The organism is Verrucomicrobiia bacterium, assembly GCA_019634625.1.
Classification (GTDB): Bacteria; Verrucomicrobiota; Verrucomicrobiia; order Limisphaerales; family CAIMTB01; genus CAIMTB01.
The window spans coordinates 1-57,671 of the sequence record JAHCBA010000010.1; the positions used below are offsets into that span (position 1 = coordinate 1).

Annotated in this window: 39 protein-coding genes (1 of these 39 running past the window's edge); 23 read left to right on the forward strand and 16 right to left on the reverse strand. The window is 67.6% G+C overall.

The features are described from left to right. Positions 1-260 precede the first annotated feature (260 nt). A complete protein-coding gene (locus KF833_07875; GenBank protein ID MBX3745215.1) occupies positions 261-971 on the forward strand; it encodes a hypothetical protein in 711 nt (236 codons plus the stop codon). Positions 972-1,134: 163 nt separating this feature from the next. On the opposite strand, the gene rsfS is transcribed toward KF833_07875, so the two are convergent. The 4 genes from rsfS to KF833_07895 all read right to left on the reverse strand — a co-directional run bounded on the left by rsfS (position 1,135) and on the right by KF833_07895 (position 5,832). Continuing rightward, a complete protein-coding gene (gene rsfS, locus KF833_07880; GenBank protein MBX3745216.1) occupies positions 1,135-1,551 on the reverse strand; it encodes a ribosome silencing factor in 417 nt (138 codons plus the stop codon). Positions 1,552-1,609: 58 nt separating this feature from the next. Next, positions 1,610-3,151, reverse strand: coding sequence for a hypothetical protein (locus KF833_07885; GenBank protein MBX3745217.1), 1,542 nt, complete (start codon positions 3,149-3,151; stop codon positions 1,610-1,612). Continuing rightward, the gene (locus KF833_07890; GenBank protein MBX3745218.1) at positions 3,148-4,854 is read right to left on the reverse strand and encodes a hypothetical protein; all 1,707 of its coding nucleotides are present in this window, start codon (positions 4,852-4,854) and stop codon (positions 3,148-3,150) included. Before KF833_07890 ends, KF833_07885 begins: the two co-directional genes overlap by 4 nt. Positions 4,855-5,004: 150 nt before the next feature. Further along, positions 5,005-5,832, reverse strand: coding sequence for a hypothetical protein (locus KF833_07895; GenBank protein ID MBX3745219.1), 828 nt, complete (start codon positions 5,830-5,832; stop codon positions 5,005-5,007). Positions 5,833-6,258: 426 nt separating this feature from the next. Between KF833_07895 and KF833_07900 the strand changes: the two genes are divergently transcribed. Then, positions 6,259-6,570: an FAD-dependent oxidoreductase gene (locus tag KF833_07900; GenBank protein MBX3745220.1), complete on the forward strand. Its 312-nt coding sequence runs from the start codon at positions 6,259-6,261 to the stop codon at positions 6,568-6,570. Between the two features lie 65 nt (positions 6,571-6,635). Here KF833_07900 and KF833_07905 read toward each other — a convergent pair whose 3' ends face one another. After that, entirely contained in the window at positions 6,636-14,195 is a 7,560-nt protein-coding gene (locus KF833_07905; protein MBX3745221.1) for a lamin tail domain-containing protein, read from the reverse strand. Positions 14,196-14,237: 42 nt separating this feature from the next. On the opposite strand from KF833_07905, the gene KF833_07910 reads away from it, so the two are divergent. The 13 genes from KF833_07910 (at position 14,238) to KF833_07970 (ending at position 28,871) form a co-directional block, all read left to right on the forward strand. Then, positions 14,238-16,616 carry a hypothetical protein gene (locus KF833_07910; protein MBX3745222.1) on the forward strand — a complete coding sequence of 793 codons (2,379 nt, stop codon included), beginning with the start codon at positions 14,238-14,240 and terminating at the stop codon, positions 16,614-16,616. Between the two features lie 1,132 nt (positions 16,617-17,748). Further along, positions 17,749-18,348: a hypothetical protein gene (locus KF833_07915; protein ID MBX3745223.1), complete on the forward strand. Its 600-nt coding sequence runs from the start codon at positions 17,749-17,751 to the stop codon at positions 18,346-18,348. A gap of 376 nt (positions 18,349-18,724) precedes the next feature. Next, positions 18,725-18,985: a hypothetical protein gene (locus tag KF833_07920; protein ID MBX3745224.1), complete on the forward strand. Its 261-nt coding sequence runs from the start codon at positions 18,725-18,727 to the stop codon at positions 18,983-18,985. Positions 18,986-19,268: 283 nt separating this feature from the next. Continuing rightward, the gene (locus tag KF833_07925) at positions 19,269-19,502 is read left to right on the forward strand and encodes an addiction module protein (GenBank protein ID MBX3745225.1); all 234 of its coding nucleotides are present in this window, start codon (positions 19,269-19,271) and stop codon (positions 19,500-19,502) included. Then, positions 19,499-19,987: a hypothetical protein gene (locus tag KF833_07930; GenBank protein ID MBX3745226.1), complete on the forward strand. Its 489-nt coding sequence runs from the start codon at positions 19,499-19,501 to the stop codon at positions 19,985-19,987. The genes KF833_07925 and KF833_07930 overlap by 4 nt, the downstream gene beginning before the upstream one ends. 492 nt (positions 19,988-20,479) lie before the next feature. Next, a complete protein-coding gene (locus tag KF833_07935; protein MBX3745227.1) occupies positions 20,480-20,641 on the forward strand; it encodes a hypothetical protein in 162 nt (53 codons plus the stop codon). A 378-nt stretch (positions 20,642-21,019) separates the two neighbouring features. Continuing rightward, a complete protein-coding gene (locus tag KF833_07940) occupies positions 21,020-21,271 on the forward strand; it encodes a YdeI/OmpD-associated family protein (GenBank protein MBX3745228.1) in 252 nt (83 codons plus the stop codon). Positions 21,272-21,617: 346 nt separating this feature from the next. Further along, positions 21,618-22,643 (forward strand): DUF3500 domain-containing protein, encoded by a 1,026-nt coding sequence (locus KF833_07945; GenBank protein MBX3745229.1) that lies wholly within the window; start codon positions 21,618-21,620, stop codon positions 22,641-22,643. 3 nt (positions 22,644-22,646) lie between these two features. After that, a complete protein-coding gene (gene plsY, locus KF833_07950) occupies positions 22,647-23,327 on the forward strand; it encodes a glycerol-3-phosphate 1-O-acyltransferase PlsY (protein ID MBX3745230.1) in 681 nt (226 codons plus the stop codon). Further along, on the forward strand, positions 23,324-24,304 hold the full coding sequence (locus tag KF833_07955; protein ID MBX3745231.1) for an NAD(P)-dependent glycerol-3-phosphate dehydrogenase: 981 nt from the start codon (positions 23,324-23,326) through the stop codon (positions 24,302-24,304). The genes plsY and KF833_07955 overlap by 4 nt, the downstream gene beginning before the upstream one ends. A gap of 49 nt (positions 24,305-24,353) precedes the next feature. Further along, positions 24,354-25,271 carry a homoserine kinase gene (gene thrB, locus KF833_07960; protein MBX3745232.1) on the forward strand — a complete coding sequence of 306 codons (918 nt, stop codon included), beginning with the start codon at positions 24,354-24,356 and terminating at the stop codon, positions 25,269-25,271. 10 nt (positions 25,272-25,281) lie between these two features. Further along, positions 25,282-26,685: a phenylacetate--CoA ligase family protein gene (locus tag KF833_07965; GenBank protein ID MBX3745233.1), complete on the forward strand. Its 1,404-nt coding sequence runs from the start codon at positions 25,282-25,284 to the stop codon at positions 26,683-26,685. An 8-nt stretch (positions 26,686-26,693) separates the two neighbouring features. Next, positions 26,694-28,871 (forward strand): bi-domain-containing oxidoreductase, encoded by a 2,178-nt coding sequence (locus KF833_07970; GenBank protein MBX3745234.1) that lies wholly within the window; start codon positions 26,694-26,696, stop codon positions 28,869-28,871. Between the two features lie 40 nt (positions 28,872-28,911). Here the strand turns inward: KF833_07970 and KF833_07975 are convergent, their stop codons facing one another. The 4 genes from KF833_07975 to KF833_07990 all read right to left on the reverse strand — a co-directional run bounded on the left by KF833_07975 (position 28,912) and on the right by KF833_07990 (position 33,049). Then, positions 28,912-29,604: a DUF1080 domain-containing protein gene (locus tag KF833_07975; GenBank protein MBX3745235.1), complete on the reverse strand. Its 693-nt coding sequence runs from the start codon at positions 29,602-29,604 to the stop codon at positions 28,912-28,914. Positions 29,605-29,688: 84 nt separating this feature from the next. Further along, a complete protein-coding gene (locus KF833_07980) occupies positions 29,689-30,300 on the reverse strand; it encodes a DUF1080 domain-containing protein (protein ID MBX3745236.1) in 612 nt (203 codons plus the stop codon). Between the two features lie 55 nt (positions 30,301-30,355). Next, positions 30,356-30,937: a GNAT family N-acetyltransferase gene (locus KF833_07985; protein MBX3745237.1), complete on the reverse strand. Its 582-nt coding sequence runs from the start codon at positions 30,935-30,937 to the stop codon at positions 30,356-30,358. Positions 30,938-31,939: 1,002 nt separating this feature from the next. Continuing rightward, positions 31,940-33,049, reverse strand: a complete 1,110-nt coding sequence (locus tag KF833_07990) for an aminopeptidase (protein ID MBX3745238.1) — start codon at positions 33,047-33,049, stop codon at positions 31,940-31,942. Between the two features lie 326 nt (positions 33,050-33,375). Between KF833_07990 and KF833_07995 the strand changes: the two genes are divergently transcribed. Further along, a complete protein-coding gene (locus KF833_07995; GenBank protein MBX3745239.1) occupies positions 33,376-36,444 on the forward strand; it encodes a DUF748 domain-containing protein in 3,069 nt (1,022 codons plus the stop codon). A 19-nt stretch (positions 36,445-36,463) separates the two neighbouring features. Here the strand turns inward: KF833_07995 and KF833_08000 are convergent, their stop codons facing one another. The 3 genes from KF833_08000 to KF833_08010 are packed head-to-tail and all read right to left on the reverse strand — an operon-like array spanning position 36,464 to position 38,416. After that, complete coding sequence (locus KF833_08000; GenBank protein ID MBX3745240.1) at positions 36,464-37,198, reverse strand: 2-phosphosulfolactate phosphatase; 735 nt, start codon at positions 37,196-37,198, stop codon at positions 36,464-36,466. Positions 37,199-37,211: 13 nt separating this feature from the next. Beyond that, positions 37,212-38,102, reverse strand: a complete 891-nt coding sequence (locus KF833_08005) for an 8-oxoguanine DNA glycosylase (protein MBX3745241.1) — start codon at positions 38,100-38,102, stop codon at positions 37,212-37,214. Next, positions 38,099-38,416: a winged helix-turn-helix transcriptional regulator gene (locus tag KF833_08010; GenBank protein MBX3745242.1), complete on the reverse strand. Its 318-nt coding sequence runs from the start codon at positions 38,414-38,416 to the stop codon at positions 38,099-38,101. Before KF833_08010 ends, KF833_08005 begins: the two co-directional genes overlap by 4 nt. A gap of 95 nt (positions 38,417-38,511) precedes the next feature. Here KF833_08010 and KF833_08015 point away from each other — a divergent pair, with 95 nt between their 5' ends. The 7 genes from KF833_08015 to KF833_08045 all read left to right on the forward strand — a co-directional run bounded on the left by KF833_08015 (position 38,512) and on the right by KF833_08045 (position 53,596). After that, positions 38,512-39,690 carry a 5-(carboxyamino)imidazole ribonucleotide synthase gene (locus KF833_08015; GenBank protein MBX3745243.1) on the forward strand — a complete coding sequence of 393 codons (1,179 nt, stop codon included), beginning with the start codon at positions 38,512-38,514 and terminating at the stop codon, positions 39,688-39,690. A 62-nt stretch (positions 39,691-39,752) separates the two neighbouring features. Next, entirely contained in the window at positions 39,753-40,418 is a 666-nt protein-coding gene (locus KF833_08020; protein ID MBX3745244.1) for a response regulator, read from the forward strand. A gap of 7 nt (positions 40,419-40,425) precedes the next feature. Then, positions 40,426-41,304, forward strand: coding sequence for a GTPase Era (era, locus tag KF833_08025; protein ID MBX3745245.1), 879 nt, complete (start codon positions 40,426-40,428; stop codon positions 41,302-41,304). 223 nt (positions 41,305-41,527) lie between these two features. Then, the gene (locus tag KF833_08030; protein ID MBX3745246.1) at positions 41,528-42,607 is read left to right on the forward strand and encodes a peptidase; all 1,080 of its coding nucleotides are present in this window, start codon (positions 41,528-41,530) and stop codon (positions 42,605-42,607) included. Between the two features lie 141 nt (positions 42,608-42,748). Next, positions 42,749-42,967 carry a hypothetical protein gene (locus tag KF833_08035; GenBank protein ID MBX3745247.1) on the forward strand — a complete coding sequence of 73 codons (219 nt, stop codon included), beginning with the start codon at positions 42,749-42,751 and terminating at the stop codon, positions 42,965-42,967. 186 nt (positions 42,968-43,153) lie between these two features. Next, a complete protein-coding gene (locus KF833_08040; protein ID MBX3745248.1) occupies positions 43,154-45,664 on the forward strand; it encodes a carboxypeptidase regulatory-like domain-containing protein in 2,511 nt (836 codons plus the stop codon). Positions 45,665-46,192: 528 nt separating this feature from the next. After that, a complete protein-coding gene (locus tag KF833_08045; protein MBX3745249.1) occupies positions 46,193-53,596 on the forward strand; it encodes a hypothetical protein in 7,404 nt (2,467 codons plus the stop codon). 563 nt (positions 53,597-54,159) lie between these two features. Here the strand turns inward: KF833_08045 and KF833_08050 are convergent. From KF833_08050 to KF833_08065, 4 genes are all read right to left on the reverse strand, one after another. Next, entirely contained in the window at positions 54,160-55,371 is a 1,212-nt protein-coding gene (locus KF833_08050; protein ID MBX3745250.1) for a hypothetical protein, read from the reverse strand. 480 nt (positions 55,372-55,851) lie between these two features. Continuing rightward, complete coding sequence (locus KF833_08055; protein MBX3745251.1) at positions 55,852-56,256, reverse strand: GtrA family protein; 405 nt, start codon at positions 56,254-56,256, stop codon at positions 55,852-55,854. 77 nt (positions 56,257-56,333) lie between these two features. Next, complete coding sequence (locus KF833_08060) at positions 56,334-57,161, reverse strand: prepilin-type N-terminal cleavage/methylation domain-containing protein (GenBank protein ID MBX3745252.1); 828 nt, start codon at positions 57,159-57,161, stop codon at positions 56,334-56,336. Between the two features lie 338 nt (positions 57,162-57,499). Next, positions 57,500-57,671 carry the final stretch of a hypothetical protein gene (locus tag KF833_08065; protein ID MBX3745253.1) on the reverse strand. Its footprint extends 257 nt past the window's final position, so the window shows 172 of its 429 coding nt (coding positions 258-429); its start codon lies off the right edge, out of view; the stop codon is at positions 57,500-57,502.

Sequence of the window (57,671 nt, forward strand, 5' to 3'; positions counted from 1 at the left end):
ACCTCCCCCCCTTTCCACTCCACGCCACTCCCCGCCCCATCCCCTCCCCGAAATGGACGGTACCTCCGTGCATACGCACGCCGTTTCCGTCCATTTGCCCAACCCTTCCGCCCAGCTTCCCTACCCTCCCGGCATTTCGCCCCCCCCTTTTCCACTCCACGCCACTTCAGGAGAATCCCTCGCTCAGGATTCAGGCCCAACGTGACCGGGACTCGCCGAACCCTCCCCTCCCGGGCCATCGTTCCCACGGTCGCCATCCCATGACCTCCGTTGCCACCTCCACTTCGTTGCCCCCGCTCCTGATCCTCTCCACCGGCCCCGGGGAACCGGCCTGGAACATGGCTCTCGACGAGGCTCTCCTCGTCACCGCCGCCCCACGCCAGAGCCCGCTGCTGCGCTTCTACGGCTGGACCGGGCCAGCCGCCACCTTCGGCTACTCCCAGCGCCTGGCCGACATCGAACGCCAAACCTTGCTCCGCCCACTCCTCCGCCGTCCCACTGGCGGCGGACTGGTCCCCCACGACTGCGATTGGACCTACAGCTTCACCGTGCCGCCCGCCCATCCCTGGTACGAACTGTCGGCCCTCGAAAGCTACCGCTCCGTCCACGCCTGGATCGTCGAGGCCCTCGGCACCTTGGGAGTCTCCGCCGAACTCGCCCAGGTCGCCCGATGCGTCGCCCCCGGACAGTGCTTCGCCGGTCACGAACGCTTCGATGTCCTTTGGGGCGGACGCAAGATCGCCGGAGCCGCCCAGCGACGGAACCGCCTCGGCCTCCTCATCCAGGGTTCTCTCCAGCCGCCACCCCGCCTCGATCGCGCGGACTGGGAATCTGCCATGACCCACACCGCCCCGCCGGCCTTCTTCCCATCCACCGCCCCGGCTCCAGCCACGCCACCCGAAGCGGCAGCCCTCGCCTCCGAACTGGTCGCCGGGAAATACGCCCAGGCCGCCTACCACGCCCGCCGTTGATCTCGATGCCCTGCAAATGCCCGGGCCGCGGCACGGAGCGCAGACGGTCACGCCCGCGAGGACCCCAACCAGACACCACGCGGACAGGGATGTCGGCGCTCCGAACAAACCCGCACCTACCGTCTTCCGCCCCGGAAGTGCGGGCCGTTCCCGGGAACTCGCGTCACGCCGCCTTCTTCTTCGTCGCCCGCGGGGTCGCCTTCTTCGCCGGGACCTTCTTCACCGCCGCCTTCCGCGCCGTCACCCGGACCCGGGGCGCGTCATTCCAAAGCCCCTCGAGGTCGTAATGTTCCCGCACATCCGGCTTCATCACGTGCACCATCACGTCCACGTAATCCAGCACCACCCACCCGCTGTGCCAGGTCCCGTCCACCGCCAGCGGGCAGAGCCCCTCGTCCCGCTTGAGCTTCAGCTCGACCTCCTCCACCACCGCGCGCAGGTGCGGCTCACTGGTCCCCGAACCGATTACCATGTAGTCCGTCACCCCCGGCAGCTTCCGGAGATCCAGAATCACCAGGTTCTCCGCCTTCTTGTCGTCCGCCAACTCCCGGCACCGCAGCGCCAACGCCTTCGAATCCATGTTTTCCCGCAAGGTGTGAAACCCGGCCCCCAAGGGGAAGCCGATTCTACGGCCCCTTTCACTTCAACGCCCCCGGCAACCGTTCCACCACCGCCTGCGCGGCCCGCAGCACCGCCGTGTTGGCCGCCGGGTCCAACCGTTCGCCGCATCGGAACTCCGGCAGCGTCTCCCAGGCGCCCGGAAGCAGGCAGTGATCCCCGTTCACCAGAATCCCCAGGAACAACCCCGTCCGCGTGAACGCCAGGTCCCCTTTCCGCGGCGCGAAGTCCCCCATCCAGCGCCGAAACGTCGAGCGCTCCATCTGCACGTAACCCGGCGAATTCGGCACCAATCGGAACTGGCACTCCCCGTAATTCGTCCCCCCGCCCCCGATCACCACCGCCTCGCCGAATTCTGACGGGTCCCCCACCGCCTCGTACACCCGCACGCCGAGCGCCGCTGGCACCGCCGGATCCACCGGGATCATCACAATCCGCGGATCCCTCGCCAACAGGGCGAACCCGGGCAACCCCGCAACGGCCCCGCCCCGTGTCACCTCGGCCGAGAATCCCGTCCAGGTCGCCTCCGGAGGCCAGAGCCGCAGCGGAATCGCATCGACATGCACCAGCCCGTACACCCGCTCCCCCTCCCGCACGAACACCATCCCCGTCTCGCGCCGCCTCACCACCTCCTGCCCGAACCCGCCCCGGGTGGTGCCCGCCACCGCCAGTTCCACGCGGTTGGACAGGAACTCGCCATAGATGGCGTTGGCCGGCAGACGGACCTGCCGCTCGATCTGTTCCCGCAGGGCCCCCGCCTGCTCGGTGTGCCGCTCGATCTCCGTCCGGATCGCGCTCGACTGCTCGCTGATGACCGTGATGTTGGTCGCCAGCCTCGATGTGGTCTCCAGCAGCTCCGCCCTTTCACGCCCCACCGTGGCCAGTTGCTCGTTCAGGTTGGTCGCCAGCATCCGCGCCGCGCGCGCCTCGACCTCGGTCTGCCGCAACTCCATTGCCAGCGCCCGCTTCTCCTCGTTCAACGCCTCCCGCGTCTCGTCCAGCACCGCCATCCGCCTCCGCATCGCCTCCGCCTCCTGCCGCTGCCGCGCCAGATCCTCCTCCATCGTCCGCAGCCGCGCCGTCGCCTCGGCAGCCTCCCGGGTCGAATCCGTCAGCCGCTCCCGGAGCGTGTCCGTGTTGCGCTGCGTCACCTCGAACGCCTGGTGCAACGCCTGCACGCTCGCCAGGGCCTCGCTCTGCCGCTGCTCCAGCCGCAGCCGCTCCTCCGCCAGTCGCCGCGCCTCCGTCTCCGATGCCTCCAGCCGCCCCCGCACCTCCGACAGGTTCCGCTCCCGCTCCTCGATCACCTTCCGGCGCTGCTCCAGCTCCGCCTGCGTCGCCGTCAACGCCTGGCTCAACACCCCCCGACGCTCCCGCTCCGACTCCAGGGCCATCTCGAGCGTCGTCAGCATGTTGCTCATCGCCGGCGCCGACACCGCCGGCCGCGTTTCCCCCGGCGCTGCCGCAGCACCCGCCACCGGGGCCGGGGCATCGAACTCCACAAACGACAGCAGCGTCAGGATCAGGAAGTCGCAGATGACCAGCAGCACCGACCGGTTCATGGATCCTTCCTCTCCGCCGACTCGAGAATCAGTTGCTGCCGGTACGGCCGTACATGCATCACCTTCAAAACGAAACAGAAGAGGATCCCGAACAGCGTGGAGGAGTACGACGCCATCAGGCTGATCTCGTCCATTCCCGTCAGCCGCATCACCAGCGCCAGCACGCTCCCCCCGATCCCGATGTACAGCGGCGCATCGAACATCGCCTCCTCGTTGTCCAGCAGCCGCAACTTCGTCCCACCCTCCTCCAACCGCCGCCGGATATGCCGCAACCGCCCCAGCGCCACAAAATAAATGGCAAGCTGGATCACGAAGAACGCCACCAGCATCGCAAGCACCTTCTCGTTCATGACGGCTGTCGTGACCTGGGGGATGTCGAGCCGCAACCGGGCCTGGAAGACGGGCGCCACGGACGATGCCCCAGGTTCCAACGGCACCGATTTCAGCACGAGCAACCCCTCGCTCGCGAGGAAAAGCAGCACCGCCCCCGCCCCCGTCACCGCCAGCAGCCGCCCGATGGCCGGACGCGGCTCAAACTGACGGCTCGCCTCGTTCAACCCCAGCCGCCGCCCATGCCACAGGCCAAGCACCAGCAAGAACAACCCGTCCAGCCAGAGCAGATACTTGGCGGCCAGCGAGAAGCCTGGCGCCCGCAGCGCCGACCTTCCAAGCCATTCTGAAACCCCTTCCAACCGCAGCGCCTTCAGCACCCGACCCCGCATCCCCGCCTCGCGCACCCGTTGCTCCCGCTCCAGCAGCGCCCCCAGTGCCCCACGCCCCAGTGCCACCGCCTGCCCAAGATCCGACAACCCTGCCGCTCCGTGCCGGTCCAGATACGACGCCACCGCCCGTGCCCCGCCCTCCAGCACCACCGCCGAAAACAACCGGCCCCATGCCGGCCCGTCGTGCCCCGCCACCCCGACCAGCACGCCCAGACTCCGCAGATCTTCACAACGCTCCATCAACGTTGCCAACCGCTCCCAATCCATCATCCGCGCCGCGGCCAGCAACTCCAGCATCCCCGCCTCGATCCGCACGCTGTCCCCCCGGCGCAACGCCGCCATCGCCTCCCGCTCCAGTTCCAGCATCAGCACCGGGTGAATCCGGCCCGACTCCACCAGCACCCCCGCCATCAGCAGCGCCGCCTCGAACGGCTGGCCCGAAGCCGAATGCACCGGGGGCAGCAACCGGGTCTCCTCCAATCCCCGGCAGGCCAGCAACGCGCCGGTCACCGGATGCGCACTTGCGCCCAGCGCGTGCCGCAGCACCTCCCGGATCTCCTCCGGCACCAGCCAGTCCAACACCGTCGGCGCACGCCCCTGTCCCCCCGCCACCCTGTCGCCCACCGTCCCGTCCAGCCATGAGTTCGGTCCGCCCCACCGCGCCAGCCGTGAATCCCCATCGAAGCGCCATCCCACCACCGCCAATCGCGCCTCCACCTCCGCCGACGGCCCGGCCGCCTCATACATCCACCGCGCCGGTCCCAGACGCCCCGCCGCCATCGCCCGGTCCGCCTCCTCGATCAGCGTCGGCGTCCCCCGGCTCGCCGCCACCAGAACGTCCCGATCCACCGTCCGCACCTGCACCGGAATCAGCGCCCCCAACGCCAGCAACAGGCATCCGGCCGCCAGCATCCCCGCCGCCTTCCACCGATCATTCCCCGTGGCCGCTGCCGACCGACCGCGGAGAAACGGATTCTTCATCCACTCATGCATCGATGCGCCGCAGGACAGACTTCCGCCATGCCCCAACGCGGTGCCCCATCCTCCCCATTCCCATCCCCCGGCTCAACAAGCATCACCACCCGCCCTCCGCCCTCAGCCCTCCGCCCTCAGCCCTCCGCCCTCACGCCCTCACGGCCCGCCCAGCCACAGCGTCGGAGTCTCCCCGTACCGGGCCAGTTCCTCCTCGCTCTCCACCGCCAGTTCGTCCGGGAAATACACTTTCACCGCGGTGAACCGGTCCTCCCGCCAGTGGTCCTCTCTCAACAACCAGTTCCTCACATACCCCGCCACCGACTGACGGCACGCCTCCCGGACCAGCGCAATATGGAGCGGGTCGCCCGCCCGCTCCGACAGCGTCGCCGTCAGTTCGCGCTCCAAGGCCTCGAGGTGGCCGCTCTTGTCGAATCGTGCCCAACCGCTCTCGGCCCGCTTCTCCATGCCGTCGGTATGGATCGCGGGCGGAAGACTCGGCCGGATCGGCGGTGCCAGCACCACGCACACCTGGTCCCGTACCGCCAGCTTCCACGGATCCGATAGCCTCACATGATACCGGAACGTCACCGGAACCCGGATCTCCGCCAGCGTGGTCCCGAGATACACCCAGTCCCATGCCACCCGGCGCGCGTCCCGTCGCGTGATCGTCTCCTCGCTCCGTGACGTCGCCAGCTCGAGTATGTCCCCCTGATTGCGGCTGACCTCCGGGATCCCCTTCCGGAACGTGTGTGTGATCGTCCCCGTCTGGAACCGCTCGGCAATCCCCGGCGCGTTCGTCACCACATACCGCACCAGGTCCACGCCCCCGTCCGCCACCTGCCGCGCCTCCGACAACGTCCGCAAATACGCCACCAGCGCCAGACATCCCAGCGCGATCGCCGTCGCCGCAAGAAGCGCCACCACCCAGGGAAAGCGCGGATGGGCAGGCTCGATGCGGCTTCGGATCGGGACCGGAGGTTCCATGACTCGGATGACGAACGCTGGACCGTACCGGGCAACCCCCATCTCCGCAATCGCCCGCAAGCCGGGAAGCCGGGAAGCAGTGCATCCCGGAGTTGTCGGTAGAGGTGCGAATTCCGCCAGGAGGCGCTTCGGAGGGCCGGGTTCCACGAGGCCGCAACGGTGTGGAGCGCTGGATTGAGGACTCGCGGAGCTCGTCCCTCCGATTCGCTGCATCCTCACCCACAACTCCGGGATGCGCCCCCCCGATTCCCACCTTTACCCCCTCGTCGCGGCAAGCGACGCTGCCGCAACGAAGCCCACAACGTGGATGGTTCCTCCCGCGAGGTTCCGTGCCCTGCCAGGCATCCCCGTCACGACCTTCCTTCCCTGCCAAAACCATGATTCTCCTTCCGGTCCCTCCTCCCACGACGTCATGAGTGCGGCAATCTGCTGGTCTGCTGTGCGGTCTCCTCCTCCCACATCGCCTACGGTTCCGTCCGCATGGAACCCGTCTTCATGATCCTTGGCCAGTCCGCCGCCACCGCCGCCCTCCTCGCCCTCTCCCACCAGGTGCCCTTGCACGACCTGAACCCCGGCGTGCTGCGATCCCGCCTCGAAGCGGACGGACAACGATTATCCATCGATCTCGACCGGTTCCCGCCCCGCCCCGCACTGCCTGGCACGCCGCTCTTCCGGGACCGACACGAGTCGGAACCCCTCATCGAGCCCCCAGCGCGAGCGGCCGCGCATCGGCCCTGAATTCGCACCTCACTGCTCTAAGAGCCTGTCTGAAAACTGGAAGGGGCCCTGTTTTCAGACAGGCTCTAAGGCCCGCCCAGTCCAACCACCCGGTAAAACCGGCCTGCCACCAGCCCTTCCGGATCGATCCACGAGGCCGACGACCCGGTGGCGGTCACCGGGCTTCCCAGATTGCTCCACGCCCCTCCCAGCGACGCCGCAAACTGCACCTGGTAAACGCCCCCGGCCCGTGCGCTCCACTCGATCCGCACCCCAGCCGTTCCCGCGTCGATCGCCGTGAAGCGGATGGTCTCAACCGCCCCACCGGCATTGAGCCGGCCCGGGGTCGGCTGGTTGAAACGGACCACCGAGCCCACCGCGCCGTCCGGCATCAACCCCTCGCTGACGTCCCGCTCCTGGGGCCCGAAATCGACATGGTCAATCAGCGTCCCCCCCGGCGAGTACAACGACAGGCTTTCACCGTCCCCGCTCAAAGCGAAGTCCACGTGGAGATCCCGTCCGGGCGCGTTCTGCTCCGGCTGCCCGTCCGCCCAGACCAGCATCACCGCACCCGGCGCCAGGATGAACCCGGGCGGAATCACCGACTTGGTCGGGTTGTTCGGGTTGTCGGTGACCGAGTAGCCCGTCAGGTCCACCGGCGCGCTCCCGGCATTGTAGAGTTCGAACCAGTCGTCGAACGCCCCGTCGGCGGGGTCGGCAATCGTGCTGCTGTTGCGCGCCATCCACTCGTTGAACACCACCCGCACGGGCAGCGAAGTGGGATCGTTCGGCGCCCCCGGCGTCGGGATCTCGAACACCCGCCGCTCCGACCACGCACCATCCGGGAATGATCCGACGGACCGTCCCGCCCCCACTCCCGCGTAGTGAACGAAATCCACCGCCGCCGGAAGCCCGTTGTGACTCCGCGACAGCACCACCGAACCCGCGCCCGGCGTCAGCGCAAACGACGCGCGCCAGCCGGCAGGTCCCGTCGCCTGGCCGTCCGCCCACACCACCCGGAATTCCCCGGCTCCCAGACTGGCCCCCGCCGGAAACGCCCAGCGCCCCGGAGCCGTGGGATCGTTCGAGAGGAACCATCCCGCGAGACTCACCGCCTCGGCCCCCGCATTGTAAATCTCGATCCAGGGAGAACTCCCGGTTCCAGCCACCGGCTGCGGCAACACCTCGTTGATCCACACCTCCGGAAACGGCGGCAGCGTCGCCGCCATCGAACTGGGCGCTCCAGGGGTCGCAAACGCAATGGGCCGTTCCCGCGCATCGACCACCGTCTGCACCCCGCCTCCGTCCAGCCGGACGGTCAGATCCCCACCATCCCGACCCGCCAGATACCAGAAGCTCAGCGTGTAGAACTGCCCCTCCACCACCGGCACTGCCAGGGTCTGTCGCACCGACGCCGCGGCATTGAAACCGTCCGCCCCCGCCACCAACCGCAGGCTCGACCCGCCCGATCGACTCACGCCCGTGTCGATGAACGACCCCGCCACCGCCGGATCGGCCGACCAATGCGGCGCCAGGGCCTCCTCGAAGCCGCCGTTCGTCACCAGCTCCGTTCCCACCCGCGGCACCATTCCCGCCACCAGCGAAAGATCATCCACATGCACCGCTCCGGGGCTGCCCATCGAGATCCGCACTTCAGAGGAGCGCGCCCGGTCGGTCACAGAAACAAACCGCCACACCGCATGCCCGTGCCCGTCGGCGTCCACCGCCCCCCAGTTCGACGGCCTGCGATTGTCCTGGGCGGGATCGATGACCTGCAGCGATCCACCCATTCCCCGGGCCCGGAACGGCCACGGAAGGCGGTTCCCATAGGTCACCTCATCGACCAGGATCCACGGATTCGCCGGAGTCCCCGGCCGCAGCAGCCGCAGCGTTTCGCCCGCATTGTCCAGCCTCCCCGGAAACGCCCCCAGCACCGGCACGGCGTTCCCATGTTCCCGCACGAAAATCGTCGGGTCCTTGACCAGCACCCGGTAGGCCCCCGGCGGCAGCGCCGTCCCGCCCGGGAACGTGTAGTTCACCCCGTCGAGAAACCACCCCGACAGGTCAAAGGTGGTCCGCTCGGAGCGGTTCAGAATCTCGACAAACTCGGCGTCGGGATCCAGCGGCTCGTACATGATCTCGGTGATCCGCACAAAGTCCTCCGGCGCCTCGTCCGCCCCCGTGAACTCGACATCCACCGCCTCCAACGCCCCGCTCACCCGCTGCCCGTGGCGGTTCAGCCCTTCGAGCACCAGACGGTTCGCCCCCGCCCGCAGCGGAACACTCAACGTCCAGTTCGTCCGCGTCGTCCACACCGGCTGATACGCCGCGCCGTTCACCGAAATGGTCCGCACTTCGATCGGGGCGGTGCCTGTCAGGGTCAGGACATTGCTGTCCGAGGTGACTGTTCCCTCGCCGTCGATGGACCACGGCGCCGTGTTGGTGGCCAGCACGCCGGCGAGATAGAGCCTGCGATTGGCGATCCACGACTTCACCGGCGCCGGCGAGGCGGCGTCCAGCCCGTGCGCCTGGAGGGCCTCGTGGTTGGCGTCCATCAGCGGGTCCGCCACCCCCGATGCCAGGGCGCCCCGCACCGCCTCCGCAAACAACTGCAGATACACGCGGCCAAAATGCGGATGACGGTACAGCCGCGTCATCACCGGATCGTCGGCCACGAAGATCTCCGTCGTCTCCCCGTCGCTCCCTCCCCCCAGGGAGAAGTCCAGATCCCACAACAGCAGGTTCCAACGCCCGCCCGGCGGGAGATACGCGAAGGTGTTCTTCCCACGCCGGTACCCGTAACCGTCCCAGTCCCCGACCACCCGGCGGGTCACAATCGGCCCAAGCCACCCGTCGAGGTCCAGCGTCTCCTCCACCCGGCGGTCATACCCCTCGCCATCCGGAAGGTTCAGCACCTCGACCAGGTTGAGGAAACTCGAGTAGTCGTCGTCGAGGCCCCGGTTCGACTTGCGTTCCCAGTTCCACCGGTACCGGGTCTGGGTGAGTTCGCCCTGCCGCGTCGGATACGCCTCGAGCCGGGCGTCCCGGTTGAACTCGCGCTCCACCGCCGTGTTGAACTCGAACCAGTCGTCGATCTTGTAGATCTCCCCGCGGTCGGCCTCCGGAAACCAGCTCGACATGTACTCGCCGTTGGGCTGCTGCGAATCGGTGTACACCAGCCCCCGCCGGACGCCGTTCACATAGACCTGGATGTAGCGCGTGTGGCTGAACGGCACCCCGAGCTGCTCCCCAATCCAGAACGACATCCTCTCCCGCTGGAGGGTCGGGTCCCGACCCGGCTGTTCGAGCCAGTCCAGATTGAACTCATCGGATCCCAGCAACCGGTCATCCGAGGGCGTGGTCCAGATGTACCCGCACAACGATCCCATCGGGCCCGTGTAGTTCGGCCGGATGAACGGACTGCCCCGGTACCGCGCCCCGGCGTTGTAAATGGCCCGGTGGTTCCCGTACACGATCGTCCCGTCCAACGCCTCGTTGCTCATGTATTCCCGCTGCGCCCAGGTGTCCGTGTTCGCCTGGGTCATCCACAAACGGTACGTCCCGAAACTCCCCGCCGGCGTGGCGTCCCCAAACCGTACCAGGCACGCCCCCGCCTGCGGGTCCGCCGGAAAGGTCGCCGTCGCCGCCAGCGTGGCGCCATCCGTCGCTTCCACCCAGAACGCCACCAGCACCCCCTCCGCCTGCCCCGGAATCGTCGCCGTATAGATGCCGTCCCCGGCCACCCGGTCCCCGTTCCGCCCGTCGTCCCGCATCGGCAGTTCCTGCACGCTCACCGACGGATCGAACCGATACCGCAGACGCACCGAACCGACGCCGTCCGGATCGTGCACCCGCGCCGTCACCCGCACCGGTTCCATCGCCGCGGGCAGCACCGGGGCGTGAGCCACCTCGTACACCGCCGGTCCGGCGTTGCTCACCCGACGGCTGTTGGGCTCCCCCGGCGTGCCCAGGTGACGCGGGATCGGCAGCTCGACCACGCCCTCGAGGTAGTTCCCCTTCAATCGCATCAGCAGCTCGGGATGCCCCCGCAGCCAGCGCACGTCGGCCCGGATCCGGGCCGTGCTGTTCTCGGTCAGGGAACTGCCCCGCAGCACCGTCTTGATCCGGTTCGCCCCGTTGTCGCCGCCCGCGCTCGCCCGCAGATGCAGGCTTCGCGGACTCTGGTATCCGCCCGTCCCCAGGCCCGAGGCGACATGATTGCCCTGGGAAATCCATCCGTTGAGACCGCCCTCGAAGCCCGGATTCACCACCAGGTTCGCCCCGCCGGGGTCCACCACCTGCACGTTGTCGATCAGACACTCCCCGGCCCGCAACAGCATGATCTGCAGTTCCGACGGCACCCCGACGCCCAGCTCCAGCACCCCCGTGACATCCAGCGTCGTCCACTCGCTCTTGCCCGTCTCGTCGCTGTCCGCCCAGTTGGCCGCCAGCCGGCTGTCCGCACGCAGATCGATCAGCTCCATGCTGCTCCCCCCGCCGTCCGACCACCGCCCCCATCGCCCTCCGTCGCGGTACGTCACCTCCTCCACGACAACGTACAGAAAGTTGGTCACCACCGCCCCGCTGGCATCGGTCCCAAGTACCGGCTCCGGTCGCGCCAACGCCACCCGCTCACCCCGGTTGCTCAGGTTGCCCCCGAAATTCCCGGTCACCCGGTCCGCCGGCAGATCCGGATACGCCTCCCGCATGTACGACACATCCTTCGCCACCACGAAATACCCCCCCGGTGGCACCACCGCATCCTCCTGAAACACAAACGAAATCCCGTCCACGAACCGCCAGTCCCGAAGATTCACCGGCTCGCTCCCCCGGTTGTGCAACTCCACATACTGTCCCGGCTCCCCGACCGGCGGATGGTACATGAACTCGCTGAACACAATCGGCCCGAGCCACGCCGGCGCGTTGCCCGCCCCCGGTGTCGGTCGCTCCAGGGGTCGCCAGACGTCCGCCCCATCCGGGGCCCTGCCGCTCGACAGGCCGCGCATCTGCGCCCCGAACCGCACCGCGTCCACCACCCGCGCCCCGTCCGGCCGGATCAGAAACAGATCCTCCCCCGCCGACGTCAGCCCGAACCCCAGCGCCGCCCGGTCCCACGCCACCACCCCGCCCGGCTCGAGGATCGTCCCTGCCGGAATCACAAACCGCGCCCGCGCCGGATCGTCGGTCAGAATGCCCCCCGACAGGTCCACCGGCACCTCGCCCCGATGGTACAGCTCGATGAAGTCCACCATGTCCTCCCCCGGATGTGCCAGCGCCTCGTTGATCACCACGCCGCGCCACGGATCCCGCCCGATGAACTCCCGAGCCCCCGGCGATCCACCCCGAAACTCGCTCGGCCCCCAGGCCCGCGCATCGCCCTCCCCGTAACTCGGCCGCGCCAGCACCAGCGAATGCCCAGCCCCGTCCGCCTCCACCGGCCACGGCGGCTGATCGGAATACCCGACATTCAGCAGCAGCGCCCCCGCTCGATTCCGCAATTGCACCGTCCCCGAATCCCGCGGCAACCGCCCGCTCCACGGCCCCAACACCCCTTCCAGCCCGTACTCCGCCGCCACGTCCCCGGGCGCCTGTGCCACCACCAGAAAGTCCCCCGCACCCAGTCGCGTCCCCGGCGGAAACGCATACCGCACCGAACCCTCGATCCGGAATCCCCCAAGGTCCGCAAACACCGAGTCCGCATTGAACACCTCCACGTACTCCAGCACCCGCCCGTCCTCCCGCGCCGCCGGATGATACATGATCTCGCTGATCACCAGTCCCGTCGAACGGCTCGATGGACCCAGCGGCTCGATCCTCCCCGGCAAGGCCCCCTCAGGCGTCCCCTCCTCCACATCCCCAAGATCCCGGAACGACGCCCGTGCCACCGCCTGCGTTGAACGGCTCCCCACAAACACCCCGAGATACACCGCGTTCGACATCCCGATCCCCACCCGACCCAGGGAACTCCAATCCAGCCCGTCGTAACTGGCATACCCCGTGAAGTTCGTCCCCTGACGCCGCAACCGCAGCCACGTCTCCGGATAGTTCACCGGGAAGGCACCGCTCGCCTGCACCACCGCCCCCGTCATGCCCCGCCACGCAAACTGGCTGCCCGCCAGGCTCGGCGTGGACAGCGCCGCCGCAAACGGACTGTTGGTCGCCAGACTCTGCCGCACCATCAACCCCGCCTGACTGAACAGCGTCGTCAGCTCCAGCGATTCGATCCGCACCCGCACGTCGAAATCCCCCGTCCGCACCTGCTGGCTGAAATGGACGTGATCGTTCGTGCCCCACAACCCCGCCCCGTCGGCTGCAATGTTCAATCCGCCCGGCACCGGCTCGATCATCGTCGGCAAGGCCAGCCGCCCAATGGTCACCGGCGACAACCGCAATACGGTGAACGCCAGCCGGGTGTCCGGCGCAATCGCGTTGGGCGTCGCCGCCCGGTCCGTCACGCCGTTGACGGTCAACGTGTACGTCGCGTCCGCCTCCAGCGGGGACGTCGTCAGAATCACCTCGTCGTCCCCGCTCCCCCATCGCACCGCACTCACCACCGCTCCCCCGTCGAGCGCGTAGTTCCCGCCGACCAGCGCCGTCGCTTCCCGCACCGGTTCGCTGAAGCGCACCACCACCTCGGTGGACGACGCATTGTACACCGTGACCAGCGTCGGCGGCGTCGTGTCGGCCGTCACCCTCAGCACCGCCTCCTCCGAAACCAGAAAACCCAGCGCGTTCACCAGCGTCACCCGGTACCGCGCCCCGTCATCCGTCATGGCCACCCGCCCCAGCGTCAGGGCCGGCCCCGTCCCACCCGGCACGGGCGTCCCGTTGCGCTGCCACTGGTACCCCAGCGGATCCGTGTTGCGCACCTCGACCCGGAACGTCGCCGGACTCCCCTCGGCCACCGTCAGGCTGGCCGGCTGGCGCGTGATCTCGGGCGGATACAGCGGCGTTTCGAAGGGCACGAAGTTCACCGCCGGAATCGGCTCCTCGATCCCACCCAGCGGAAGCTGCCAACGGACCGAGAGATGATCCGACCCGCCCCCCTCCTTCATCAGCGCTTCAATGTAGTAGTTCCGACCCGCCTCCAGCCGCACCGGCGCCGATTGCTGGCCCGGCTGGCTGAACCATGCCCGGAACCCCGTGGCCGCGTTCACCCGCGCAATCACCCGCTTGCCCGAGGGATGTTCGTCCGGACTCAGGTACAGCACCGAATGATCGTCGCTCGCAATCCAGAACACGTAGTCCCCGCTCTGCGGCGGCCGCACAAAACCCCGGATCCGCTGCCCGTAGTTGTCCCCGATGTTCTGCCCCGTCTCGAACGCCACCGTCAGCACGTCCCGAAAGGTCGGCCGGTCCGGAAAATTCGGCGAACCCGTCAGGTCCGCCACGCTGTTGCCCGGGATCCCCGAGTAAAACTCGCGAGACAACCCCGTCGCTTGCGCGTGCACCGTCGGGGAACCCGCGGCCAGGGCTGTCAGGGCGAGAATCCACACTCCCAATCGGAGCGGGCGGACGTTGAAAAAGGGCTTCATCACGGGTCCAAGGTTGATGCCGTCGCGCGCCATCGCGTCGTCGGGGAATCGCGGCCAACGTGCCAGCGCCGGCAGATCGATGAAAGCCAAAAGACCACAGTTGCGGGCCATTTGGGGTTGTTCGATTCCGCCGCCTCCCCTAAGGTCCCCCCCATGCTGACCCTCCGGCGACTTCTTGCGGGCTCCCTTTTGCTTGGCGCCGCCGCCCTCGCACCCGCCCAGGAAATCCCCCCGGACCCCACCAACACCCTCCAGTTCGAGTACTCCGTCGCGCCCACCAACAACGCGATCCTCATCACCGAGACCACCAACCGCATCTCGGTCACCATCAGCAACTGGATCGACTTCACCAACATCGTCATCACCGGCCAGCTCGGCACCAACCAGTTCTCCTTCAACCCGGGCGATGACGATGGCGTCTTCGTCGGCGAACTCCTCACGCCGCTGGTCATGGAACGAACCCCGATCACGATCGCCATCCAGCTCATCGGCGTCGAACTCGCCACCGCCATCACCGAACCCCCCGCCGATCCCCTGGTCGTCATCAGCAATCGCACCGAGAGGACCTACATCGTCGTCCCCCGCCCCCCCAACGATCGCTTCACCAACGCCTTCAAACTCCTCAGCGCCGGCGAAACCACCCTCGGCACCAATCAGTACGCCTCCCTCGAACGCGGCGAACCCAGCCACGCCAGCGTCCCCGGCCACGACCGCAGCATCTGGTGGACCTGGTCCGCCCCCGCCAGCGGCAATGTCCTCTTCGACCTCGCCGGCACCGAGTTCCCCGCCATCCTCTCCGTCTATCGCGGCGACCGACTCACCAACCTCGTCAGCGTCGCCTCCTCCACCAACGACACCGCCAATCGCCTCCCCCCCAACGTAGTCTTCAACGCCTCCCAGGGCCTCACCTATCGCATCGCCGTCTCCGGCCTCGACTCCAACAGCTTCGGCCGCGTCCGCCTCCGCGTCGCCCCCGGCGGCACGCCCGATACCCGCCCCCCCGTCGTCGCCATCCTCACGCCCGCCCAGGACTCGCTCGTCACCGACGAACTCCTCGCCGTGACCGGTTCCGCCCGCGAACCCTTCCCCCTCGACTCCGGCGTCAGCAATGTCGTCCTGCGCCTGAACGGCCAGGTCGTCACCAACGCCGTCGGCACCGACGCCTGGTCCGCCGTCATCGCCCTCCCCCCAGGCACCAACATCGTCAGCGCCGTCGCCCACGACTTCGCCGGCAATGCCAGTCAGGCCGACAGCGTCGTCGTCCGCTTCCTCAATCCCACCAACACCTACTTCGCCCTCGCCTCCCAGCTCCCCGGCACCGGCGGCTTCGTCGCCGCCCACAACCGCCAGGCCATCAAGGAATCCGGCGAACCCTTCCACGCCGGCAACGAGGGCGGCCGCTCGGTCTGGTACTGGTGGCGCGCCCCGTCCGACGGCCGCCTCGATCTCACCACCTCCGGTTCCCCCCTCGACACCCTCCTCGCCGTGTACATCGGCAACGCGCTGACCAACCTCACCGAACTCGTCAGCAACGATGACGCCTTCCCCGGCGTCGCCTGGAGCGAAACCTCCCTCCTCGTCAGCAGCAATACCGTCTATCGCATCGCCGTGGACGCCTTCGGCGCCGCCGTCGGCGAGTTCGGGCTCCAGTACGTCTTCACCCCCCTCCAGGCCGGCACCTTCTTCAATCTCACCGTCTCCCCCGCCAACGGCGGCGCCGTCTCACCCCCGGGCGGCGCCTTCCCGTCCGGCGCCCGCGTCACCCTCACCGCCGTCCCCCAGCCCGACTTCGCCTTTGTCGGCTGGGAAGGCGATGTCGCCTCCACCCAGAACCCCATCGACATCGCCATCAACCGCAACCTCCGCGTCACCCCGCGCTTCCGCACCGTGCGCTTCACCGACGACTTCGAAACCGGCGACCTCTCGCGCATCCCCTGGACCCAGGGCGACCCGCCCTGGATCGTCCAGACCAACGTCGTCGCCGCCGGTTCCTTCGCCCTGCGCACCCCCCCCATCGACCACCGCCAGACCGCCGTCCTCTCCCTCACCACCAACACCGGCTCCGGCACCGCCTCGTTCGATGTCCGCGTCAGCACCGAACCGGCCTGGGACTTCTTCGAGTTCCTCATCGATGACACCGTCGTCCGTCGCTGGTCCGGCGAGGTCCCCTGGCAGACCGTCACCTTCAACGTCAGCGCCGGCACCCACACCTTCACCTGGCGCTACACCAAGGATCCAAATTTCCAGAGCGGCCTCGACGCCGCCTTCCTCGACAACCTCTACCTCCCCCCGCCCTCCGGCTCCGGCTCCGGCGGACAGCAACCCACCCTCACCCTCACCCTCTTCTCCGAGGGCGGACAACTCACCCTCCAGGGCGAACCCGGCGTCACCTACGACTTCGAAGCCGCCCCCTCCCTCGCCGGCCCCTGGTCCGTCATCGGCTCCCAAAGCTCCTCCAGCGGCATCATCAACCTCCTCGACCTCGAAGCCGTCGGCCAATCCCGCCGCTTCTACCGCGCCCGCACCCGCTGACGCACCCCCCGCCTCAGAATCGAAATCGAAATCGAAATCGAAATCGAAATCGAAATCGGAGTCGAAGTCGGAGTCGGAGTCGGAATACGACGCCTGCTGCAACAAAAGGGGCATCTCCCAGCCCTTTCTAAACCGCCCAATCCCTCCCTTGTAGATTCTCGTACTCAGCCCGAAGGGCGGTCCCCGTCCTCGTCCTCGCCTCGAACCGACAGGCTCACCCTCTTGCGTTGTCGCCTTTGAACGGACCCGGTCCGATTCGATCCTGCTCCGCCCTGCAATTCCTCATGTGAACTGGGGATTAGGATTAAGATTAAGATTAAGATTAAGATTAAGATCACGTCCTGAGGGATCTGCTCTGAGGCTCTTGGACAGGATCAACAGGATGGACCGGAGCAACAGACTTGTGTGGAGCTCCCGACCCACCGCGAACCCCGCCAGCCAGACCGCCCTTCTGTATCCTGTTAATCCTGCAATTCCTGTCCGAAAATCCTCGGTTCATCCTTGGGGACTAGGAAGCGCCACAAGCTCACAAGCTCACTCACACCACCCGTCGAAACCCGCAGGGTTTCCAGAGATTAGCCGGGGGTCGAACCCGGCTTCGCGGGTTCCACCCCCGGAAGTGGATCCCCTTCCCCGGTCACGACCCCGCACGGGGTCGCAGCCCCTCGCTGCAAGAATCGAGCAGGCGATGCGTCCGGCGCGAAGCAGTGACCAGGATCAAGACCCGTGCACCCCGGAGTCATGGGGAAGTTCCCGAATCTCGCGACCCGTCGCCTCGGAGGACCGGCTTCCACGAGGCCGCAACGGCGTCGAGCCTTGGCTTGAACCCCAACAAGCTCGCCCCTTCGAAAGGTGAAGCGGAGTGATCAAATCGCAGGGCCGAGTTCCACGAGGCCGCAAGGGTGTGGAGCAATGGGCTGAGACCCCACGAAACTCGCCCCACCCCTTCGCTGCCTCCCCACCCCCAAACCCCATCACCCTCCCCGTCCTTCCCTCAGCCTCTGCTTCATGGATCGCCCACTTTGCAGCCTGGCTACCCAACCCAATCCATCGTTGACAATCAAGAACCCATTTCACCAACCTCTTGGCAGTCTAATCAACGTTGGACCGCATGTGCAGTTGCCTACAACCGATGGCGTTGCTTGTCGCGATTACGTTCCTCTTCAGTGGATGCATGACCACAAATCACGAAGCCTCCAATCCAACCGTGCCGAAGCAAGACCTAGGCATCAACGCGCCTCACTCGACGGACCACCTTCCGATCTCGGACAAGTTGCGGCAGCTTTTCCAGGATATGGAGACCGACTTGCGTCATCCAGATGCTCGCAAAGCGAATCCTGCGGTCCATCAGAAAGGCAAGGCGACACTTCTCGGCATGTACCCCGTCCGAGCGCGGGAGAAATGCCACCTGATTGAGATGATGATCTCGGGCCTGGAATCTACTTTTGATTTTGGGGCGATCACTCAACCCAAAGAAGGAGTTGGACGTTCGTTCTGGCAGGTTCCCTGGATGGAGGCATTGCTGAGTGCGGACGGCACGAAGATTGTGGCTCGAAGTTCTGAGCTTTCTAAGCGTCCGGAGTTTTTCCGCGGCGATGTTCGAGTCGCATTCTTCATGCACGCACTCGATTTAAATCGCCCCTTGGAGACCCCGTTTGGGAGCCTAGATATTCCGGCACCTTCGAGAAAGCCCAACAGGCTGCGTGCGTTGAGATACGAGAAGCCAGATTGAAACGTGAATGGTTCAACCAGACGGTCGAGCGAATCGCTGCCCGCCGTGCACCTTGTCTGGCGAGTGAAGAGGGTTGGCCCTTGACTCGCGGCTGGACTGGGTTCCCCGGCACCGATCCCTCACCTCGACATTGGGCCAAACAATAACTCCCAGGACTATACAATATATGAACACGAACAACAGAAGTGTCCCGCTACTCCTGCCATTGGCCCTCCTCGCCAGTGTCGCACTGTGTCTTCTGCCATCCGGCTGTTCTCGCGATCCGGCAGGCAATGTGGAGATTCAACACGCCAGTTCTTACGACAAACCAGTGATTCACCGTCCGGTGGATTCCTCCGCGCCAGTTTATTGGGAAAATCCGACAATCCTTACGGCAATGAAAGTGGATTTCCCGGCGTGGGCTCAGGCGCGAGCCCCGATTGGGTATATGATGCGCCTGTATGTGGACGAGGCTGGGGAGACTGGAGACGTTGAGATCATCAGCAGCCAGGGGGCTGCTACCAGCAGCGAGGTCAGCGAGCGGCTCACGAAGTTTACGTTGGAGACTGTTAAGAGATTCAGGTTTGAGAGACTGGTGCAAGACGGCGAGCCCCGACCTTATACGACTGTCGTTACGGTGGTGTACCGTTCCACATGAATGAGTCGGTACACTGATGCCGCATGTCATATCGGAATATATCATGTCCCGGATGATCCCATTTTAGTAGCGCTCGATGCAGATCTTCAGATCGTCGAGCAAATTGCAGCCTCTTGCTCCTCCGAGTATCGGATCGTAAACGAATGAGGACCGAACAAATCGCTCATGCGAACGCCGGGAGCGTCAGCGGTTCATAGGCTTGGCCGTTCGGTCGGCGTCGCATAGCTTGTCGTTGGCTGCATGGAGGTCTGGACAGCGGCGGTCGGTGACGTAGTCTTGCGCCATGAGTACGGCACTGGAGAAGGTCACGAGGGATGCGGTTGATCTGCCTCGTCATCAACGCTTTGCGCTGGTGAGGTTCCTCATTGAGATGGACGAACCAGCCGCTCACGAGGACGGACAACGGGCTTGGGATGCGGAGCTCTCCGAGCGGGTTCATGCGGTGCAGGAAGGCCGCACCGAAGGGATACCCTACGAGCAGGTGCTCGCCCGGGTGGACCGGCGACTGGGGCCATGAGGATCGTCGTCCTGCCCGAGGCAGCTCATGAGTTCGAGGATGCGGCTGATTACTACGACGAGCAAGAAGCGGGCTTGGGACTGCGTTATCGCGACGAGGTGGACCGGCATATCCGCTGGATCGCCATGCACCCCGCCGGTCTCACACCTCGACGTTCGGCGGGAGAACCTCATTCTTGCCAGAGGACTCCTCAATCGCAGCGAAACGACGCACCCCATATGAACCGCACAGAAATTTATGAACGGCGCCATGTCGCAGATCGCATGGAAGTCCTCGCTCTTGTCGCGAGTATTATCGGATTGGTGGCCTCAGTTTTCATGATCCTTACCTACGGTTGGCTCATTGGAATACCCTGTCTGCTACTGACTTTTGTCTGCCATGCGCTTTCCAGGATTTTCAATCTGTTGTCCGGTCTATTCGCCGGCATGCACTCCGGGTCACCCTCGGGTGGGAAGCCTGTCAGCGGGTCGCACACTCAGCTATGAATCCAAGAGACATATTCAAACTGGCAGTCCGGGTTCTTGGACTGATTTTTCTTTATCGCGGCTTGTCATTCTTCCCGATGCTGTTCACTGGCATATTTGGCAGTGCACAGAATGCGTTTGCGATGATTGTCACGTGCATTTGGCCGTTGCTCGCTGCTTTTTGCCTGTTGAAGTACGCGGCTTGGATGACACAATTCTTCTATCCGGAATCAGAGTCATGATTGCGACCAGCCCTGAAGGAATGTGGAGAATGCGGGGGGCGGAGCGGGTCGGGAGACCGGCCGAAGTGTTCGGCGAGCTGTCGGACGCAGGCCCAATAGGAGCGCTGACTGCGGGGTTGGAGCGGCAGCAGCGCCAGATCGTCGGCGAAGCGCTTCAGGATTGCATGGGGAGAGGACTTTTTTTATGCATGGGAACCATGGTTGAGGTTGCACAGACATCCCGTGGCGGACCGCCCCGGGAACCCCGCCACGGTGAACTTTCAGGCGCCCGATGACATCTAAGCGAGAGGAGGATCAGACGAAGTTGGAGACGGCAGCGTATACCGGCTACATCAGGTCTTCAGACATGGTCGAGGTCCTGGCCCGCGAATGCCTGCGACTACGGATGGAGATCTCCGAACTCCGCCAGATGATGCGCGATCCCGTCGAATAGGCGCAGAAGTCCGAACCAGTCGGTGGACGGATTCCGCCCCTGCCCCACCCCTCGAACACCGTACGATTCTCCCATGACAGTGGCAGTTGCCGAGATTCTTCAGGAATTCGAGCGTTCGTCTGATTCCGAACGCCAGGAATTGCGCCGCGAGATCATGGAGGGTGTTCCAATGTCGGAGGACCTCACCGACGTCGGAGGACCTCACCGACGACGATTTCGCTTCCCTTGCCTCGGCATCGTTCCGCGACCTGGACAACGAGGAGGCTTGAGGTGCCGGAGCGATGGGAGGTTTGGCAGGTGGACTTCGGAGTCACGCAGAAGGTTCGGACGGCTCTGGTGATGAGTATTCCTTACGGCGAACAAGACAGGCTCTGAACTATGACCACTCGAAGACTCGCGGACGGCATCGTCCATAGGCTGCCACCGGATTTCCGGGAAGCCATCGAGGTCGATGCTGCTGCCAGGAGCCTCTGGGCCGATCTCACCCCACTGGCGCGTAACGAGTGGATTTGCTGGGTGACTTCGGCCAGGCAGGAAGCCACCAGAAGGCGCCGCATCGAGGTTGGCATCGACAAGATGCGTGGAGGGATGCGCAGGCCGTGCTGTTGGCCGGGATGCCCGCACCGTTGACGTCTGCCCATCACGCTCTGCTCACACCGAATGCCAAGGAGCCAGACGCCCGGCGGACGAGGAATGAGGCGATCGTCCCAATGGGGTGCATGCCGTTTCGAGGGTCGGGGTCGGTATCCGTATCGAGTGGAGCAGGGAGGCTACAGGATGCAGACGAGGCGCCTGCCTGCCGGGTTTCGCGGTGGGTCGAGAGCTCCCTGTCGGTTGCTCCGCTCCATCCTGTTCATCCTGTCCAAGAACCTCGGACCAATCCCCTCAGGACTGGGTCAATCGTCCTGCCCGCCCCTGCGACGGGGTCCATTTTCCCATTGCCTGACCCTGCCCCGGCCCGCGAGCTTCTCGGGCCATGCTTCGCCTGCCCTCCATCGGCGCCGCCGCCCTGGCGATCGCCCTCGTTCTGCCTCACGCCGCCCGCGCCCACGCTCCGGCCACGGAGATGGCCGAGGCGGCCCGGGCCTTCCTCGCCGCCCTCGACTCCGCCCAGCGGGAGCGGGCCACCTACAGCCTCGAGGATCCTGAACGGTTCAACTGGCACTTCATCCCCCGCGGCCGGAAGGGCGTCTCCTGGAAGGACCTCGGCGCCGCCCAACGCCACCTGGCCACCGCCCTCCTCGCCTCCGGCATGAGCCAGCGCGGCTTCGTCAAGGCGACCACCATCATGAGCCTCGAACAGATCCTCCTCGATCTCGAACAGGGCCGGGGTCCGAACCGCGATCCCGAGGACTATTACTGGACGATCTTCGGCCAGCCCACTGCGACCGGCACCTGGGGCTGGCGCGTTGAAGGCCACCACCTCTCGGTCAATTTCACCCTCATCAAGGGGCACCACGTCGCCTCCACCCCGTCCTTCTTCGGCACCAACCCGGCCGAAGTCCGATCCGGCCCCCGGGCTGGCCTCCGCGTCCTCGCCGCCGAAGAGGATCTTGGCCGCCAGCTCATCCTTCTCCTCCCCCCCGAACGCCGAAGTGTGGCCGTCTTCTCCGGGACCGCCCCGCCGGACATTCTCACCGGCGCCCAGCGCAAGGCCACCCCGCTTTCCCCCAATGGCCTCGCCGCCGCCCGGATGAACGACGAGGAGAAGAAGCTCCTCCGGTCCCTGATCGAGGAGTTCGTCCGCCGGTCCCGACAGGAAGTCGCCGACGCGGATCTCGCCCGCATCGACGAGGCGGGCTTCGACCAGATCCATTTCGCCTGGGCCGGTTCCGTCCTTCCCGGCCAGGGCCACTACTACCGCGTGCAGGGTCCGACCTTCCTCCTCGAGTACGACAACACCCAGAACAACGCGAATCACATCCACGCGGTCTGGCGCGACTTCAACGGGGACTTCGGCGAGGACATCCTCGCCCGCCACTACGAGGAAACCCCTCACTGACCTGTGGTCGTTCCCGCCCTCGTCACCGTCGCCGGCGCCTATCTCCTCGGGTCTGTCCCCACCGGGTATCTGGTCGGGCGCGCCCGGGGTGTCGATCTGCGCCAGGTCGGCAGCGGCAACATCGGCGCCACCAACGCCCTTCGCATCCTCGGCAAACCCGCCGGCTCGTTCGTGCTGGCCATGGATGCCCTCAAAGGACTGGTCGGCTGCACCGTCATCCCCCACGCCGCCTGCCGCTGGCTGGCCCACCCCTCCACCGCCGGATCCGCCACCGTCCCCGTCTGGCTGGCCGTCGCCGGCGCCCTCGCCGCCGTCCTCGGGCACAACTACACCTGCTGGCTCCGCTTCAAGGGCGGCAAGGGTGTCGCGACTTCCGCCGGTGTCCTCCTCGGCCTGGTCCCCTGGTCGTTCCTGGCCGTCATCACTGTCTTCCTCGCCAGTCTCGGGCTGACCCGCATCGTTTCGTTGAGCGCCCTCCTCGCCGCCACGATCCTTCCCCTGGCCACCTGGTACTGGCACCCGCATCCGGTCCTCCTGGGGCTCAGCCTCGCCCTCGCCGTCCTTGCCTTCGTCCGCCACCGCGCCAACATCCGCCGCCTCCTCGACGGCACCGAACCCCGCCTGGGACGGAAGGCGTCCGCCCCCGCCGCCGCTTCGTCCCCCGCCCCTTCCCCGCCCCCATGAACGTCACCGTGCTCGGCGCCGGAGCCTGGGGCACCGCCCTCGCGCTCGTCCTCGACCAGAACGGACATCAGCTCACCCTCTGGGGTCACGACGCCGCCCACCTCGAAGGGATGGCCCGCACCGGCCGAAACGACGCCTATCTCCCGGGGCTCGACCTCCCGCGCTCCTGGCGTTTCGAACCCGATCCTCAAGCCGCCATCTGCGGGACCGACCTGGTCCTGATGGTCGTTCCCTCGAAGGCCTTCCGCGACGTCGCTTCCGAACTCCGCGACCTCCGCTGCCCGGTGGTCACCGCCACCAAGGGCATCGAACTCGCCTCCGGCCTCACCATGGGCGGCATCCTCCGCGAACTCGCCCCCCATGCCCCCGTCGCCGCTCTCTCAGGTCCCAGCCTGGCTCCCGAGGTCGCCCGGGGTGTCCCCACCGCCGTCGTCGTCGCCTCCGAAGACCCCGCCATCGCCGAACTCGTCCAGGCCGCCTTCCATCGCCCCGCCTTCCGGGTCTATCGAAGCCCCGACCGCCTCGGGGTCGAACTCGGCGGCGCCCTCAAGAACGTCATCGCCATCGCCGCCGGCATCGGCGATGGCCTCGGTTTCGGCGACAACGCCAAGGCCGCCCTCATCACCCGCGGCCAGTCCGAGATCCGCCGGCTCGGCGTCGCCTGCGGCGCACTCCCGGACACCTTCTCCGGCCTCAGCGGCCTCGGCGATCTCACGGTCACCTGCTTCTCCAAAATCAGCCGCAACCGGTCCCTCGGCGAACGCCTGGGCCACGGCCAGTCCCTCGAACAGGCCACCGCCGCCACGACGTCCATCGCCGAAGGCGTCCCCACCACCCGTTCCGCCCTCCGCCTCGCCCACCACCACCAGGTCGATGTCCCGATCGTAACCGAAGTCCATGCCATGCTCTTCGAAGGCAAGAGCGTCCAGGATGGCGTCCGCGATCTCCTCCACCGCGACCTCAAGGCCGAGGACTGAGTCCGACCCCGACCGCCTTCCCCGACCCTATTCCCACCCCCCGCCCCGCATGCCCACCCCGTCCGTCACCGTCCGCGTCCCCGCCAGCACCGCCAATCTGGGCCCAGGCTTCGACACCCTCGGCATCGCCCTCCAACTCCACAACCACGTCCGCGTCACCCGGATCCCAACCGCCGGCGTCACCCTCAGCTCCCCCATCGCCGGGGACGCCCGCTCCGGCGCCCTGGCGGTGATCGAGGAGGCGGCCGCCCTCTACTTCCGCCAAACCCGTCAACGCCCGTTCGGCTTCGACATCCATCTCTCCGGTGAGGTCCCCATCGCCCGCGGCCTCGGCTCCTCGGTGACCGTCCGTCTCGGCGTGGTCGCCGCCCTCGATGCCCTGGCCGAAACCGGCCTCTCCCGTCAGGACCTTTTCCAGCAGGTCACCGAACTCGAAGGACACCCCGACAACGCAGCCCCCGCCACCTTCGGCGGATTCACCGCCGCAACCCTGGTGGGCCGCGAGGCGCGCTGCCTGCGCCTTCCGGTCGATCCCCGCCTCACCTTCGTCACCCTCATCCCCCCCTTCGAGGTGTCCACCAAGGCCGCCCGCGAACGCGTCCCCGATGCCTTCTCCAAGGCCGATGCCGTTCACAACCTGACCCGCGTCAGCCTCATCACCGCCGCCTTCGCCCTGCGGGCCCACGATTCCCTGCGCGGCCTCTTCGACGACCGCCTCCATCAACCCTACCGCGAACCGCTCATCCCCCAGCTCCCACGAGTCCTTCGCGCCGGCGAAAAGGCCGGTGCCCTCGGCGGATGGCTCAGCGGCTCCGGTTCCACCATCATCTGCCTCACCCTCGATCATCCCGAGGCCGTCGCCCGCGCCATGGCCCGCCAGATCCCCGGCTCCACCTCCCGCCTCCTCAAGGCCGATCCCCGCGGCTACCTTGTGAGTCGCGCCCGACGCAGTTCTCGCGCACGGTGAGACCCTTCCCATGAGTCTCGAAGATCGCCTCTACCCGCTGCTCTCCCTCTACGAACGCCTCCCCGACGGCCTCAAGCGCGCGGCGGGCTGGTCCTATCGTCAACTCCCGTCCCGCTGGCGCTGGGGCGCACGCTACCCGGAGTTCCAGCGCCTGGCCCGCGAGTGTGTGTCGTGGGATTCCGACACCCTCGCCGAATACCAGTTCCGCCAGCTCCGGCAGGTCCTCATTCAGGCAGGCAATTATTCGCCCCTCTACCAGCGCCGCTTCGCCGAGGCCCGCTTCCAACCGGAACTCATGCGGTCCCGCGAAGACCTCGCGGGCTGTCCCTTTACCGGGAAGGCCGACCTCCAACAGCACCTCGCCGGGATGCCTTCCTCCGCCGTCCCCGCCAAACGGCGCCTCTACGTCACCACCGGCGGTTCCACCGGCGTGCCGGTCGGCTTCTATCTCCAGAAGGGCGTCAGCCGCCCGAAGGAACAGGCCTTCCTCGAAGCGCAATGGGCCCGCGCCGGCTACACCCCCGGCGCCCGGCTCGCGGTCATCCGCGGACACGTCACCACCGACCGCGCCGACGGCCGCATCGCCACCCACGACGCCACCCGCGACTGGCTGCTGCTCTCGAGTTCGCACCTCACCGAGGCCCGGCTCCCCGACTACCTCGAGGCGATCGAACGGTTCCGTCCCGACATCCTCCACGCCTACCCTTCCACCGCCCTCCAGCTCGCCGGGTTCCTCGAACGTTCCGGTCAATCCTGGCGGGTCCCCCTGCGCTGCGTCCTCGCCGGATCGGAACGCCTCAACCTCCCCCAAAAACGCCTCCTTGAACGGGTCTTCGGCTGCCGCATCTACCGCTGGTACGGCCACGCCGAACGCGTCGTCCTCGCCGCGGAGGGTCACCACTCCGAACTCTTCTACTTCTGGCCCGCCTATGGCTATGTCGAGTTCGGCCCACCGGACGCCGACGGCTTCTGCGAGGTGATCGGCACGTCCTTTCACAACCTCGCCATGCCCCTCATCCGCTACCGCACCGGCGATTACGTCCGCCTCGCCAATCCCCTCACCGACGGCGACCTCGAGTTTCCATGGCCCGCCGCCGCCGAAATCGCCGGACGCGAACAGGAGTTCCTCGTCAGTCGCTCCGGCCGCCGCATCTCCCTCACCGCCTTCAACATGCACGACGCCCTCTTCGACGGGCTCTATGCCGTGCAGTTCTTCCAGGAGGAACCCGGCATCGCCGAGTTCCGCTACGTGCCGTCCCCCGCCTTCCATGCCTCCCGGCTCGACCTCATCCGGGACGGCATCCAACGCAAACTCGGCGACGACTTCGAAGTCACGTGCCGCGCCGTCCCCGATACCGAGAAGACCGCCCGCGGCAAACACCGCTGGCTGGTCAGCCGCCTCGCCCAGCCCTGATTCCCCGCATGAAGCAACTCGCCCAGTACCAGGACGGCCGCCTCGAACTCCAGGAAGTCCCCCTCCCCACCCCGCCCCCGGGCGGCCTCCGCGTCCGCCTCGCCCACTCGGTCATCAGCGCCGGCACCGAGCGCATGAAGGTCGAACAGGCCCGGATGAACCTCCTCCAAAAAGCCCGCGCCCGCCCCGACCAGGTCCGCAAAGTCCTCGATACCGCCCGCAATCTCGGCTGGCGCGCCGCCCTCGACAAAGTCCGTAACCGCCTCGAATCCCCTTCCCCCCTCGGTTACAGCGCCGCCGGCATCGTCGATGCCGTCGATCCCGGTCACTCCCGCTTCCGCGTCGGCGACCGCGTGGCCTGCGGCGGCGCCGAATGCGCCTTCCACGCGGAATACGTCGCCATCCCCGATCTCCTCGCCGCCCGCATCCCCGACGGCGTCGAAACCTGGCAGGCGGCCTACACCACCATCGCCTCCATCGCCCTCCAGACCGTCCGCCAGCTCGAACCCCGCCTCGGCGACCGCGTCCTCGTCATCGGCCAGGGCCTGGTCGGCCTCCTCGTCACCAATCTCCTCGCCGCCAATGGCTGCCGCGTCATGGCCGTCGATGTCGCCGAAGCCCGCCGCCCCGTCGCCACCGATCTCGGCGCCGAACAGGTCGTCATCCTCGGATCCCAATCCCTCCCCGATGCCGTGCGCGCCTGGACCGAAGGCTTCGGTGTGGACGCCGTCGTCCTGGCCACCGCCACCTCCACCAACACGCCGACCGAACAGGCCATCGACGCCGCCCGCGACCGCGCCCGCCTCGTCGTGGTGGGCAACACCCACGTCGAGCTGCCGTGGAAAACCACCTACGAGAAGGAACTCGAGGTCCGCTATTCCCGCAGCTACGGACCCGGCCGCTACGATCCCGCCTACGAATGGGGCGGCGCCGACTACCCCGTCGGTTACGTCCGCTGGACCGAGCAGCGCAACTTCGATGCCTGCCTCCACCTGATGAAAACCGGGGCCCTCCGCCTCGACCGCATCACCACCCGTCGAGTCCCCTTCACCGATTGCCTCGAGGTCTATCGCCAGCTCGCCGATGGCGCCCCCGACATCGGCGTCGTCCTCGAATACCCCCTCCCCTCCTCCGCCCCCCACCCTCCGCCCTCCGCCTTCCGTCCTCCGTCCTCCGCCCCCTGTCCTCCGCCCCCCGCCCCCCGCCGTTCCCGCCCCATCCGCCACCTGGATGTCATCGGGGCCGGCAATTTCGCGCGGACCATGCTCCTGCCCCATCTCGCCGGGAAACTCCCGCTGGGCACCGTGGTCAACCAGACCCCGCTCAGCGCGAACCACGTGAAGTCCAAGTTCGGCTTCCCCCGCGCCGCGACTGATGCCAACGCCGTGCTCGCCGAACCCGGCGACGACACCGCCGTCCTCATCGCCACCCGCCATCATCTCCATGCCCCGATGGTCCTCAAGGCGCTGGCCCACGGACGCGAAATCTTCGTCGAGAAACCGCTCTGTCTCACCGAGGACGAACTCGCACGCATCGCCGCCGCCCACGCCGCCCGCCCGGTCGGTCTTCACGTCGGTTTCAACCGCCGCTTCGCCCCCGCCAGTGCCGCCCTCAAGGCCGTCCTCCGCTCCGCGCCCGGCCCCAGGACGGTCAGCTTCCGCGTCATGGCCGGACGCCTCGACCCCGCCCACTGGTACGCGAATCCCGATGAAAGCGGCGGACGTGTCCTGGGCGAGGCCTGCCATTTCCTCGACTACTTCTGCTTCCTTCTCGAAGCCGACCCGGTCCGCGTCGCTGCACAAACGGTCTGGCCCGCCTCGGGCCGGTTGCCCTATGCCGACAGCGTGACGGCGCAGGTGGCATTCGCCGACGGTTCCAGCGCGCAGCTCGTGTACACCGCCGAAGGCGATCCCACCTGGCCCAAGGAAGTCTGCACCGTGTTCGGGGCCGGCTTCGTCGCCGAGATCGAGAACTTCCAGCGCCTCACGATTCATCGCGGACGAAAACCCGTCCGCCAGACCTTCGCCGGCAAGGGCCACGCCGAACAGATGGCCGCCTGGACCGCCTACCTCCGCGCCGAAGCCGGCGCCCCGCTGTCCTTCGCGGAATCCCACCGCAGCATGCGCCTCACCTTCGCCACCCTCGAAGCCATCCGCACCGGCTGCACCATCGAGTTGCTCCCGTAGGCAGGGGCGGATGGCCATTCAGCCATTCCCCTCCCCCGCCTCACTCCCGATCGTAAACCCGGATGAACGCATTGCGGATCTCCACGTGCCCGTCGTCCCGGCTCAACTCCTGGAACCCCAGGTGTCCCCGTCGCGGTCGATCCCGGATCGGCGGTGCCCCGGTGCCGTCATGACGCAGGATGGGTTGGATCTCCCCGGACAAATCCACGTCGTGGATCAGCACCCCGTTGAGCCGCGCCACCAGCCGCGTTCCCCGCAGCGAAACGCGGTAATGATTCCACTCGGTCGGGCGATACACCTGCTGCCTCGGCGCAATCGCCCGATAGATGCCCCCGGTCAGTTCGCTCGGAGCCGCCTGCGGGTTGTATCGATAGTCCGCCATCTGAAGTTCCATCCCGTCGAATGCCGGGTCGCCCGCCATCGGCGCCCGCAGGGCCAGCCCGCTGTTTCCCCGTTCTCCCAGCCGGAACTCGTATTCCAACTCGAAATCCCCGTACTCCCGCTCGCTCATCAGCCAGTTCCCCCGTGCGCCCCCGCTTCGCAGCACCCCGTTCTCCACCCGCCACACCGACGCCGCCGGCCCGGGCTTTGAAACGTCGTTCCAGGCGCGCACCGTCCACCCCTGCGGCACACCCTCCTCCGGAAAGAGCGGTTCCCAGGCCCAACGCGACAGCGTCGTCGAGCAACCCGTCCCGAGAACCAACGCCGGAATCAAGACCCAGAAAATGCGCATGCCCGGTTCTAGCCCTTTCCAGCCCCGAAATGCCAGCCGCCGGATCGGAACGAACGCCTTCCTCGGAATCCCCCGTCGTCCCCCTCACCCCTCGCCGCCGGCCCCATCCAGTTCCCGCACGCGCAGACTGCGGAAATCGAAGACCCGATCCTCCGCCTGGATGCCAAGGTAGCCCCGTTCCCGGTCGATCCCGTCGAACTCCCACACCCGTTTGCCATCCACCTCCAGCGTCGCCTTTCGTCCCCGCACCTCGATCCGGAACTTCGACCACGGCTCCTCCTCGTCCACATCCGGCCCCTCGACGGGCGACCGCAGCACCGTCCGGTAACCCTGGATCAGCGCCCCCCAAAGATCCCGGCGCAGATTGATCTGCCACCCATCCGTCGGCCACGGCTTCCCCTCCAGTCCCACCCGGAAAAACAACCCGCTGTCGTATCGCTCGACCAGCGGACGCAACTCCACCTCGAGCACGAAATCCCCGTACTCCTTCTCCGTCCGCAGCCAGCCCATTCCGCGCACCAGACGCAACCGCCCATCGTGCACCTCGAACCGGACGTCATGCACCGGCACCCAACCCGCCAGGTCCCGCCCGTTGAACAGCGATTGCCACTCGGCTCCCGAAGCCGCCGGGCCCATCGCCAACGCCCCCAATACCGCCATGGCCCAACGCGCCGCGCGCCGCATTGTCGTCGTCATGAAGGCACTGTGCTCCCGCCCCCCGCCGTCCCGTCAAGCGCTCCGGGTCCGGATCTCACCCCATCCCCGCGTATTCCTCGTCCACGCGCAGATCGAGGTCCATCAGGATGTAATCGTGCGGATTGCCCTGCATGTCCTCCACGTACTCGGGAAGTTCCAGCCGCTTGCTGAACCCGAGCAGCGCGAAGACCTTCATCGCCGCCTCCTGCTCGCCAATGAACTCGGCCTCCACCTTCTTCAGGCTCACACCGCGCGCCAGTTCGACCGTCTCCGAGACCAGTCCCCGCGCCAGACCCCGGCCGCGCAACTCCGGATGCACCAGCACGCTCACCCGCCCAATGTGCCGCTTCCAGCCGCCCAGTTGCTGGTGAAGCGTCGCCGCCGCCACAATCCGGTCCCCGGCCAGCGCCAGCAGCGGCAGGTTGCGGCCGTAATCGATGTTCGCGCACCAACCCCGGATCACCCCGGGATCCGTGACCCGGTGCTTGATGAACATCCGTTCCCTCTCCGGCACCGCCAGAAAGAACGCATGGAACGCCGATTCGTCCGACGCTTCCAGCGGACGTACCTGGCACACCGTGCCGCCTTTGATCGTGATCTCCTTCGGATACTCGTCGAGCAGGGCTTCGAGTGACATGCCATCGCCTCCGGGTTGAGGGCCTCGTTGGAAGACGCCCGCAGCGTGCCGATCCCCGTCGCCTCCACGCAAGGCGGGATTCCATCCCTCCAAAATCCCCGGTGGGACGAGCTCCGCGAGTCCTCAACCCCTTGCTCCACACCCTTGCTCCCTCCTCAATCCTCGTACTCAGCCCGAAGGGCGGTACTCGTACTCGTCCTCGATCCCACAAGCGCACCTCTTCGAGCCTCGCCTTACCGATGTCCCGATGGATTCAGACTTGCCCGGACCTCCCATTCCATATGGAAACCGGGGAGGGCGAAGGGGAAGGGCGATTACGAGTACGAGTACGAGTACGAGGCCTGATGCAAGAACCTGGGGTGCACCCTCTCGAAGGAGGTCTGATGAAGCGCACCAAAACGGGTCACCGCGGAGCTCCCAGTGATCACAGAGATCCTGGGAGCATCACCTTCGATCGGGTTCCAGAAACCCGGAGGGTTTCCAGAGATTAGCCGGGGGTCGAGCCCGGCTCCGCGGGTTCGACCCCCGGTCAGAAGTCCCACCTTGCTCACGACCCCGCCAGGGGTCGCAGATCCCATCCCCCGATCCCGCAGGCACACCCTTTCGAGCGTCCCCTTTAGGCCCGGTGCATACCCAGGTTATCGGTGAGAAGCCAGCGAATCGGAGGGACGAGCCCCGCGAGTCCTCAACCCCTTGCTCCACTCCCCTTGCTCCCTCCTCAATGCTCGTACTCAGCCCGAAGGGCGGTACTCGTACTCGTCCTCGAACCCACAAGCGCACCCCTTCCAGCACCCTCGATCGGGTCCCAGAAACCCGCAGGGTTTCCAGAGATTAGCCGGGGGTCGAGCCCGGCTCCGCGGGTTCGACCCCCGGTCAGAAGTCCCACCTTGCTCACGACCCCGCCAGGGGTCGCAGATCCCATCCCTCGAACCCACAGGCGCACCCATTCCAGCCTCGCCTTTCCGCCAACCCGGTTCGCCCTCTGCTCCGCCCCCGCCCCCGCTATCGCAGCCGGTCCGGATTCAATCCGCGCAAATCCGAAGGCAGGAACAACCCGTCCTTCCGGATCAACTCCCCGTCGAGCCACACCTCGCCACCGCCCCACTCCGGCCGCTGGATCAGCACCATATCCCAGTGCACCGCCGACCGGTTCCCGTTGTCGCACTCCTCGTAGGCCTGGCCCGGGGTCAGGTGCAGCGATCCGGCGATCTTCTCGTCGAACAGGATGTCGCACATCGGATTCAGGATGTGCGGATTGAAACCCAGGCTGAATTCCCCCGTGTACCGCGCCCCCGGGTCCGTATCGAGAATCTCATTGAGCCGCGCCGTGTTGCTCGAGGTCGCCTCGACCACCTTCCCGCCCCGGAACACCAACCGCACATCGTCGAACCGCGTCCCGGCGTACAACGTCGGGGTGTTGAACTGGATCATCCCTTCGATCGAATCCCGGACCGGGCAGGTGAACACCTCGCCATCGGGGATGTTCCGGTCGCCCTTGCACATCTGCGCCCCGATCCCGGCGATGCTGAAACGGAGGTCGGTGCCGGGCCCCTTGATCTCCACCTGGTCACCCTGTCCCAGCCGCCGGTGCAACGGCTCCATGGCCCTGGCCATCCGCCGGTAGTCCATCGTGCAAACCTGGAAATAAAGATCCTCGAACGCCTCGGTGCTCATTCCCGCCGCCTGGGCCATGCTCGGCGTCGGCCAGCGCAACACACACCAGCGCGTCTTCTTCACCCGGTGATCGATCACCGGCCGGAGCGTCTTCGAATACAGCCGCAGCCGGTCGGTCGGCACATCCGAGGCCTCGTTCGCATTGGCACTCCCCCGCACCGCGATGTACGCCTGCACCCGCCGCATCCGGTGCATCTCCAGATCCTTCAGCAGCCGCGCATGCTTCTCGTCCGTCTCCCGCATGATCTCCCGGCTCACCCGCGTGTGCCGCACCTCGATCAACGGCGTCCCCCCCGCCGCCCGCACCGACCGCATCAACTCGACCGAGAACTCGTCCGGCACATCGATCATGTCCAGCAACACCACGTCGCCGGCCTGCACGGCCGTCGAGTATTCCACCAGCAGTTTGGCCAGCCTCGAATAACGGGGGTCCGTCATGCCCCAAACCCTACCCGGAACCGCCCCCGCACTTCCAGCCCCCCCGTTTCCCTTCGGAGGGACGAGCTCCGCGAGTCCCCATCCCATCGCTCCACTCCCTTGCGGCCTCGTGGAACTCGGCCCTCCGATTTCACCTCCCCGCTTCACCTTTCGGAGGGACGAGCTCCGCGAGTCCTCATCCCATCGCTCCACTCCCCTTGCGGCCTCGTGGAACTCGGCCCTCCGATTTCACCTCCATGCTTCACCCTTCGGAGGGACGAGCTCCGCGAGTCCTCATCCCATCGCCAAGGATGGCGCCTCCCCCGGCCGGACCCTATCCTCCTCCCATGTCCGTGAAACCGGCCCCCGTCTCCCGGCGCCTCGTCCGCTGGTCCACGTTCGCCGCCGCCGCCTTCATCCTCTATGCCCTCCTTGCCGGCCTCCTGCTGCCGCGCATCGTCCGTTCCCAGGCCGAACAACGCCTCTCCGCACTCACCGGCGGCCCCGTCCGTCTGGAACAGGTCCGCTTCCATCCCTTCGCACTCCGCGCCACCCTCAGCGGCCTCTCGGTCTCCGATCCCCAGTCCGTCCCCCTGATGGGCTGGAGCAACCTGGTCGCCGACGTCCAGATCGCCTCCATCTGGCGCGGCGAACTGCACCTCCGCGAAGTCGTCCTGGATCATCCATGGGTCCACCTCCACCGTGACGCCGAAGGCCGGATCAACCTCCTTGAACTCCTCGACCGGGTGCAATCCCACTTCCCTCCCGCCGACCCGCCCCCGCCCCCGGCCGATCCCTTTCCCCTTTCCCTCGCCCTCCTCCAAATCACCAACGCCACCCTCCATTGGCGTGACGCCGCCACTCCCGTCCCCTTCGAAACCCGCTGGACGCCCCTGCTCCTCGAAGCCCGGCAGCTCGCCACCCGACGCGATCGCCCGGCCGCTCCCTGGTCCCTTGTCGCCCAAGGCAATTCCGGGGAACGCCTCGAAGCCCGCGGCACCCTCGCCGTCACCCCGCTCGCCGCCCAAGGCACCCTGGCACTCTCGGACCTGCCCCTCCCCAAACACGATCCCTACGCCGCCGCCGTCTCGCCCCTCCAGCTTGAGTCCGGGCGCCTTTCCCTCGAAATCCCCTTCCGACTGGCCTGGTCCTCCGACGGACCGGCGGCCCACCTCGACCATGCCGGCATCGCCCTGCGGGACCTCGCGCTCACCGAACGCACCAACGGCCTCCCCTTCGCCGCCGTATCCATTCTGGACCTGCGCGGCCTGAACGCCTCCCTCGAGGCCCGAACCGCGTCGTTGACCGAAATGCGGCTCCAGGGCGGTTCCCTCCAACTCCGCCGCACCCCGTCCGAACCTTCCAATGTCAAGGGTCTCCTCCGCCCGGAGGTGATCGATGAACTGGTCCGCGACTTCACCGACTGGCAGGCCACCCTCGAAGCCCTCCAGATCGAGGGGTTCACCGTCGCCCATTCCGACACCACCTTCGAACCCGCCGCCGCCGCCCTGCTCGGGCCCATGACCCTTTCCCTCCGCAATCTGTCCAACCGCTCCAACGCACCACCCGCCACCCTCGACTGGACCGCCCCCTGGTCGCCGGCCGGCACCCTCCGCGTCGAGGCCGAGGCCACCGTGCTGCCCACCCGCGCCACCGCCACGGTCTCCCTCGAAGACCTCGCCGTGGATCCCTTCCACCCCTACCTCGCCCGCCTCGCCCACCTCGATCTCCAGCGCGGACACCTCGTCGCATCACTCCGCGCCACCTACGGCCATGGCGCCGCCGCAGATCCCCTCGTCCAGGTCACCGGCAACCTCGCCCTCCGCAACGTCGCCGCCCTCGATTCCCTCAACAGCACCGACTTCATCCGCTGGGACGCAGTCGAACTCAACGGCCTCGACCTCGCCCTCGAACCCCACCGCATCGCCCTCGATGAACTCGCCGTCCGCCACCTCCAGACCAGCCTCATCGTCTCCTCCAACGGCCAGCTCAATGTCCTCGAACTCATCCGCGAAACCGAAGAACTCACCCGCTCCTCCCCCGAATCCCCGGAACCCGCCCCTTCTCCTTCACCCGCCGAAGCCTCTCCGCCCGCCGATGCCGATGCCGATGCTGATGCTGATGCTGATGCTGATACTGATGCTGCCGATCCCGGCACCCGCGTCGCCGGTTCCGCCCCCGCCCTGCCCTGGCCCGTCGCCCTGGGCGCCCTTCGCCTCGAAGGACTCTCCCTCATCGCCGCCGACCGCTTCTACGCCGATGGCTTCCGCACCCAGGTCGAATCCATCGACGGCGAAATCCGCAGCCTCTCCCATCCCTACCGCCAACCGACCGAGATCGACCTGGCAGGGCGCCTCGATGCCCTCTCCGGATTCACCCTCAAAGGCCAGGTCCGCCTCGACCCCGAAGCCTTCGGCACCGACCTCGCCCTCACCACCCAGCGCGCCGATCTCACCCGCTTCACCCCCTACGCCATCCGTTTCGCCGGCTACCCCATCACCGCCGGAGTCCTCGATGCCCAGGTCCGCTATCGCGTCGAGGGCGACCAGCTCGAGGCCGACAACCGCCTCCGCCTCGACCGCTTCACCCTCGGACCCCGCACCAACAGCCCCGACGCCATCAACCTTCCCCTCAAGCTCGGTCTCGCCCTCCTCAAGGACCGCGACGGTCGCATCGAACTGGACCTGCCCCTCTCCGGCAGCCTCGCCAACCCCGAGTTCCGCGTCGCTCCCATCCTCTGGCAGGCCTTCCGCAACGCCATCCTCAAGGTCGCCACCGCCCCCTTCGCCATGCTCGGCTCCCTCTTCGGCAGCCGTGACACCCTCGAATTCGTCGAGTTCTTTCCCGGCTCCGCCGAACTCGCCCCCGCCCAGACCAACCGCGTCGCCGTCCTCGCCCGCGCCCTTCGCAATCGTCCCGCCCTCACCCTCGAATTCCTCCCGTCCTTCGATCCCGCCTCCGACCGTCAGGCCCTCGCCCGCCGCCGCGTCGAGGATTCCCTCCGCGAACTCCTCGCCGCGGAACTCGGACCCGACACCCCGCCCCCGCCCCCAGGCCAGCTCCTCGCCCCGGACGTCCGCCAACGCCTCGTCGGACTCCTCCACGCCCGCGAGTTCGGTGCCGCCACCCCATCCCCGAATCCCACCGATGCCCCGGCTCCCGTCGCTGCCGCGTCCCCCCCGGCTCCCACCCTCTCCGCCGACCAGATGGAACAGCGCCTCGTCGAAATCGCCCGCATCGAACCCGCCGACCTTCAGGACCTCGCCCTGCGCCGTGCCCAGGCCGTCCTCGATCTCCTCCAGCGTGCCCCCGACCCCGACGCACCCGCCATCGAGCCCGAACGCCTTCAAATCGTTCCGGACGATCCCGACAACCCCGGATTGGGACAGCGCCGCGTCACCTTCCGCCTCCAGTGAAATCCCATCGGCCCGCCCTCTATCGCAACACACCGTCCCGCAATTCCGGCACTCGCACCGTGGTATCCTGACGCAGGCACCACGCCACATCCCCGGCCAGCGCCTCGCGCCCCAGCAATCGACGCGCATTCCCCGCCCGTCGCACCCCCCGGTCCGGTTCCCCAACCCCCATCCGCCACGCTGCCAGCGCCAGCCACGCTCCGTCCTCAAACTCCACCTCCCCCTCCAGCAACCCGCACAACGCCCCCGCCACCAGCACATCCTCGTACGCCACTCGTTCCCCCGTCCCGCTGCACACCGCCAGCACCCGCGCCATCCCCGAACCCCGGATCGCCCCGGCCACCGCACCGAGATTCAGGAACGCCCCCGCCAGCACCCGTTCCGCCCCCGCGCACGCCCGCAACGCCCGCGTCCCGTTGGTCGTCGTCAGGACAATCCGCCGCCCCGCCACCCGCTCCCGCGTGAACTCCCGCGGCGAATTCCCAAGGTCGAACCCCGTTCCCCCCGTCCATTCCGGCCCAATCCGCCATCCGTCCCGCTCCCCCGCCAGCAAACAGTCCCCGTCCCGACGCCGCGCCTCCAGCGCCTCCTCGATCGTCACCACCGGCACCACCCCCGACGCCCCGTTGTCCAACGCCGTAATCGCCGTGCTCGTCGCCCGCAACACATCGAAGACCACGCACACCGTCCCCGGCTGCCCCTCCCCCGACAACGTCCCGAACTCCGCCGGCGTGAAATAAACGTCCATCCGCATCGCGCCCCCATCCTCACACGAGGCCCGCCACCGGCGCCACCCTCCCCGCCCGCTTCCGGATTCCGTGAAACAGATACTGCTGCGCCCAGCCGCCGTACGGACCGAAATGCCCCTCCGCCAGGGCCATGATCTCCGCCGCCCGTACCGTCCGTCCCGGAAAATACCATTCCCCCAGCGCCCGCCGCACCCAGACATCCACCGGAAATGCCGCGTCGAAGCCGCCCGCAAACAGCAGCACACAGTCCGCGATCTTCCGCCCCACGCCCGGCAACCCCTCCAGACGTGCCCGGGCTTCATTCAGGGAAAGGGCCTTCAACCCCTCCAGATCCAGGTTCCCAGACGCCACCGCCCCCGCCGCCGCCCGCAGAGAAGCCGCCCGGAATCCCATCCGACATTCCCGCAATTCGCTCTCCGACACCTTCGCCAGCACCCCGGCCTCGGGAAATGCATGGAACATCGGCCCCCCCTCCGACCCCCGCACCGGCTTCCCCCAACGCTCGCACAGCAAGCCCACCACCTGCCGGATCTGCGGGATCTGCTTCGTGGACGACATCAGGAACGACGCCAGACACTCCCACGGATCCTGTCGCAACAGGCGCAATCCCCGACACGACCGCACCGCCTCCGCCAGCACCGCATCCGGCGGAAACGTCGCCAGCACGGCCTCCAGGTCCACCGACACCCGCAGATACTCGCGCAACCATTCCCAGTTCCCCGGATCCACCCCCGACTCCGCCCGGATCACGCCCTCCCCGCTCGACAACCGCACCCAGCGCCCGCCCACCACCCCTTCCCACGCCCCGTCCCGAAACACCCACCGGAACGCCTGGCCCGAATCCAGCGTCGCCCCCAGATCGTAGTCGCGCACCCGGAACTCCCGAACCCATCGCCGCCCGCTGCTCACCCCGCCGGCTCCTTCATCGGCCGGTCGAACCGGAACACGCAACAGCCCAGGTCGAGTTGCGTCTCGGCCCGCGTCAGCCGCTGCCGAAATGCCGGCAGCACCTGGCACTCCACGTGGCTCCCCGTCTTCTCCGTCACCACAATCCCCGCTTCCCGCAGGATCCGCAGATGCTTCGACACGTTGTACTGCGGCGCCCCCACCCGCTCGGTCAGCTCGTTCACCGTCATCGGCCGACCCAGCAGTTCCCGGACAATCCGCCACCGCGTCTCGTCCCCCAACGCCTTCAGCATCTTGATGCAGACTTCGGAACCCATCCCGGTCCCGCACCCTATGGACCCCCGCCCCCACCGACAAGCCGCCAACTCGGCGTTTGCCTCCCGGCCCCGCCCGGCATGAAATCCCCCGCGCCATGTCCGCCAACCCGACCCGCCCCACCCAACCCCATCCCCCCACCCTGGGCCTCGTCGGCGGCGGTCAACTCGCTAGGATGACCGCCCAGGCCGTCGCCCAACTCGGCGGCCGCGTTGCCATCCTCGAACGGCGCGAACATTCCCCCGCCAGCGGCCTCGCCGACCACTCCCTCATCGGCGACTGGGACAACCCCGACGATCTCCTCCGCCTGGCCCGCCTCTGCGATGTCCTGACCCTCGAAAACGAATTCGTCGATGCCGAAGCCCTCGCCGTGGTCGAACGCCATGGTCATCCCCTCCACCCCGGCTCCGGCACGGTCAAGATCGTCCAGGACAAGCTCTGGCAGAAACAGGCGCTCGCCTCCGACGCCATCCCCCTCCCCCGCTTCGCCGACACCCCCACCCGCGACGACGCCCTCCGCTTCGCCACCGAAACCGGCTGGCCCGTGGTCCTCAAAAAGCGACGCAACGGCTACGACGGCAAAGGCAATGCCACAGTCCGCTCCCCGGCCGAACTCGAAGCCGCCTGGTGCGCCCTCGACGGCGACCGCCACGCCCTCATGGCCGAAGCCTGGTTCGCCTTCGAACGCGAACTCGCCGTCATGATCACCCGCTCGCCGTCCGGTTCCGCCGTCATCTATCCCGTCGTGGAAACCCACCAGCGCAACCACATCTGCCACGTCGTCCACGCCCCCGCCCCCATCCCCGAACCGCTCGCCCATCAAGCCGCCGATCTCGCCCGCCGCGCCGTCGCCGCCGTCGGCGGCATCGGCACCTTCGGCGTCGAAATGTTCCTCGCCGCCGACGGTTCCATCGCCCTCAACGAACTCGCCCCCCGCGTCCACAACTCCGGCCACTACACCATCGAGGCCTGCGCCTGTTCCCAGTTCGAAAACCATGTCCGCGCCGTCCTCGGCTGGCCCCTCGGCTCCCCACGCATGCGCGCCCCCGCCGCCGTCATGGTCAACCTCCTCGGCGCCGCCTCCGGCCCCGGCTGGCCCCACGGTCTCGACATCGCCCTCGCCATTCCCGGCGTCGCCGTCCACCTCTACGGCAAAGCCACCAGCGCTCCCGGCCGCAAAATGGGCCACGTCACCGCCCTCGCCGATTCCCTCGACGAAGCCCGGCGCCTCGCCTCCCAGGCCGCCAGCGCCCTCCGCTTCGGCGGCCCGACTTGACCCCCTTCCCACATTCCGCTTCCCCCACCGCCCCGCCCCAACCTAGCGTGCCGGTCAGTTCCATGGAAAAGCCGCGCATCCTCATCGTCGAGGACGATGACCTCCAGGCGGAGATCTACGAGGACGCCCTCGCCGATCTCGAACTCTACCGCGCCCGCTCGGGGCGGGAGGCGCTCACCGTGCTCGCCAAGACCGCGCCCCATCTCATCATCCTCGATCACATCCTCGACGACGGCGATCTCGGCCTCGACTACCTCCCCGAACTGAAGGAAGCCATGCCCCACGTCCCCGTCGTCGTCATCAGCGGCGCCATGGACGTCCATGAGCAGATCGAAGCCCTCCAGGGACCCCGCCGCGCCCATTACTGCCTGTCCAAGCCGGTGGACCTCGAAGAACTCCGCCGCACCATCGACACCGCCCTCCGCGAATGCGGCGAAATGGAGATTGTCCGCACCTTCGAATCCCTCGAACGCTCCCGCCGCGCCGACATCCAGGAACTCCTCAGCCGCTCCACCGACCGCCTCAGCCGCCAGAACGAAATCCTCCGCCTCGTCAAGGACATCGCCACCCGGCCCAACATCTCCGCCCTCGCCCGCCAGTTCCAGGTCGCCCGCCGCACCATCATCCGTGATCTCCACGAACTCATCCGCCGTGGCCAGCTTCCCCCGGAAGTCTATCCCCGCTGGGAATCCGAATCCGACGACGAGCTGCACCCTCCCTCGTCCTGACCCCTCCATGTCGTCCTCCCCCAACGCCGCCTTCCGCGCCGGCCTCGCCGCGCTGATAGGCCGCACCAACGTCGGCAAGTCCACCCTCCTCAACGCCCTCGTGGACTCCAAGATCGCAATCGTCTCCCCCAAACCCCAGACCACCCGCCACCCCGTCCACGGCGTCGTCCACCGGCCCCAGGGCCAGCTCGTCCTCGTGGACACCCCGGGCTTCTTCAAGACCCACGCCAGTGCCCTCGTGGACCGACTCCACCATCGCGCCCGCACCGCCCTCGACGGCATCGACCTCGTGATCCACGTCGTCGATCCCTCCCGCCCTCCCGGTCCCGAGGAAACCATGGTCCTCGACACCCTCGCCCACTGCCCCCAACCCCGCGTCCTCTGTCTCAACAAGTCCGACCTGCGCGAACGTCCCCACCGCGACGCCTGGATCGCCCGCGCCGGCGAGTACTCCGCCCTCGCCGAAGTCTCCGCCATCGCCCGCCGCGGCATCGAACCCCTCATCGACACCCTCCTCGCCCTCCTCCCGCCCGGCGAACCCCTCTACCCCCCGTCCGATCTCACCAACGCCCATCGCGACTTCCGCATCGCCGAGTGCATCCGCGAAAAAATCTACCTCCTCACCGGCGAGGAAGTCCCCTATCGCACCGCCGTCCGCCTCGATGCCACCGACACCGAGCAGCGCGAGCCCCCCGCCAAACCCCGCACCCGCATCACCGCCACCATCCTGGTCGCCAACGACCGCTACAAGGCCATGCTCATCGGAGCCGGCGGCCAGATGGTCAAAAAGATCCGCGCCGCCGCCCGCGGCGATCTCCAACGACTGATCGGCACCCCCGTCGCCCTCGATCTCAACGTCCGCACCGACGCCCATCTGCCCGAGTAGGCTCACTCATCCAAGGCGGGCTCCTTCGGAGGGCCGGGTTCCACGAGGCCGCAACGGTGGGGAGCGTTGGGTTGAGGACTCGCGGAGCTCGTCCCTCCGATTCGCAGCCTCCTCACCCGCAACCCCGGGATGCACCGCACGGAGGGTCCCTTCATTATCCCCGCTCGACACCGCCCCCGGGGCCGCATAGAAGCTCGCCCATCCACTGCACCCAGCAGACTCCATGAACCGTCGCGCCTTCCTCCGGTCCGCCGCCACCGCCGCCATCGCCTGCCCCGCCATCCTCCGTGCCGCCGACAAAGCCGGCAGCCGGCCCGCCGTCGTCGGCCAGGGCGAACACACCTACGAATGCCACCACGCCTGGGGCGAGGTCCCCACCCACATCCGATGGGGCGAAACCCACGGCGTCGCCGTCGATGCCGAAGGCCTCATCTACATCAAGAACAACACCGGCCCGTCCGGACGCCGCCACCAGGATTGCATCGTCGTCTTCGATTCCGCCGGCCGGTTCGTCCGCAGCTTCGGCGACGAATACAGCGCCCATAACATCCACACCGTCGGCCACGGCATCGACATCCGGAAGGAAGGCTCCACCGAGTACCTCTACCTCACCCACACCTGGGCCAACCTCGTCACCAAGACCACCCTCCAGGGCGAAATCGTCTGGGCCCTCAGCACCCCCTGGGAATCCGGCGCCTATAAGGACCGCAAGGAATTCATCCCCACCAACGTCGCCTTCCATCCCTCCGACGGCTCCTTCTACGTCGCCGACGGCTATGGCTCCGGCCATATCCATCGCTACAGCGCCGACGGACGTTACCTCGCCAGCTTCGGCGGCAAGGGCGGACGCGATCAGCACGGCCGCTTCGCCACCCCCCACGGCCTCTGGGTGGACACCCGGCCCGGCCGCGAACCCCAGCTCTGCATCTGCGACCGCGCCAACGCCCGCCTCGAATACTTCTCCCTCGACGGCCAGTACCTCTCGACCCTCGAAGACCTCAGCTTCCCCGCCCACCTCGACACCCGCGGCGATCTCCTGCTCTGCCCCGATCTCCACGCCCGCGTGACCCTCTTCAACCGGGACAACACGGTCATCGCCCACCTCGGCTACGACCAGGCCTGGACCGATCGCGTCCTCAACAAGGGCGGCCAGGGCGGTCTCCTCATGCGCACCCGCCCCGACACCTGGGAGAACGGCCGTTTCATCCATCCCCACGACGCCTGCTTCGACCACGACGGCAACATCTACGTCGTCGAGTGGGTCTCCGTCGGGCGCGTCACCAAACTGACCCGCCGCACCTGAACGGACTCCCCAGCCTGGATGCCGGCGAATCGCGATCCCCCATTCGCCATTCGCCATTCGCCATTCCCAATAAGTCCGAAGTCGTATCCTCCCCGCACCCCACGCGGTGCTACCCATGATCGCGGCGCCTGACGCCCGACCATGGAACCCCACCACCCTCCGCCCCACCCAGGTCCGGAACGCGACTGGCCCGATTGTGATGTGTTCTGCATCACGGGCTACGCCGGCACCGAGACCCCGTGCGGCTGGCGCGGACGCTTCCATGAGACCGAATGGGACGACGCCTCAGGCACCCGCCGCTGTCCCCGCTGCCATCGCACCAGCCTGCTCGGCGTCGATCCCCTGGACGCCGAATCCTGATCGACGGCGACCCTTCCGGTTCTTCCCACAGCCCACAACCCTCCCATGACGTTCCGGTACGCCGTTGCCCTCCCTCTGCTCGTTGTCGTCTCCTCCCTGGCCACGGTGCATCCCGGAGTTGCGGGTGAGGAGGGAACTCCGCTGAGCGGCGCTTCGGAGGGCCGAGTTCCACGAGGCCGCAACGGTGTGAAACGTTGGGTTGAGGACTCGCAGAGCTCGTCCCTCCGATTCGCTGCCGTCTCACCCACAACTCCGGGACGCACGGCCCTGCCCGCGCCTCACCCGTTCGAACTCGCCACCGCTGCGATTCCATGGTGCGGCAGTTCCGACGCCCATCCCGGCCCCAGGGACGCCCTCGCCACAGCCCAGTCCGCCCCGACCGCCCGGCTCGCCGTCCCGGCCATCGGCACGCTCCGCGTCCTCTTTCTTCGGGTCCGGTGCGCCGGCGACATCGCCCCCCCCGTCACCGTCGCCGAGGCCGGGACGGTCATGGAGGCCGTGGATCGCCATTTCCAGGCGCTGTCCTACGGGAAACTCCGGTTCGAGTGGACCGTCTCGCCCGACCTGCCCCTGCCCCTCACCCGCGACGAATACGCTCCACTCGGCACGTCCCGGATCCTCGACGACGCCCGGGCCGCTGCGCTGGAACAAGGACTCGACTTCGAGGACTTCGACCTCGAACTGGTCCGGCATCATCCCATCCCCGGTTGGGCCGGCGGCTACGGACGCCTCGGCCAGCGCGGCGCCTGGGCCCAGATCGACGGCCCGGCCATCCTCGTCCACGAGTTCGGCCATAACCTCGGCCTCCCCCACGCCAATTACTGGACCACCGCCGGGCCGCTCCACGAACCCCGCGTCTCCCCGCCCTTCCCCACCCCCCTCCACGGCCTGCCCGTCACGTCGGAGTTCGACCCCGCCAGCCGCATCGGACACGACAGCATCATCGGCCTCGGACGCAGCGACGAGTACGGGGATGTCTTCGATCTCATGGGGGCCGGCGGTGAAGGCGGCACCGCCGCCCAGATCAACGCCATCTACAAGCGCGCCCTCCTCTGGCTGGAACCCGCCCACACCGCCGTCGTGGCCACCTCCCAGACCGTGCGACTGCGCCCGTTCGATGCCGGGGAACTGGCCCCCGATGCCCTCTACCTTGTTCAAATCGACCGCCCCACCGTTCGCCAGGGCAGGGAACAGCGTTACCACCTCCAGTTGCGCCAGGAACTTCCCGGCAGCCCCTCCGCACTCCCCGCCCTCCTCGTTCACTGGTCCCCCGTCGAGCGATCCGGGATTCCTTCCTCCCTCCTCCTCGACATGACCCCCGGCACCCCCTGGCGTCAGCGCGATGCGGCCCTGCCCCAGGGTCGTTCCTTCTCCGATCCCCTCGCCGGTCTCACGCTCACCTGCCTCGCCGTGGGATCCGACGATGCCGGTCCCTGGGCCGATGTCGCCATCGTCCTCGATCCGCCCCCCGGCAACCATCCCCCCTCCCTCGCCCTGACTGCCAGCGCCGCCCAGGTCGATCCCGGCGTCGCCGTGGACCTGACCGCCTCGGCTTCCGATCCCGATGGCGACCCGTTGACCTACTTCTGGGACTTCGACGACGACTCCCCCTCGATCCCGTCCCCACAGGTCGCCAAGGCCTGGCCGGAACCCGGCCACTATTCCGTCCGCTGCGAAGTCAGTGACGGACAGGGCGGCGTCGCCAGCCGTCACATGGTCATCACCGTCGGCCCACCCGCCCACACCGTTGCCGTCTCCGGCCGCGTCCTTGATCCACAGGGCCAACCCGTCCAGGGCGTCCGAGTCCACAACGGCCGCCTCTACCGCAACCCCACCGGCCACACCCATCGCCGGACCTTCACCGACTCGGACGGCGCCTACACCCTCACCGGCCTCGCCCCCGGCTCCTACACCAACGCCGCCCATCACCCGGACCACCGCCTCCTGCCCGTCGGATGGACACCCCCTGTCGTGGTGGAATCCGGACCGATCGGAAACCTCGATTTCCTCGCCGAACCCCTCCCGGAAATCCGGGTGTCCCTGTCGCAACCCGAAACGGTCGAAGGCGCCGGCCCCGTCACGGTGCGCTTTGAGCGGACGGGTCCGACCGACGCTCCGCTCGAAGTACCGTTCACCCTCACCGGCACGGCCACCCCGGGAATCGACTACGACGATCTTCCCGCCCGCGAGGTGGTGTTCCTTCCGGGTGCCAGTGTCGCAACCCTCGACCTGCTCACCCGCCTCGACGGCACCGAAGAAGGACCCGAAACGTTGACCCTCACGGTCCGCCTTCCCGCCGAGGCCATCCGCGAAGGGACCGACGGTGGCCCGCCGTTCACCGTGTACTTCCCCGGTTGGGAACCAGGCCCCACCACCGACGGCCCGGCGTGGTTCCTGACCGAACCGCCCTGGTCCATTGGCGCCGCCTCATCGGTCACCCTCACCATCCGGGATTCAGCCCAGGGCCCCCTGCCGCACGGCTGGCTCCAACTGAAACCTCCCTCCGGCTCAACCGCCGCCTGGGAGGTCCACCTCAACGGTGCCCCCGGCATCGCCTACGTCCTGGAATCCTCCTCCGACCTCACCCACTGGCAACCGCTCCGGACCAACCGCCTCTTCGCCAATCCCCTCATCTTCCCCGTCCCCGCACCCAGTTCCTCAACCCCTTCCTTCTTCCGCGCCCGATCCCAACAGTAGGGGGGTGCATCGGCAGGTTGTCAGAAGGCACAACAGGATCAGTTTCTTTCAGAAGTCCTTGTCCTCGGATTCTTAAACGAGGCCGTAATCTCAGTCTTAATCTTAATCTTAATCTTAATCTCAATCCCCCACCCCAGTTCCCACACGGTACGGGAGGTCCAAACACGATCGAACCCATCGGGCCCAGCCCAGAGCCTGGCCCTCGAAAAGGTGTGCCGGCCGGTTCGAGGACGAGCACGAGCACGAGCACGAACACGAGGACCGACCCTTCGGGCTGAGTCCGTGTCCCATCGCGGGCGCATCTCCATGGTGTCGGAGATGCGATCGGTCGAGGGATACGACGAGGGGACCTTCGGCGTCGGGGTCGGTATCGGAATCGGAATCGAACCGGAACGATTTCCGGGGACGCGCGAAGCTCCATAATGGCGTCTTCGCTGTTGCTGGATTACACGGAGAGGCACAATCTGCCCGCCATCGATTGAGCGATCCCCTCCGGCACGCTGTCGAAATCGCCATCCCCCTCCTCCCATGCGCGACGCCGTCCTCTGCCTCCTTGTCCTGTCCGCCCTTGTCTCCACCCCGGCCGGCGCCCAGACGCTGATCAACCTCGACTTCGGCGTCGGCTCAAAAAGCGCCAAGTCGGGCTTCGCCGCCTCCGGCCAGCGGACCAATGACTTCTGGAACCTCTACCGCCATTACGATCCCCGTTACATCCCCGGCCAGCCCCTGGTCCACGACGGCCGCCTCGATTCCATCCTCCACGCCGACGGCTCCCCATCCCCCGTCTCCGTCCGCGTCACCAATGCCCCCGGCGTCTGGGGCAACAATGCGGGCGACCCGATGTGGGACACCTACCTCCACGCCCCCAACGGATCGAACCTGGTCCTCTCCGTCTCCGGACTCCCCGCCGGCCGGTACCACCTCTTCGCCTACGGCCACGCCGAGGCCGATGTCGCCCCCGAACAGAACAGCCGCTTCACCCTCGTCGCCGGTCCCCGCTCGTTCGGACCCCTCGTCGCCAGCGGCGGCGAACCCTGGCGCGCCGGGACCCCCATGCGCGAACACGTCCACTACACGGTCTTCCGCGACATCGAGGTTCCCCCCGATTCCCCCCTCACCCTCGTCGTCGCCCCCGGACCCAACGGCATCGCCGTCCTCAATGGCCTCCAGATCCTCTCCCGCGGCACCAGCCCGCCCCTGCTCACGCCCGTCGTCGTCCCAACCCCGCCCGCCTTCACCAACCTTCTCTTCCGCGAAATCCATTACCAGGCGTCCCTGTCCCCCCACGAAGCCCGGTTTGCCGTCCGCCTCACCGTCGAAGCCCCGCCCGCCACCAACCCCGTCGCCGCCCCGCTCTTCCTCGGCAACGTCGCCGTCCTCTCCCCCTCCCTGCCCCAAGGCTGGACCCTCAGCCGTCAAGGTCCCCGCATCGACCTCGTCGCCACCACCCCGGGCCTTCATTCCCTCACCCTCGAGGTCATCGGCGCCCGCCTCCGGGACGAACCCTGGCACCAGACCGCCTTCGAAGGCCCTGCCGCCGCCATCGCCACCCTCGCCGCCACCGCCGCCGATCCCGAGATCGAAATCGAATTGCTCGCCGGCACCCCCGTGGACGGTCCACGCCGCGGCCCCGGCGTCCGCGGCGTCCTCGGCGCCGACCGCCGGGTGGCCCTGCGCTGGCAAAGCCGCACCGACACCATCGCCCGCACGGCCCTCGTCACCGTCGAAACCCACGCCACGGTCTTCCTCTCCCCCGCCGCCGTCCGCCACACCACCCGCCTCCGGTACGACATCCTCCAGGCTCCCCTCGACGGCGTTCGCATCGAACTCCCCGCCGGACATTCCCTCACCCGCATCGAAGGCGCCCCCATCCGCGACTGGCGCGTCGCACCCTCACCCGACGATGGCCGCGACCAGCTCTCGATCGTCTTCCTCGAACCGGTCGAGGCCACCGCGGAACTGACGATCCACACCGAACAACCGGTTCCCGACCTGCCCGGCACCCTCCCGCTCACCCCCCCCCGACCCCTCGATGTCCAGCGCGAGACGGGTTCCCTGCGGCTCCTCGCCGAGGATCTCCTGGTCCGTGTCGAGGACGCTCCAGGCCTTCGCCAGGTCAATGCCCAGGCCGATGAAGTCGCCTCCTTCCGGTTCGTCGCCCGCCCCGCTTCCGCCCGGCTCCAGCTCGACCGCTGGCAACCCGAAGTCGCCGTCGCCTCCCGCCTTCACGTCCGCCTTGACGAATCCCGTCTCGTCGCCCGGCACGATCTCGATCTCACCGTCACCCGCGCCGGCATCTACTCGCTCGACCTCTCCGTCCCCGAGGCCTGGCGCGTCACCGGCGTGGTCTCCGACGACCTCGACGACTGGAAGCTCTCCGACGCCGGACTCCACCTCACCTACCTCCGCCGCGTCCTCGGACCCAAAACCGTCCAGATCACCTTCGAGCGCGCCCTGCCCTCCGACCTCACCACCCTCCCCCTCCGGCCCGTCCGCGTCCGTGAAGCCGCCTCCGAGACCACCCGCATCGGCATCGCATCCGCCGCCGGGTTCCGTGCCCGCACCCGCGCCCTCGAAGGCCTGCGTGAAATCCCCGTCACCCCCGGAGCCGATGAACTCCTCGCCTACCGCGCCACCCGTGGCGACTGGAGCCTCGACCTCGACCTGGAACGTCTCAGCCCCCGCGTCGTGGCCGAGGCGTTCCATCTGGTCACCCTCGGCGAAGGGCTTCTCAGCGGCGCCGCCACCCTCCGTTACAGCATCTTTCACCAGGGCATCCAGCAGCTCCGCCTCCGCGTGCCCGGACACTGGCGCAACATCGAGTTCACCGGCCCCGGCATCCGCCGCCAGGATCGCCAGGGCAACGACTGGACCCTCACCCTCCAGGAAAAGGCCTGGGGCGCCTACACCCTCGTCCTGACCTACGATCACCCGGTCAATCCCCGCGGCGATACCGTCGTCGTCGCCGCCGCCCAACCCCTCGATACCGAACGCGTCACCGGCCACCTCGCGATCGCCAATGCCACCCCCGCCCAGGTCGAACCCGGTGCCCTCCCCGGCACCCTCCGCCCCATCGACCCCTCCGAACTTCCGTCCGCCGACCGCGCCCTCGTCGCCCGCCCCATCCTCCTCGCCTGGCGTGCCACCGACGCGGACTTCCAAGTGCCCCTCACCCTCATCCGCCACGACGAATCGCCCACGCTCGACGCCGTCACCGACCGCACCCAGCTCACCACGGTCCTCACCGACGCCGGCGAACTCCTCACCCAGGCCGGGTTCATGGTCAAAAACAACGACCGCCAGTATCAGCGCTTCCACCTCCCCCGCGGCGCCGAACTCTGGGGCGCCTACGTCAATGGCGACCCGGTCAAGGCCGAACGCGACGGCGACTGGCTCCTCGTCGCCCTTCCCCGCCGGCCCGACCGCGACGAACCCTTCGCCGTGGACCTGAAATACGCCGAGTCCATCGCCGCACCCGGCCGGTTCTTCCCCCAACGCCTCCGCCTCGCCGCCCCGGGCACCGATGTCCCCAGCACCTACGCCGAGTGGGAACTGTTCGTCCCCGATTCCCGACGGCTCTCCCGCTTCGCCGGCAGCATGACCCCCGTCCAGGGCACCACCTACACCGTCCGTGACGCCTGGGACCAGTTCCTTCACGTGTATCGCAACCTCTGGCTCAATTACGCCGCCCCGATCCTCTTCGTCACCGGCGGCCTCGCCGCCCTTGTCGCCCTCATCGTCGCCGCCCGTCGCAGCGGTTTCCCCGGCATGACCGGCGCCCTCGTGGTCATCGCGCTCCTCGCCGTCCTCCTCAGCATGCTCCTCCCCGCCCTCAGCAAGGCCAAGGCCAAGGCCAGCACCATCAAGTCCGTCAATAACCTCAAACAATTCGCCCTCGCCGCCCGCCTCGCATCCGACGAAACCTCCGGTCGCCTCCCCGATTCCATCGCCGCCATCACCCCCCACCTCGGTTCCCCCAACGTCCTCGTCAATCCCGATACCGGCCGCCCCTACACCTACCTCGGCGCCGGCCGCCTCGAATCCGATCCCGACGCCGTCCTCGCCTATGGCGAAATGGCCGACGGCCGCTACGCCGTGGCCCTCGTGGACGGCAGCGTCCAGATCGTCCCGCCAACGCGCTTCACCGAATTGCTGGCCCGCCTCGGCGAGACCGCCGCCCCCGCCCGGCCCTCCGGTCCCCCCGCCCCTTCGTCGCCACCGTCCGACCGCGCCCAAGCCGGTGTGCCGGTCATGCCCGCGGAACGCTTCGGCATCGGCACCCTGGAATCGGAAGGCGTCGCGCCGGCCGCACCCACCCACGCCGGCATGCGCTCGATCCGCGTGGAAATCCCCAGGGCCGGACAGGCCTACCGGTTCACCAAGATTCTCAATGTCCGGGGCGAACCGTTCACCATCGAGGCCCGCATGGTCCCCCACCGCGCCGCCGTCGCCACCCGCATGGTCCTCGAACTGGCCGCCTTCCTCACCGGCCTCGTCCTCGTCGCCTGGCAATGGCGCCGCCCCGAACCCCGCGCCCGCTGGCTCGCCTTCGGCGCCCTCCTGGTCGTCCTCTCCACCACCAGCCTCTTCCTCGCCTGGCGCGCCCTGCACCTGGTCCTCATCTTCGGCGCTCCCCTCGTCCTCATCCTCGTCGCCGGCAATCTCCTCTCCGCCTGGCGCCGACGTCGCTCCACCACCCCCTCCCAGCCGCCTCCCCCTTCCCTCACCGCCACCCAGGGTCCGGCCATCACCCTGCTCGTCGCCGCCTGCGCCTGGCTCAACCCCGCCCCCGCCCCCGCTGCCCCCGACGATGAAGCCTCCCGCCCCATCGCCGTGACCGCCGCCACCTACACCGGCCGGGTCGCCGATGGCATCGCCCGCTTCGAAGCCCGCCTCGATCTCCACACCTCGTCCACCAACCGCTCCCTCCCGCTCTTCGGACCGGAAGTCGCCATCCACGCCCTCTCCGTCACCGAAGGCTCCGCCGTCCTCTGGCGGGACCGCGATCACGTCGGCATCCGCCTCCCCGATGGCGGCTCCGCCACAATCGAACTCGACTTCGTCCTGCCCGTCGCCGGCAACGCCTCCCAGCGGCAACTGGCCTTCCGCCTTCCCCCGGCCTGGGCCTCCGAGTTCATCCTGACCCTCGACGAACCCGATGCCGTGGTCGCGTTCCCTTCCGCGGTCGCCTACCGGAGCGCCACCGAAAACGACCGGACCGTCGTCCGCGGCATCGTCGGCGCCAGTGACCGCCTCGCGCTGTCGTGGACCCCCAGGGTCCGCCGCGCCTCGGAGGTCGAGGCGTCCGTCCTCGTCGATCAAATCGCCCGCGCCACCGTCGGCCCCGCCTCCCTCAACCTCCGGTCCACCCTCGATTTCCAGATCACCCAGGGCGAGGTCGCCCTCTGGCGCGTCCGCCTCCCCGCCCAGCACCGACTCCTTCGCGTCCATGGCCAGGCCATCCGCACCTGGGACCTCACCGACGACGGCTCGGAACTCCGCGTCGAACTCCTCCAGCCCGTCACGGATCGCTACGCCCTCGCCCTCGAGACGGAACGCCCCATCGATTCCCCCCCCGCTTCCCTCCGCGTCGAACTTCCCCAGGCCCTCGACGTCCGACGCCAGTCCGGCGTCCTCGGCCTCCTCGCCACGGACGACGTGTCCCTCGTCGTGGAACGTGCCGCCCACCTCCAGCGCATCGATCCCGCCACCTTCCCGCCCCCGCCCACCAACACCCCCGCCGCCGTCCCACCCACCGCCTACCGATTCGTCCGCCCCGAATTCGACCTCGCCCTCCGTGTCGAAACCATCCGCCCCGACATCGAAGCCGCCATCCGTCATGCCATCACCGTCGGACCTGACCGCACCGCAGCCGTGGTCCACCTCGATTACACCATCCGGCGCCTCGGCGTGTTCACGCTCCAGCTTGCCCTCCCGGACGGCTACGACCTCGAGGAGGTCCGCGGCGACACCCTCCGGCAATCGTCGGAGCGCACCCTCGACGGCACCCGCCTCCTCGAACTCGCCCTCCGCCAGCGCACCCTCGGCAAGGCGACCTTCCAACTCCGCCTCCAGCAGTCCCGCGACACCCTCCCCGCCGAACTGTCCGTCGGCGCCGTCCATCCCATCGACGCCTCCAAAATCACCCTCTCCCTCGCCGTTGGCGTCGAGCCCGGTGTCGCGGTGAAAACCGCCTCGCTCACCGACCTGTCCGAGGTCCCCGTCGCCGCCCTCCCCCAGGAACCCCAGCCCGAAGGCGGCGCCCTGCTCGCCTACCGGCACCTCGCCGCCACCCCATCGCCCCTCGCCCCCTGGTCCCTCAGCCTCACCACCGAAGCCATTCCCGCCTGGGTCCGCGCCGAGTCCATCCACGTCGCGTCCTTCACCGAGGCCCTCGTCACCGGCCGTTCCCAGATCCGCTTCCAGATCCAGAACGCCCCGGTCCAAACCCTGCGCCTCGCCGTCCCCGACTCCTGGCGCAACGTCGAAATCCTCGGCCCCAACCTCCGCCGACGCGACCGCTCGGACTCCGAATGGACCCTCGAACTCCAGGCCCGCACCCTGGGCACCTACGATCTCACCCTCCTCTGGGAGGAACTCCGCCCCACCCCCACCAACGCCTGGTCCTTCCGGGGCTTCACCGTGCGCGATGTCGAACGCGAAACCGGATTCCTCGCCCTCTCCGCCCGTTCCCCCCTCCAGGTGGTGCCCCCGCCGGATTCCCCCGACTTCACCCGCGCCGACACCGCCGACTGGCCCGCCTGGGCCGCCGCCTCCCTTCCCGACTCCGCCACCGCCCCCCTCGTCTGGCGTTTCCTCGGCACCAACGCCGTCTTCAACGCCGCCCTCCAGCGCTTCTCCGACGCCGAAGTCCTCCAGGCCCTCATCGACCGCGTCCACCTCACCACCGTCATGGCCGAGGACGGCCAGGCCATGACCCAGCTCCAGCTCGCCATCCGCAACAACGGACGCCAGCACCTCGAAGTTCAGCTCCCCGCCGGCGCTGTCGTCTGGTCCGCCTTCGTCGCCGACCAACCCGTCCGCCCCCGCCAGCGCGACGGACGCCTCCTCCTCCCCATCGACCCCCTCGGCGACCCCGACGCCCTCGTTGAACTCCAGCTCACCTACGTCCAGTCCGCCCGTTTCCCCCGCCATCGCGGTCGTGTCCGCCTCGACGCCCCCCGCCTCGACCTGCCCCTCAAGGACGCCCGCTGGGATTTCTACCTTCCCCCCGACTACGAGTACGGCGCCTTCGGTGGCTCCATGCAGCATGCGGTCGCCGAACTCCAGCCCCTCGCCCAGGACTTCACCCTCGCCGAATACCGCCGCCAGGAAGTCGCCCGCAAGGAAGCCTCCCTCGACCAGGTCCGCCAGATCGTCACCCGCGCCCGCGACAACCTCGCCGCCGGCCGTTACGGACAGGTCTCCGAAGCCCTTGAACTGGCCCGCGGTCGGGCCGCCCAGGATGCCGAAGCCGAACAGGCCGTCCGCCTTCTCGAAGACCAGGTCCTCGCCGGCCAGGGAAGCAACCTCATCCGGGCCCAGAACGAAGCCTTCCTCCTCAACTCCGCCCGGTTCGATGCCGGGGCCGGAAGCAAGCTCGCCGAACCCGCCGACGCCCGCCTCACCCGCGCCCTTGCCGTCGCCGCAGGCCGCCAGGCCCAGGTCATCCAGCGCGTCCAGGCCGTCGCCACCCCTCGCCTCCAACCCCTTCGCATCACCCTCCCCACCCGCGGCCTCCGCCACTCCTTCACCCAGGTCCTCCAGACCGAAATCGGCAAACCCCTCACCGTCGAGTTCAAGGCCACCCACGCCCGTCGATCAAGCTCCCTCACCCGCTTCACCCTCGCCATCCTCGGCTTCCTCACCCTCTGGCTCGCCGCCGCAGTCTGCCTCCTCTTCCGCACCACCCCCTCGCAATCCCAGTCTTAATCTTAATCTTAATCTTAATCTTAATCTTAATCGTACTCCTAATCGTACTCACATCGCCTATCCCGCAGCCTTGGGAAACGGCACAACCCTCGCGAAGCCTCCCCTCGGAGGGCCGAGTTCCACGAGGCCGCAACCCCGTGGAGCCTTCGTTTGAAGCCCCTTCAACGACACCTCCGCGCGTTGCCCGAAGGCGCAACAGAATCGGGGTCGGGGTCGCTATCGGAATCGGTATCGACGCAACCACACCCCCATCCCCCCTTCCACCTCAATCGCCATCCATGGGCCATCGACGGTGCATCCCGGAGTGGTGGGTCAGAACCCCGCGAATCGGAGGGACGCGCTCCGCGAGTCCCCCACCCAACGCTCCACACCCTCGTGGCCTCATGGAACTCGACCCACCGAGGCGACGCTTCGCGATCAGGATGGATTCCTGCCCTTCGATGACGAGTACCGCCCTTCGGGCTGAGTACGAGAACGAAGGGTGATCCGGGCGTGCACCCCTCTCTCCTCCGGAGCGCGGACAGCCCTGTCCGCACCGCTGCAAGCACCGTGAATCCATCAAATCAGCCCGCCCACCGGAAGTTCACGAACCGCCACACCAGCACCCCGTGCAACGTCGCGAACACCCCCACCACCCCCACCACCCCCACCACCCCCCACCGCAACCTCCCGTCCCGGCTCCCGATCCGGCTCAGCAACCATGCCAGCCCCAGGAACACCGGAAACGCGCACCCCGCGAACCGCGTGAACGACACGAACGTACCACTCATCGCCGGAATCACCGCCAACACATACGTCCACACCACCATGTCCCAGCCCAACCGCCGGATCGCCGGCAACGCCACCAGCACCAGCAGGAACATCAGCCGGTCCAGCATCGACCCCCGGAAATCATGCCAGCTCGTCGGGCTGAGGAACCCCTCCAGGAACTTCACCACATCCCACAAGTTCCCCACCGCATGCGCCCCCCAATGCCGCTGTGCCTCCATCCCCGCCAGCGGATTCCCCGTCCACGCTCCCATCAACACCAGGTACACCCCCCAACCCGCCACCGGCCCCAGCACCAGCCCCAACCCCGTCGCCGCCGACCTCCAACCCAATCCCCGCAACCCGACCTCCCGTACCCGCACCCCCCAGTGCCACAGCACCGGCAGCACGCAGAACACCCCGACCCCACGCGTCATCGGCAGCAGCAACGCCGCCAACCCCGCCCACCCGTACCGCCGCCGCTCCAACCCGTTCCACAACCCCATCAACAACAGCAGGAACAACCCCTCGCTGTAGACGAACCGCTGGAACAACGACCCCGGAAACACCAGCAGCAATACCAATCCCAAATCCCCCACCTCCCTCCCGAACCGCCGCGCCGCGATCCCATGGAACAACACCCAGGCCCCGAGCGCGCACCCGTTCGCCAGCACCATCCCCACCACCACCCCGTCCCACCCCGTCAACGCCGTCCCCCAACCGATCGCCAGCGGCCACAACGGATAAAACGCATTCGACTTCACCCCAGGCCCATATCCCGCCTGGCTCAAATACAGGTAATGCTGCGCATCCCACGTCGCGAAATGCCGCGCCAGCCCCGCCGTCCCGTCCGGCCAGGCCGCCTCGGCCCCCGCCCCAAACCAGTTCGCCCCAATCGCCCGAAAACGCCCCTCGTCGTACTCGCCCCACAGGGACAGCGCCGCCACCAGCACCCCGAAATACACGATCGTCCCCGCCACCAGCCACGCTGTGACCCGCCCGCGCGGCCGGCCGCCCCCTTCGTTCATGGTCTCTCCCGGTTTCATCCGCGCACGCACGCCGCAACCCATCGATCCAACCCCCGCGCCATCCCACCTTCCACCTCAATCGCCATCCATGGGCCATCGACGGTGAATCCCGGAGGGGTGGATCAGAACCCAGCGAATCGGAGGGACGGGCTCCGCGAGTCCTCCACCCAACGCTCCACACCGTTCCACGTGGGAACTGCGGAGGGCGATTACGAGTACGAGTACGATTTCGAATACGATTTCGAGTACGAGGCCTGCTGCAAACAACTGAGATGCGCCCGGCAATCGAGAAACCCGCAGGGTTTCCAGCGATTAGCCGGGGGTCGAACCCGGATCCTCGGGTTCGACCCCCGGTAAGAGTGCCCCTCTGGTTCACAACCCCGACAGGGGTCGCACACGCCCGTCGTTCCGGAGATCGGAAAATCATTGCACCCCGACCAGGATCGTGAACGGGCGTGCTCCACGAAGGGTGATCCCCCCTCACCGCCCCCCAACCCACCCCAGCCTCAGGTTCAGCCAGAAATTCCACACACTCACCACCACGATCGCCAGCAGGTTCGCCAGATACACATTCATCCCCAGCCCGTGCACCTGCGCGTTCAGCAACCCCGCGCTCAGTCCGATCCCCAGCACGCAGATCAGGTTGAACCGCGCCAATCGTCCCAGCCGCGCCCCCCATCCCCGCCGCGCCCGCGCCAGGTCACCAAACGTCCATGCCTCGTTCCACACGAAATTGTTCAACACCGCCACCTCCGCCGCCGCCACCTTGCTCCACGTCAGGTCCCAGCCCAGCCGACCCGGATCCGCCAGCAGATACAGGACCCCCATGTCCACCACCACCCCGCTCCCGCCCACTACACAGAATCGAAGGTACCGCCCCAGCACACTCCGCTGCCCCGGTACCTCAGCCGGACCTCGAACAGGTCTCGCCGCACCCGTCCCAGCTACCGGCGCAGGGCCGTTCATCTCGCCTCCGCCCGTTCCCGCCAGGTCGCCCGGCGCTGCATCCACAACACATCCGCGTTTCCCGGACTCGCCGCATCGTCCCTGGGCGCATTCACCGTCCGCCGATCCCGCCACTTCCGATGTTCCACATGCCCGTCCGCAAACGTCACGTTCGCCCCGCCCCCATGCTCCGCCGACGGCTTGTCCCGCAGCACCCATCGACCCGGCTGCTCCTCCTCGAAGTTCCATTGCAATCCGAACGACGCGTCATTGATCGTCTCGATCCGCTCGTCCACGAACACCAGCGCCTCCGCCGGACCCGGACGCACAATATCCCCCACACGCAGGTACGTCGTCGCATGCGGCACCTCCACCGGCGAACCCATGAACGCATTCAACGACAACGTCCGCACCCGCCCCTGCCGGATCCCGATCACCGTCGGGTCCCGCGGCGCCGGGCACCGCCACAACTCCGGACCCCCAAGGTACGGACCCACCAGACTCCGCCGGAGAAACAGCGTATTCGTCGCATCCCGCCCCGGCAACCCCAGCCACCCCTCCACCCACATCTCCCTCAGCGGAATTCCCTCCCCGTCCCGGTTCGGCAGCACCGCGTCCCCGTGATCGTCCGCATACATCTGAAACGCCAGCGCGAACTGCCGCAGATTCGACTGGCACGCCGCCGTCTTCGCCCGCCCCTTCGCCACCGACAACGCCGGCAGCAGCATCCCCGTCAGCACCCCGATCACCGCGATGACGACCAGCAGTTCGATGAGGGTGAAACCGAGAGTTCTTCTGTGCCTCAAGTTCAATTCCTCCAGTTCACCGTTCTCAACGCCTGCCATGCACCAACGGAGACCTTCCGTAAACCTAAGAACTCCTGATCATAAGCAAAGCCCCCGAACTTGACGAGTCCAGCCAACACTGTAATGACGTTCATCATGGGCCTTCCTCACTCCTCTCCTCAGGCAGGCCTCCACCGGAATCGCCGCCGCCCCAGCAATGACCTACCTCCAGATTCAAAGGTGCTGGACGAAGAGCCTATCCCGCCTCAGCCCATTTTCCAAACCAGCATATGCCAAAGACTTTCCAAAGATGGCATCGTGCATCCAACCAACATCCGCTCGTCCCTGTTGGCAGGGTGGACCAGTCATCCGTACACGAGCATGCGAGCCCTTGCTCTTCACGCCGCTCTTTCAGAGCCTCGATCTCTGACAACACCCACAATTGAAGGTAACAGCATCAGGGCAATCACACCCAGCAGGAAATTGGAAGCGAGTCTTTCGCTCACCGGCAGCACACCCGTGAGTGCTCCCAGACAGGGACACCTAGTTCCTCCGCCCCCCAGCAACGAA

Bases quoted from the DNA above. Each gene is read 5' to 3' on its own strand.
- KF833_07875 (MBX3745215.1), top strand. From the start codon at position 261: ATGACCTCCGTTGCCACCTCCACTTCGTTGCCCCCGCTCCTGATCCTC.
- rsfS (MBX3745216.1), bottom strand. From the start codon at position 1,551: ATGGATTCGAAGGCGTTGGCGCTGCGGTGCCGGGAGTTGGCGGACGAC.
- KF833_07885 (MBX3745217.1), bottom strand. From the start codon at position 3,151: ATGAACCGGTCGGTGCTGCTGGTCATCTGCGACTTCCTGATCCTGACG.
- KF833_07890 (MBX3745218.1), bottom strand. From the start codon at position 4,854: ATGAAGAATCCGTTTCTCCGCGGTCGGTCGGCAGCGGCCACGGGGAAT.
- KF833_07895 (MBX3745219.1), bottom strand. From the start codon at position 5,832: ATGGAACCTCCGGTCCCGATCCGAAGCCGCATCGAGCCTGCCCATCCG.
- KF833_07905 (MBX3745221.1), bottom strand. From the start codon at position 14,195: ATGGCCCGCAACTGTGGTCTTTTGGCTTTCATCGATCTGCCGGCGCTG.
- KF833_07910 (MBX3745222.1), top strand. From the start codon at position 14,238: ATGCTGACCCTCCGGCGACTTCTTGCGGGCTCCCTTTTGCTTGGCGCC.
- KF833_07915 (MBX3745223.1), top strand. From the start codon at position 17,749: ATGGCGTTGCTTGTCGCGATTACGTTCCTCTTCAGTGGATGCATGACC.
- KF833_07920 (MBX3745224.1), top strand. From the start codon at position 18,725: ATGAAAGTGGATTTCCCGGCGTGGGCTCAGGCGCGAGCCCCGATTGGG.
- KF833_07925 (MBX3745225.1), top strand. From the start codon at position 19,269: ATGAGTACGGCACTGGAGAAGGTCACGAGGGATGCGGTTGATCTGCCT.
- KF833_07930 (MBX3745226.1), top strand. From the start codon at position 19,499: ATGAGGATCGTCGTCCTGCCCGAGGCAGCTCATGAGTTCGAGGATGCG.
- KF833_07935 (MBX3745227.1), top strand. From the start codon at position 20,480: ATGACATCTAAGCGAGAGGAGGATCAGACGAAGTTGGAGACGGCAGCG.
- KF833_07940 (MBX3745228.1), top strand. From the start codon at position 21,020: ATGACCACTCGAAGACTCGCGGACGGCATCGTCCATAGGCTGCCACCG.
- KF833_07945 (MBX3745229.1), top strand. From the start codon at position 21,618: ATGCTTCGCCTGCCCTCCATCGGCGCCGCCGCCCTGGCGATCGCCCTC.
- KF833_07955 (MBX3745231.1), top strand. From the start codon at position 23,324: ATGAACGTCACCGTGCTCGGCGCCGGAGCCTGGGGCACCGCCCTCGCG.
- thrB (MBX3745232.1), top strand. From the start codon at position 24,354: ATGCCCACCCCGTCCGTCACCGTCCGCGTCCCCGCCAGCACCGCCAAT.
- KF833_07965 (MBX3745233.1), top strand. From the start codon at position 25,282: ATGAGTCTCGAAGATCGCCTCTACCCGCTGCTCTCCCTCTACGAACGC.
- KF833_07970 (MBX3745234.1), top strand. From the start codon at position 26,694: ATGAAGCAACTCGCCCAGTACCAGGACGGCCGCCTCGAACTCCAGGAA.
- KF833_07975 (MBX3745235.1), bottom strand. From the start codon at position 29,604: ATGCGCATTTTCTGGGTCTTGATTCCGGCGTTGGTTCTCGGGACGGGT.
- KF833_07980 (MBX3745236.1), bottom strand. From the start codon at position 30,300: ATGACGACGACAATGCGGCGCGCGGCGCGTTGGGCCATGGCGGTATTG.
- KF833_07985 (MBX3745237.1), bottom strand. From the start codon at position 30,937: ATGTCACTCGAAGCCCTGCTCGACGAGTATCCGAAGGAGATCACGATC.
- KF833_07990 (MBX3745238.1), bottom strand. From the start codon at position 33,049: ATGACGGACCCCCGTTATTCGAGGCTGGCCAAACTGCTGGTGGAATAC.
- KF833_07995 (MBX3745239.1), top strand. From the start codon at position 33,376: ATGTCCGTGAAACCGGCCCCCGTCTCCCGGCGCCTCGTCCGCTGGTCC.
- KF833_08000 (MBX3745240.1), bottom strand. From the start codon at position 37,198: ATGCGGATGGACGTTTATTTCACGCCGGCGGAGTTCGGGACGTTGTCG.
- KF833_08010 (MBX3745242.1), bottom strand. From the start codon at position 38,416: ATGGGTTCCGAAGTCTGCATCAAGATGCTGAAGGCGTTGGGGGACGAG.
- KF833_08015 (MBX3745243.1), top strand. From the start codon at position 38,512: ATGTCCGCCAACCCGACCCGCCCCACCCAACCCCATCCCCCCACCCTG.
- KF833_08020 (MBX3745244.1), top strand. From the start codon at position 39,753: ATGGAAAAGCCGCGCATCCTCATCGTCGAGGACGATGACCTCCAGGCG.
- era (MBX3745245.1), top strand. From the start codon at position 40,426: ATGTCGTCCTCCCCCAACGCCGCCTTCCGCGCCGGCCTCGCCGCGCTG.
- KF833_08030 (MBX3745246.1), top strand. From the start codon at position 41,528: ATGAACCGTCGCGCCTTCCTCCGGTCCGCCGCCACCGCCGCCATCGCC.
- KF833_08035 (MBX3745247.1), top strand. From the start codon at position 42,749: ATGGAACCCCACCACCCTCCGCCCCACCCAGGTCCGGAACGCGACTGG.
- KF833_08045 (MBX3745249.1), top strand. From the start codon at position 46,193: ATGCGCGACGCCGTCCTCTGCCTCCTTGTCCTGTCCGCCCTTGTCTCC.
- KF833_08050 (MBX3745250.1), bottom strand. From the start codon at position 55,371: ATGAACGAAGGGGGCGGCCGGCCGCGCGGGCGGGTCACAGCGTGGCTG.
- KF833_08060 (MBX3745252.1), bottom strand. From the start codon at position 57,161: ATGGCAGGCGTTGAGAACGGTGAACTGGAGGAATTGAACTTGAGGCAC.